The 57,671-nt window shown below is 31.7% G+C and carries 54 protein-coding genes (2 of these 54 cut by a window edge); 18 read left to right on the top strand and 36 right to left on the bottom strand.

The features are described from left to right. The 15 genes from LQ677_RS05915 to LQ677_RS05845 form a co-directional block, all read right to left on the bottom strand. Window positions 1-565, bottom strand: partial view of an acyl-CoA dehydrogenase family protein gene (locus LQ677_RS05915; protein ID WP_239748169.1) — the 5' end (the start) only. Its footprint begins 605 nt before the window's first position; 565 of the gene's 1,170 nt are visible here — the first part of the coding sequence; it begins with the start codon at window positions 563-565; its stop codon lies off the left edge, out of view. 144 nt (window positions 566-709) lie between these two features. Beyond that, window positions 710-2,101: an L-cystine transporter gene (locus LQ677_RS05910; RefSeq protein WP_037589064.1), complete on the bottom strand. Its 1,392-nt coding sequence runs from the start codon at window positions 2,099-2,101 to the stop codon at window positions 710-712. A gap of 476 nt (window positions 2,102-2,577) precedes the next feature. After that, on the bottom strand, window positions 2,578-3,246 hold the full coding sequence (locus tag LQ677_RS05905) for an ABC transporter ATP-binding protein (RefSeq protein ID WP_037589065.1): 669 nt from the start codon (window positions 3,244-3,246) through the stop codon (window positions 2,578-2,580). 11 nt (window positions 3,247-3,257) lie between these two features. Beyond that, window positions 3,258-4,178 carry an ABC transporter permease gene (locus LQ677_RS05900; protein WP_191836511.1) on the bottom strand — a complete coding sequence of 307 codons (921 nt, stop codon included), beginning with the start codon at window positions 4,176-4,178 and terminating at the stop codon, window positions 3,258-3,260. Continuing rightward, window positions 4,175-5,341 (bottom strand): ABC transporter permease, encoded by a 1,167-nt coding sequence (locus LQ677_RS05895; RefSeq protein ID WP_037589069.1) that lies wholly within the window; start codon window positions 5,339-5,341, stop codon window positions 4,175-4,177. Before LQ677_RS05895 ends, LQ677_RS05900 begins: the two co-directional genes overlap by 4 nt. An 18-nt stretch (window positions 5,342-5,359) precedes the next feature. Further along, on the bottom strand, window positions 5,360-6,859 hold the full coding sequence (locus tag LQ677_RS05890; RefSeq protein ID WP_107578001.1) for a DUF6583 family protein: 1,500 nt from the start codon (window positions 6,857-6,859) through the stop codon (window positions 5,360-5,362). 77 nt (window positions 6,860-6,936) lie between these two features. Then, complete coding sequence (locus LQ677_RS05885) at window positions 6,937-7,545, bottom strand: C39 family peptidase (RefSeq protein ID WP_191836512.1); 609 nt, start codon at window positions 7,543-7,545, stop codon at window positions 6,937-6,939. Between the two features lie 147 nt (window positions 7,546-7,692). Further along, on the bottom strand, window positions 7,693-8,049 hold the full coding sequence (locus tag LQ677_RS05880) for a transcriptional regulator, SarA/Rot family (protein WP_037589073.1): 357 nt from the start codon (window positions 8,047-8,049) through the stop codon (window positions 7,693-7,695). A 418-nt stretch (window positions 8,050-8,467) separates the two neighbouring features. Beyond that, a complete protein-coding gene (locus tag LQ677_RS05875; protein ID WP_025906850.1) occupies window positions 8,468-8,821 on the bottom strand; it encodes a DoxX family protein in 354 nt (117 codons plus the stop codon). Next, window positions 8,821-9,873: an LLM class flavin-dependent oxidoreductase gene (locus LQ677_RS05870; RefSeq protein WP_037589074.1), complete on the bottom strand. Its 1,053-nt coding sequence runs from the start codon at window positions 9,871-9,873 to the stop codon at window positions 8,821-8,823. The genes LQ677_RS05875 and LQ677_RS05870 overlap by 1 nt, the downstream gene beginning before the upstream one ends. A gap of 130 nt (window positions 9,874-10,003) precedes the next feature. After that, a complete protein-coding gene (locus LQ677_RS05865) occupies window positions 10,004-10,366 on the bottom strand; it encodes a hypothetical protein (protein ID WP_239705365.1) in 363 nt (120 codons plus the stop codon). Between the two features lie 26 nt (window positions 10,367-10,392). Next, on the bottom strand, window positions 10,393-10,941 hold the full coding sequence (locus tag LQ677_RS05860) for a tubby C-terminal domain-like protein (RefSeq protein ID WP_126477740.1): 549 nt from the start codon (window positions 10,939-10,941) through the stop codon (window positions 10,393-10,395). A 30-nt stretch (window positions 10,942-10,971) separates the two neighbouring features. After that, window positions 10,972-11,718: a transcriptional regulator, SarA/Rot family gene (locus LQ677_RS05855; protein WP_037589077.1), complete on the bottom strand. Its 747-nt coding sequence runs from the start codon at window positions 11,716-11,718 to the stop codon at window positions 10,972-10,974. Window positions 11,719-11,732: 14 nt separating this feature from the next. Next, window positions 11,733-12,134 carry a hypothetical protein gene (locus LQ677_RS05850; protein ID WP_239748168.1) on the bottom strand — a complete coding sequence of 134 codons (402 nt, stop codon included), beginning with the start codon at window positions 12,132-12,134 and terminating at the stop codon, window positions 11,733-11,735. Between the two features lie 138 nt (window positions 12,135-12,272). Then, window positions 12,273-13,745: a helix-turn-helix domain-containing protein gene (locus LQ677_RS05845; protein ID WP_239748167.1), complete on the bottom strand. Its 1,473-nt coding sequence runs from the start codon at window positions 13,743-13,745 to the stop codon at window positions 12,273-12,275. 488 nt (window positions 13,746-14,233) lie between these two features. Here LQ677_RS05845 and LQ677_RS05840 point away from each other — a divergent pair, with 488 nt between their 5' ends. Continuing rightward, window positions 14,234-15,013: a CHAP domain-containing protein gene (locus LQ677_RS05840; RefSeq protein ID WP_037589080.1), complete on the top strand. Its 780-nt coding sequence runs from the start codon at window positions 14,234-14,236 to the stop codon at window positions 15,011-15,013. A 46-nt stretch (window positions 15,014-15,059) separates the two neighbouring features. Here LQ677_RS05840 and nhaC read toward each other — a convergent pair whose 3' ends face one another. Then, a complete protein-coding gene (gene nhaC / locus LQ677_RS05835) occupies window positions 15,060-16,460 on the bottom strand; it encodes a Na+/H+ antiporter NhaC (RefSeq protein WP_126477738.1) in 1,401 nt (466 codons plus the stop codon). Window positions 16,461-16,839: 379 nt separating this feature from the next. On the opposite strand from nhaC, the gene LQ677_RS05830 reads away from it, so the two are divergent. The 3 genes from LQ677_RS05830 to LQ677_RS05820 all read left to right on the top strand — a co-directional run bounded on the left by LQ677_RS05830 (window position 16,840) and on the right by LQ677_RS05820 (window position 19,465). After that, window positions 16,840-17,400, top strand: coding sequence for a CHAP domain-containing protein (locus LQ677_RS05830; RefSeq protein WP_025906859.1), 561 nt, complete (start codon window positions 16,840-16,842; stop codon window positions 17,398-17,400). A 144-nt stretch (window positions 17,401-17,544) separates the two neighbouring features. Continuing rightward, window positions 17,545-17,943, top strand: coding sequence for a DUF4870 domain-containing protein (locus LQ677_RS05825; RefSeq protein WP_037589082.1), 399 nt, complete (start codon window positions 17,545-17,547; stop codon window positions 17,941-17,943). A 232-nt stretch (window positions 17,944-18,175) separates the two neighbouring features. Beyond that, entirely contained in the window at window positions 18,176-19,465 is a 1,290-nt protein-coding gene (locus LQ677_RS05820) for a cation:dicarboxylate symporter family transporter (protein WP_037589120.1), read from the top strand. A gap of 46 nt (window positions 19,466-19,511) precedes the next feature. Here the strand turns inward: LQ677_RS05820 and gmpC are convergent, their stop codons facing one another. From gmpC to LQ677_RS05805, 3 genes are read right to left on the bottom strand one after another with little or no spacing between them, the layout of a single operon-like run. After that, window positions 19,512-20,354 (bottom strand): dipeptide ABC transporter glycylmethionine-binding lipoprotein, encoded by an 843-nt coding sequence (gene gmpC, locus LQ677_RS05815; protein ID WP_191836513.1) that lies wholly within the window; start codon window positions 20,352-20,354, stop codon window positions 19,512-19,514. 27 nt (window positions 20,355-20,381) lie between these two features. Then, window positions 20,382-21,041 (bottom strand): methionine ABC transporter permease, encoded by a 660-nt coding sequence (locus LQ677_RS05810; RefSeq protein ID WP_025906863.1) that lies wholly within the window; start codon window positions 21,039-21,041, stop codon window positions 20,382-20,384. Then, a complete protein-coding gene (locus tag LQ677_RS05805) occupies window positions 21,041-22,060 on the bottom strand; it encodes a methionine ABC transporter ATP-binding protein (protein WP_191836514.1) in 1,020 nt (339 codons plus the stop codon). The genes LQ677_RS05810 and LQ677_RS05805 overlap by 1 nt, the downstream gene beginning before the upstream one ends. A 261-nt stretch (window positions 22,061-22,321) precedes the next feature. Between LQ677_RS05805 and LQ677_RS05800 the strand changes: the two genes are divergently transcribed. Further along, window positions 22,322-22,633 (top strand): DUF485 domain-containing protein, encoded by a 312-nt coding sequence (locus LQ677_RS05800; protein ID WP_037589086.1) that lies wholly within the window; start codon window positions 22,322-22,324, stop codon window positions 22,631-22,633. Next, window positions 22,630-24,177 (top strand): solute symporter family protein, encoded by a 1,548-nt coding sequence (locus tag LQ677_RS05795; RefSeq protein WP_191836515.1) that lies wholly within the window; start codon window positions 22,630-22,632, stop codon window positions 24,175-24,177. The genes LQ677_RS05800 and LQ677_RS05795 overlap by 4 nt, the downstream gene beginning before the upstream one ends. A gap of 526 nt (window positions 24,178-24,703) precedes the next feature. Here the strand turns inward: LQ677_RS05795 and LQ677_RS05790 are convergent. From LQ677_RS05790 to fdhF, 4 genes are all read right to left on the bottom strand, one after another. Then, window positions 24,704-25,831, bottom strand: coding sequence for an FAD-dependent monooxygenase (locus LQ677_RS05790; RefSeq protein ID WP_191836516.1), 1,128 nt, complete (start codon window positions 25,829-25,831; stop codon window positions 24,704-24,706). A gap of 105 nt (window positions 25,832-25,936) precedes the next feature. Next, window positions 25,937-26,704 (bottom strand): N-acetylglucosaminidase, encoded by a 768-nt coding sequence (locus LQ677_RS05785; protein WP_126477780.1) that lies wholly within the window; start codon window positions 26,702-26,704, stop codon window positions 25,937-25,939. 125 nt (window positions 26,705-26,829) lie between these two features. Continuing rightward, complete coding sequence (locus tag LQ677_RS05780) at window positions 26,830-27,300, bottom strand: helical membrane plugin domain-containing protein (protein WP_037589089.1); 471 nt, start codon at window positions 27,298-27,300, stop codon at window positions 26,830-26,832. Between the two features lie 53 nt (window positions 27,301-27,353). Beyond that, on the bottom strand, window positions 27,354-30,239 hold the full coding sequence (gene fdhF / locus LQ677_RS05775; protein ID WP_239748166.1) for a formate dehydrogenase subunit alpha: 2,886 nt from the start codon (window positions 30,237-30,239) through the stop codon (window positions 27,354-27,356). A 220-nt stretch (window positions 30,240-30,459) separates the two neighbouring features. Here fdhF and LQ677_RS05770 point away from each other — a divergent pair, with 220 nt between their 5' ends. From LQ677_RS05770 to LQ677_RS05750, 5 genes are all read left to right on the top strand, one after another. Further along, a complete protein-coding gene (locus LQ677_RS05770) occupies window positions 30,460-31,905 on the top strand; it encodes a carbon starvation CstA family protein (protein WP_191836518.1) in 1,446 nt (481 codons plus the stop codon). Window positions 31,906-32,254: 349 nt separating this feature from the next. After that, complete coding sequence (locus LQ677_RS05765) at window positions 32,255-33,553, top strand: D-serine ammonia-lyase (protein ID WP_191836519.1); 1,299 nt, start codon at window positions 32,255-32,257, stop codon at window positions 33,551-33,553. Continuing rightward, on the top strand, window positions 33,550-34,482 hold the full coding sequence (locus LQ677_RS05760) for a DMT family transporter (RefSeq protein WP_191836520.1): 933 nt from the start codon (window positions 33,550-33,552) through the stop codon (window positions 34,480-34,482). The genes LQ677_RS05765 and LQ677_RS05760 overlap by 4 nt, the downstream gene beginning before the upstream one ends. A gap of 24 nt (window positions 34,483-34,506) precedes the next feature. Continuing rightward, the gene (locus LQ677_RS05755) at window positions 34,507-34,968 is read left to right on the top strand and encodes an NUDIX domain-containing protein (protein WP_191836521.1); all 462 of its coding nucleotides are present in this window, start codon (window positions 34,507-34,509) and stop codon (window positions 34,966-34,968) included. Window positions 34,969-35,293: 325 nt separating this feature from the next. After that, entirely contained in the window at window positions 35,294-36,766 is a 1,473-nt protein-coding gene (locus LQ677_RS05750) for a catalase (RefSeq protein WP_239748165.1), read from the top strand. 558 nt (window positions 36,767-37,324) lie between these two features. Here the strand turns inward: LQ677_RS05750 and LQ677_RS05745 are convergent. After that, window positions 37,325-38,521 carry an MFS transporter gene (locus tag LQ677_RS05745; protein WP_191836522.1) on the bottom strand — a complete coding sequence of 399 codons (1,197 nt, stop codon included), beginning with the start codon at window positions 38,519-38,521 and terminating at the stop codon, window positions 37,325-37,327. Next, a complete protein-coding gene (locus tag LQ677_RS05740; RefSeq protein ID WP_191836523.1) occupies window positions 38,521-38,952 on the bottom strand; it encodes a MarR family winged helix-turn-helix transcriptional regulator in 432 nt (143 codons plus the stop codon). Before LQ677_RS05740 ends, LQ677_RS05745 begins: the two co-directional genes overlap by 1 nt. Before the next feature lie 164 nt (window positions 38,953-39,116). Here LQ677_RS05740 and LQ677_RS05735 point away from each other — a divergent pair, with 164 nt between their 5' ends. Together LQ677_RS05735 and LQ677_RS05730 are read left to right on the top strand one after the other, a co-directional pair. Continuing rightward, the gene (locus LQ677_RS05735; RefSeq protein WP_025906878.1) at window positions 39,117-40,307 is read left to right on the top strand and encodes a M20 family metallopeptidase; all 1,191 of its coding nucleotides are present in this window, start codon (window positions 39,117-39,119) and stop codon (window positions 40,305-40,307) included. 117 nt (window positions 40,308-40,424) lie between these two features. Then, on the top strand, window positions 40,425-41,660 hold the full coding sequence (locus LQ677_RS05730) for an ammonium transporter (RefSeq protein WP_239748164.1): 1,236 nt from the start codon (window positions 40,425-40,427) through the stop codon (window positions 41,658-41,660). A 104-nt stretch (window positions 41,661-41,764) separates the two neighbouring features. On the opposite strand, the gene LQ677_RS05725 is transcribed toward LQ677_RS05730, so the two are convergent. From LQ677_RS05725 to LQ677_RS05710, 4 genes are all read right to left on the bottom strand, one after another. Then, window positions 41,765-42,169, bottom strand: coding sequence for a hypothetical protein (locus LQ677_RS05725; RefSeq protein ID WP_239748163.1), 405 nt, complete (start codon window positions 42,167-42,169; stop codon window positions 41,765-41,767). A gap of 210 nt (window positions 42,170-42,379) precedes the next feature. Next, a complete protein-coding gene (locus LQ677_RS05720; protein ID WP_204255530.1) occupies window positions 42,380-42,973 on the bottom strand; it encodes a hypothetical protein in 594 nt (197 codons plus the stop codon). Between the two features lie 7 nt (window positions 42,974-42,980). Continuing rightward, the gene (locus tag LQ677_RS05715) at window positions 42,981-46,274 is read right to left on the bottom strand and encodes a hypothetical protein (RefSeq protein ID WP_239748162.1); all 3,294 of its coding nucleotides are present in this window, start codon (window positions 46,272-46,274) and stop codon (window positions 42,981-42,983) included. A gap of 225 nt (window positions 46,275-46,499) precedes the next feature. Beyond that, window positions 46,500-47,801, bottom strand: coding sequence for a Na+/H+ antiporter NhaC family protein (locus LQ677_RS05710; protein ID WP_191835714.1), 1,302 nt, complete (start codon window positions 47,799-47,801; stop codon window positions 46,500-46,502). A 159-nt stretch (window positions 47,802-47,960) separates the two neighbouring features. Between LQ677_RS05710 and LQ677_RS05705 the strand changes: the two genes are divergently transcribed. Next, window positions 47,961-48,596 carry a hypothetical protein gene (locus LQ677_RS05705; RefSeq protein WP_191835713.1) on the top strand — a complete coding sequence of 212 codons (636 nt, stop codon included), beginning with the start codon at window positions 47,961-47,963 and terminating at the stop codon, window positions 48,594-48,596. 55 nt (window positions 48,597-48,651) lie between these two features. Here the strand turns inward: LQ677_RS05705 and LQ677_RS05700 are convergent, their stop codons facing one another. Genes LQ677_RS05700 through LQ677_RS05690 form a run of 3 tightly spaced genes read right to left on the bottom strand, consistent with a single transcriptional unit; the run spans window position 48,652 to window position 51,254 of the window. Further along, window positions 48,652-49,491, bottom strand: a complete 840-nt coding sequence (locus LQ677_RS05700) for a helix-turn-helix domain-containing protein (RefSeq protein WP_037589104.1) — start codon at window positions 49,489-49,491, stop codon at window positions 48,652-48,654. Window positions 49,492-49,513: 22 nt separating this feature from the next. Further along, the gene (locus LQ677_RS05695) at window positions 49,514-49,654 is read right to left on the bottom strand and encodes a hypothetical protein (protein ID WP_159315477.1); all 141 of its coding nucleotides are present in this window, start codon (window positions 49,652-49,654) and stop codon (window positions 49,514-49,516) included. 52 nt (window positions 49,655-49,706) lie between these two features. Continuing rightward, entirely contained in the window at window positions 49,707-51,254 is a 1,548-nt protein-coding gene (locus LQ677_RS05690) for a M4 family metallopeptidase (protein ID WP_126477728.1), read from the bottom strand. A 206-nt stretch (window positions 51,255-51,460) separates the two neighbouring features. Here LQ677_RS05690 and iadA point away from each other — a divergent pair, with 206 nt between their 5' ends. Beyond that, window positions 51,461-52,606 carry a beta-aspartyl-peptidase gene (gene iadA / locus LQ677_RS05685; protein WP_191835712.1) on the top strand — a complete coding sequence of 382 codons (1,146 nt, stop codon included), beginning with the start codon at window positions 51,461-51,463 and terminating at the stop codon, window positions 52,604-52,606. 53 nt (window positions 52,607-52,659) lie between these two features. On the opposite strand, the gene LQ677_RS05680 is transcribed toward iadA, so the two are convergent. Beyond that, window positions 52,660-53,031 (bottom strand): winged helix-turn-helix transcriptional regulator, encoded by a 372-nt coding sequence (locus LQ677_RS05680; RefSeq protein WP_025906885.1) that lies wholly within the window; start codon window positions 53,029-53,031, stop codon window positions 52,660-52,662. Window positions 53,032-53,150: 119 nt separating this feature from the next. Between LQ677_RS05680 and LQ677_RS05675 the strand changes: the two genes are divergently transcribed. Continuing rightward, on the top strand, window positions 53,151-54,341 hold the full coding sequence (locus tag LQ677_RS05675; protein WP_239748161.1) for an MFS transporter: 1,191 nt from the start codon (window positions 53,151-53,153) through the stop codon (window positions 54,339-54,341). 74 nt (window positions 54,342-54,415) lie between these two features. Here LQ677_RS05675 and LQ677_RS05670 read toward each other — a convergent pair whose 3' ends face one another. Continuing rightward, a complete protein-coding gene (locus LQ677_RS05670) occupies window positions 54,416-55,132 on the bottom strand; it encodes a tyrosine-protein phosphatase (RefSeq protein WP_191835710.1) in 717 nt (238 codons plus the stop codon). Window positions 55,133-55,318: 186 nt separating this feature from the next. Here LQ677_RS05670 and LQ677_RS05665 point away from each other — a divergent pair, with 186 nt between their 5' ends. After that, a complete protein-coding gene (locus LQ677_RS05665; RefSeq protein ID WP_037589109.1) occupies window positions 55,319-55,921 on the top strand; it encodes a nitroreductase family protein in 603 nt (200 codons plus the stop codon). An 84-nt stretch (window positions 55,922-56,005) separates the two neighbouring features. After that, window positions 56,006-56,188 (top strand): hypothetical protein, encoded by a 183-nt coding sequence (locus tag LQ677_RS05660; protein ID WP_025906889.1) that lies wholly within the window; start codon window positions 56,006-56,008, stop codon window positions 56,186-56,188. Window positions 56,189-56,598: 410 nt separating this feature from the next. Here LQ677_RS05660 and LQ677_RS05655 read toward each other — a convergent pair whose 3' ends face one another. Then, window positions 56,599-57,165, bottom strand: coding sequence for a GNAT family N-acetyltransferase (locus LQ677_RS05655; RefSeq protein ID WP_037589965.1), 567 nt, complete (start codon window positions 57,163-57,165; stop codon window positions 56,599-56,601). Between the two features lie 13 nt (window positions 57,166-57,178). Beyond that, window positions 57,179-57,671, bottom strand: partial view of an ROK family protein gene (locus LQ677_RS05650; RefSeq protein WP_191835709.1) — the 3' portion only. Its footprint extends 377 nt past the window's final position; 493 of the gene's 870 nt are visible here — the last part of the coding sequence; the start codon falls outside the window, past its right edge; its stop codon occupies window positions 57,179-57,181.

The raw sequence follows: 57,671 nt of genomic DNA, 5'->3' as shown, positions 1-57,671 counted from the left end.
TTGGTATTAAAAAGAAACCGAGTGCTTCTTTTTCAGGTACATATGCACCAACAAGAAAATGCGTTAACCTTTGACTCATTGTTGTAAATGTCTTAACACCATTTATAATGTAATGATCTCCGTCACGATCAGCATGTGTACTTGGACGTGCGCCTCGAGTTGGACTGCCTGTTTCCGCTTCACTTACAGCTCTATTAACAATCGCACCATTTAATACTTCTTCAGCAAATTCATCTAATAAATCTTGCGTCCATAATTTTTCTTGATAAATTTGACCAACTACACCCATATGCCAACCAATGGCTAATGCCGTCGCACCATCAATTCTACCTAGTGTTTCTTGGAATAAAATGATATCTTCTGGTGTCGCACCTTCGCCACCATATGATTTAGGAAGTACAATTTTCGTATAGCCTTCATCAATTAACCAATTTATATTTTCATATGGAAATTCTGAATTTAAATCATTTTTTTCAGCGTATTTTTGTAATGACGCTTTATGATTTTCTATTTTATTAACCCATTTTTGTTGGAATTCATTCTTAATAAATAAATCTCTACTCATCGTGTCCACACTCCTTATTATCACTTTATCATTGTATTTATTTGCTTTCAATATATATCCGAGCATACCAATAAGTTTTTATAAAAAACAGGCAATACTGAAATTCACGATCGGTATCAGTATGTGCCTGTATAAAATTAATGATTAATATGACTCTCCAAGTTCATTGAAGTCTTGGTCATTGTATTTTTCTTCATCTAATTGTCCTGTAATTTTAGCAGTAGCTGTACCAGCTAACATTGAATCATTAACATTCAATGCTGTTCTACCCATATCGATTAATGGCTCAACTGAAATTAATACCCCTGCTAAAGCAATAGGTAAATTCAATGTTGAAAGTACGAGTATAGCGGCAAATGTTGCACCGCCACCTACACCTGCTACACCAAATGAACTGATGACTACAACACCGATTACAGATAAGATAAACGGTAAATCAATGTCAATACCTGCACTTGGCGCAATCATCATAGCTAACATCGCTGGATATATACCCGCACAACCATTTTGTCCGATTGATAAACCGAATGAACCTGCAAAGTTAGCAATACCTTCTGGAACACCTAATCTAGTTGTTTGTGTTTGAACATTTAATGGTAACGTTCCTGCACTTGATCTAGACGTAAACGCAAATAGTAACGTTTCACTAGCTTTTTTAACATAAGTAGCTGGGTTTAAACCAACAACAGATACTAAGATTAAATGGATGATGAACATCGTAATTAATGCTGCATAAGAGGCCACAACAAACTTACCTAATGTCCATACTGCTTCAAAGTTACTTGTCATCACCGTTTTAGTCATAATCGCTAAAATTCCGTAAGGTGTTAATCTTAATACAAAAGTAACGATTCCCATAACTAAGGCATAAATCGCATCTATACCTCTTTTGATTAAGCTACCTTTTTCAGGTTCTTTTCTCATCACACGTAAGAAACTAAATCCAACAAATCCTGCAAATATAACAATCGCTATTGTTGAAGTTCCTCTAGCACCTGTGAAATCTAAGAATGGATTTGCAGGTAACAATTCAAGAATTTGTGATGGTAAATTATTAGCCGTCATATCTTTAGAAGTTTGTTCAATTTCTTGACCACGACTATTTTCCACACTACCTAAATCTATTTGTGATGCATCTAAATTGAATAGCATCGCATAAATAATACCAACTAAAGCTGCAACAGCAACCGTTCCTAATAAGAATGTAAATATCCAAGCACCAGCTTTAGCAAAGTTTTGACCAATTGTTATTTTAGTAAATGCTGAAACAATTGATATAAAGATAAGTGGCATCACGATCATTTGTAATAGTTTTACATAACCAGTACCTACAATATCAAACCATGAAGCTGTCGACTCTGTTACTTTAGAATCTACACCGTAAATAAGATGTAAAGCTAAACCAAACACAATCCCTATTCCTAAACCAATAAGAACACGTTTAGAGAACTTTACATGTTTCTTATTTAAATAACCTAATAAACCAATAAATAATAAGAAAACAATAATATTAATAACTACCCAAAGTGTTTCCATTAAAGGACCTCCCAAAAACATTTAATTCCGATACATTAAATAAGAATACACTTTAAAAATATGTTTTGCAATACGTTTTTCTTTTTCTAAAATTTCAGATAAATACAATCAAAAAAACATACTAAGATCATTGTTTGAATAAACTTAGTATGTTTTAAATTATAATGATTTTTTTAATTACTTACGGTCGCTTTAGTTACAGTTCGTCCCACTTTTGTTACTAACGGCCTCCTTAGTTACAGTTCAACCAACTTTTGTTACTATAGGCCTCCTTAGTTACAATTCCACCGACTTTTGTTACTAACGGCCTCCTTAGTTACAATTCCACCGACTTTTGTTACTATAGGTGCTCTTAGTTACAATTCTGCCGACTTTTGTTACTATGGCGGCTCTTAGTTACAATTCTGCCGACTTTTGTTACTATAGGCGTCCTTAGTTACAATTCCACTGACTTTTGTTACTAACGACCGCCTTATTCACAATACAAGACTGTCTTCAAATGTCCAAGATTTATCGGTTAATATATTTCTATAGAATGGATCTTTACCGATTAACTTAATTTCATCTGCTAAGCTTTCGACTTCATCTAAATGGTGAGTTGTTAATATAATGAGTCTTGTTGTTTTTAAATGATTTAATAATTTATGAATATCAAATCTAGATTTCAAATCAATACCTACTGTTGGTTCATCTAAAATTAATATACTTGGATTTCCGAGCAGTCCGATTAATAAATTAACTTTACGTTTTGTTCCTCCAGAAAGCGAAGAAATTTTTGCTTTTCTTTCATATAAATTTAACTGGTTACAGTAATCTTCTATAAGCTCTGAAGATATAGGTTGTTTATTTAATGCTTTAAAAAATTCTATATTTTCGTTAACTGTCATATGTTCAAATAGTGCAATATCTTGAGGTATATAACCTATGATTTCTTTGATTTTTTTATTGCTTAACTTTTTCCCAAAATAACGGATATCTCCACTATCTGGATTTTCTAATGCTGTAATCATTCTAAGTAATGTCGACTTACCCGCACCATTTTCCCCTAATAATACAGTCAGTGTTTTATCTTTAAATGTTGTATTAAAGTCATGGAAAATTTCTTTATCTTTATACTTCTTTGATAAATGCTCTATTGTAATCATGTATACACCTCCTAAACTTGAAAATACAAATATAGACAACTTATTGCGATAGACCATATGATAGACATAAATAATTTATGACTAAGCGTATTTATTTTAAATAAGAATATACTTAAGACACTTTCATATATAAACAATGTCATCAATAAGACTAAATAAAATACAATGCTTAATGACCATGATAGTAGTAAACTCGTGATGACTACAATCGCGAATAATAATATGACATGACTCAATATATAATACGTAAATAATTTTAATTTTGTGCCATTAAACATCATTAATCGCTCTAGTGCAGCATTTTGTTTCAGTCGTTGATGCAATACAATTTGACTACAACTTACAATTAATAGTAATGCAACATATACTGCTGCACCAATCGAAACATCTGAATGCTTTTGAACTGCATGGTGTTCCATTTTAGAGTGAGGCGTATTTTTAATATATGCTTTTTTAATTTTTTGCATCGATACATCTTGTTTGGATTTCTTTAAATGATCCTCAATGATGACGGGTATTTGCTGTTTGTATAAAGCTTTACTCGTCACTTCTAATGCAATTTCTCCAATGAAATCATCTTTGTAATATAACGGAATGCTATCACGTAGACGATTTTCTTTTAACCGTTTACTAAAATCATCAGGTATTTGTAAGCTTACAATTGCTTGCTTTTTTTGAATGACATCTTCAATATATGCCTCATTCTTAGGTAAACGTATAACTTCTAAATATTTTGTTTGCTCTAAAGTATGCACTAGCTCTTTTGAAGATTGAGATTCATCCAAATCTTGAACTGCTATTGGCATTTTAAATAATTGATTGCTAGATGCTTGAACACCTACAATGATCAATATTGTAATTAACAGTAACGCCACTAAAGTTACATATTGTTTCCATTGCTTTTTAACAACTAAATGAAAGATTGATTTCATCGGCGATACCTCCAATACAAAGCAGAGATTACTAATACAAGCATAATACCTAAATGCCAATAATACATTGGATGTGTGTCAATGATGTAATTATTTAAAAGCATTTCTACTAGCTGATTAAACACAATTGAAAATGGTAATGCCTCAATCAATCCTGCACTCAAACTTTTCAAATAAATGATTGGAATCACAGCGCCAGATAACAATAAGATTACTAGCGTTAATAAAACTTTAAACAAATAATTCAATATATTTCTAAACGCAATATCTATAAACAGAAATACTAAAAATATCATAACTAAATAATAAGCGATATCTAAAATAAGTTGCCCAATATTATACATTTCAAAATCTGGTTTAAGAAAATGTATGATAACCCATAAACCAAGTATGCTCCATAGTGTAGTATAGAAAAGACTAAACACACCCCTTACAATTGTTAACTTTTCATAAGAGAAATGATACATGCTTAATCGTTCTTTTAATGCATCTTTTTGATTCATTTTTAAAATGCTAAAAATTGAAAAGAAGAAGAAAAAGATAGATACAAAATAAGTAGAAATTGTATAATAACTGAACGTATCAAATACTTTGATAGGCTCATCATCAAAGGAGCCGCTTCTATTTAACCCAGTAAATAACATATCTGTCATCATCGTTAACAATTCATTTTCGGATGCACTAGGATAAAGAGATGTATATGACATCGCCCCACCCATCGACAACATTAACCGGCTATATACCGAATCTGTTAACTGCAAAATAATAATACTTTCAACTGATTGTTTATCATATGTATTCACAACTATTGGTAACTCACCATTTTTATAAAATGCTTTCGTCATGCCATCTTTAAAGACAAAATAGCCATCAATTTTCTTTTTTGATAATAGTTGTCGAGCTTTCTCTTCATTATAATGCTTTATAGACAAATCATTTCCGAGTGATTGCCCATCACCTATCGCATTTAAAATTAACTTTGTTTCTTTAGATTGATCTTTATCTACGATTCCAATTGTAAACGCCTGATCTTTTTCATTTACTTGGTTAACCCCAATCATAACGGCCAACACAGCTAAAAATAATAATAAAATATATGCAATCAAATACCACTTTTTAATTAAAAAAGAGTGGTATATGTTGAACAATTTTATTGTCGACATATAACCACTCCTCTCTAATTATTGAATATCTTTCGCAAGATCTTCTCCTAAATCTTGTAGCTTATCTTCTATTTCTTTTGTTAAATCATCAACTTCTGAGTCTGATAATGTATTAAAGTCAATCGCGCCATCTTTCTTGAATTTAATGTCTTTTTTCAGTTCAGTTTTACCATCCATAATTAATTTAATATTTTCACCATTCACATCGAAATCAACATTTAATTTTTGTTTTTGTTGATTGTTTTTAGTGTCTGTTGTTAAATTATGGTCGTAATTTAAGTCTAAGCTTTGACCGCTAGATGGTGCAATCGTCACTTTACCTTTATCTGTACGTTTATCTCCATCAACTTTAGATTTATTATCTAATTTTAATGTTGTTGTTGAGTATGAATTTTCTTTGATTTCTAAATCATATTTATCGCTAATTTCATCTTTACCAGTTGATTTACCTTTAAGTGTAAGTCCACCGTCTTCACCTGGTGCTGATACTTTATAATCTACTTGTACGCCATCATCGATAACATTTGTACCTTGAATTCTAACTTTTTCATTATCTTTATTTGTAATTGTTAAGTCACGTTTCAAGATTTCTTTACCGTCTACGTAGATGATAGATTTCACTTTAGGATAATTTTTTACATCTTCGTCTTTAGCTTTCTTCAATAAATCTTTAATTTCTTTATCGTACTCTTTTACATTACCTTGTTTTTCTACGATGTTTTTAATATCTTCATCTTTTTTAGCTTCTTCAAGAATTGCTACAACGATTTTCTTAGTATCTTTTTCACTTAAGTTCATTGTTACTTTTTTCAATTCTTTTTCATCATCAAAAATCTTAACTTTTTCTTTATCTTTTTCAAAGTTATCGTCATCTAATTGATCAACAAATAAGTCACTATATCTTTTTGAGATTTTGTCGATTTGATCTTGAGAGATTTGAGAGCTAGATAAGATCGTATTTAAATTTAAAGAATCATTTGTAATTTCTTGTCCGTCTGTTGAATCTAATGATTCACCAGTAGCTTTTTCGATTCCTTTTTTAATTTCATTATTTTTTACTTTATATATGTCTTTAAATAATGGTGTTTCTAAATATTGATTATTTTTGTCTGCGCTCCATTGGAAGTTACCAATCTTGTTGTCTGCAATTGTAGGTTCAATACCTAATTTAGAGTTTTTCGCTTTAGGATCATGCCCCACATTAAAGACAATATTCGTTGAGTCGATAACTGACTTTGGTATGCCTAATTGAGAAACTAATGAATCTGATACTTCTGCTCCAAATTTGAATGATGTTTCATAAGATTCATCTTTCATTTTATCTTGGAATTCAGTTTCGTTTTCAAATCTGTCGTTAAAGTATTCTTTCCAAGATTTTGCTGATTCTTGTTCACTTAATAAATATGTATTCTTTGGCGTATTTGTTAGAAAATAATATGTTGCTGCGCCACCAATTCCTACTATTGCAAGAAAGGCTACTACAATTCCTATAATTAGTAACTTTAATTTAGTAGACATTTAAACACCTCTTTTTAAAATTTATAACCATATCATAACAAATGTTACAACATTATGACATAATATTTTAAAAATAATTATATTTTTTTGTAAATACACATTTTTCCTGGCGTATTATAACTCATCTTCATTTTATTTTTTTTCATTTTGATAATTTGATATTTGGATGGCCATAATGCTGGTATATATGCATATCCCAGTATTTGCTTCCATAAAGGATCTATATAATAGTAATACTCATCATCATATCCAATTAATAAAGTTACATGGATATTTGTAACATAGGATTTACCTTTATCACCGATTTTAAAAATTTTGCGAATCGGTTTAGCTCCTAATGTCGTATGATATATTACAACCGGATGACCTTTATCAATTATCTTCTCTAGATCTTCAAGTTCAGTACCCGTACCATCAATAATTTCTGAATCATATCTATTTAGAAATTCTGCAAGTACATTCGGAAAAATAGTTTGATGATGTCCAAATTTGATTAGAAAATGATTGCCTACATATCCCTTTTCTGGGTTATCTGAATGTGTTGGCCACTTTCTCATAATAGTCGTTGCATTAATATCTTTATTATAGAAATTAAGCAGCATCGAACTTGCCGTACCTTCACACCCCATAACCATTGGTATAGGAAATAATTGACTTTTCGGTTTAACATTTAATAATTCGCCCATAGAGGTTCTCCTTTTACGATATCTTCTTAAATAAATTCGTTTGTTTATACATATAATATATCATTTAACATTTAACTACATAGTATGAAAAAGCGGGACAGAGCATCTTTTACTAAAAAGATTTCTTTATCCCGCTTCTCGATATTATTATAGTATTTCAGCTTCAATTTCCATTAATAATTTTTTTATCTTTTTATGTTGAACTTTTGATACTTGTAACGCAACTGTTCTCTCATCTTGATCATTTCTCTTTTTAGAAATAAGTCCTTTTTCTTTTAAGTTTTGCACGGCTTTTGAAATATAATATGGCTTAAATTTAGATTGTTTAATGATATCTTTAACGTTGTAACAATCTTTTTCTCCTTTATATATATAAACTAAAATATATATTTCTTCAAACGAGAGTGCAAATTGACTTTTGATATTTGCGATATAATCTTTTGATTTCCTAGTTGTAACAACTAATTCAACGATGTTTCTGATTGGTACTGATACTGATTCCATTGCAAATCAACTCCTTAAAATAATCTAATAAATAGTTGAATTGGTATATTGTGCAATCTTTAGTATCTATAGCATTTTTCCCTTTCAACACAATGATTTAATAATATTTATTATTTTATAATGACTTTTAAAAACATTCAATAAATTTTCAAACAATCACTTTTCAACATTTCCAACTTTACGAAAAACCCTTATATATCAAGCCTTACAGCGTACATTTTACAAAAAAATTACCTGTGTATATAGTTTTTATTTATGACATTTTAAAAAAATATTACTTTTTAAATATAAAGAATTCCTACCATAAATTGAATAATATATAATAATGATGATGGCAGATTTTCTTTTGCATTTTCCTAATTTTGTTTAAAACAAAAAATCTGGTACATCTTAATGTACCAGATTTAAAGATTGTATATTATTTTTTCTTACCTAATGTATCAACGAAACTTAATGCAGATAAACCTAAAAGTGTCAAAGCATGTTTAGCACCTTTAAAGCCATGTCCAGCTTCATAGTGTTTATATGCTGCAACTGTCATAACCGAACCTACAAGTACTGAACCTAATCTTGATAAAGATTTGTTGCAAGCACTTAAGAATAAGAAGATAGAACCTACTAATTCAAGTCCACCAGCTAATTTCATAGCATTTCTTGAAAGGCCGAATCCTTCTTCGAATTGTTGAGCCATACCGTCGTCATCTTTCACTTTTGGTTGACTTGAATCAAAAATTTGTTTACCTACATATACATTTAATAAATATCTTAACATTACTTAATTTCCTCCTTATTTTTCATATATTCATCTACAATCGGTTTAACTTGCTCACCTAATAGTTGAATAGATTTTAATACTTTTTCATGTGGCATAGAGCCTACTGGTAAATGTAACATAAATCGATTAATACCTAAATCTTCATGCAGTTTAATAATTTTAGCTGCAACTGTTTCAGGACTTCCAACAAACAATGCACCATGAACAATTTCTTGTTCGAATTTTTCCATTGAATACGGTGGCCATCCACGTTCTCGGCCTAATTGATTTATAACATATGCACTTGATGGATAATATTCTTCCATAGCTTGTTCATCAGTTTCAGCAATGTAACCCCATGAGTGTGTCGCTACAGGTAATTTAGATGTATCAAAACCATTTGATTCAGCAACAGCTTTGTACATTGCCACATTACGTTTAAAACGACTTGGCGCCCCTCCTATAATAGCATAAGTGATAGGTAATCCCAATTTTCCTGCTCTCATAGAAGATTCTGGATTACCTCCAGTTGCTAACCAAATAGGTAATTTATCTTGAACTGCTCTTGGAAATACTTTTAAATGATCAATTGCAGCTCTTGTTTGTCCTTGCCAAGTCACGGTTTCATTTTCATTAATTTGCATTAATAAATCTAATTTTTCTTTATAAAGTAAATCGTAATCTTTTAAGTCATATCCGAAAAGTGGAAACGACTCAATAAATGATCCTCTACCTGCCATAATTTCTGCTCTACCGTTACTAATCGCATCTAATGTAGCGAATCTTTGATAGACCCTAACAGGATCGTCAGATGATAATACTGTTACTGCTGATGACAATCTAATGTTTTTAGTTTGACTAGCCGCTGCTGCTAATACTGTAACTGGATCTGATACTGCATAATCTTCTCTATGGTGCTCCCCTAATCCATAAATATCTAATCCTACTTGATCAGCTAGCTTAATTTCTTCAACAATTTGATTAATTCTTTCATGTGCAGGGAAAGGTTTGTCCACACCATTAATTGGAGAGATTTCAGCAAATGATGATAATCCTAATTCAAATTTCATGTTCTCACCTCGATATAATTATTATACTAGATATAATTATAGTACTAAATTGTCATTTGTCAATAATATTAATCAAAATAAAAAAGTAGCGCATGAACTTCTGTAGAAGTTTGTGTGCTACTTTTTTTGTTTAATGATTATTTTCTAAATTGCATAACTTGATAATAGACTGTTTTAAAGGCATCTCTTGTTCATAAATCCTTAACTGATCGATTGTTTCTGGATTTAAATAAATACATTTTTTAGGTTCTCCGTTTTGAAATGCAACAATTGCTTCTCCATCTTCACTACCTTCAAACATTCTATCAACGTCTGAAAAATATTGACTCAAAATATAAATTAATGCATCACTATATCTTTCACGGTCTTGTTTATATAATTCAACTTGATCATCTTGTATATAATACGCATCAACAATAGTCATGCCATCTATTTCAGATATTTCATGCGTAATATCTTGATTCAGTTGTTCTCTCTTAAAAAATTTAAACAACGTAAACGATCCCCTTCATTTATCAATTAATTAGATTTACTTCTTTGATATTCCTGATACTCAAAAAATACTTGGAATAGCATGATTAACATTGCAGGATGATATTTTGAATTAACAATTTCAATATTATGATTGGATGCAATTTTAAATCTTTCAGACTTAGTCTCCATGACTAAATTATTTGCTTCATCTGTTACTTTTACAGATCTAGATATAAACCCTGATTCAAACAATAAAGTATCGTTTTTTTCACCATTAAATATTATTCTAGGTTTAAATCCAATTTTTGTTTCGAATGTACCTATTTTAGTATCGTTCTTAAATACTTCCCAAACAGTTTTAAAAGGTGTCTTTAACTTTCCTTCAATCGATCTTTCTTGTAACACTTTAAAAGTGCCGCCTTCAAATTCAATCATAAAATTATGTTTCTTTCTTCCTAACAACGCAAATGTTTCTTGTCTAGTGGACGTATAATATAAGCTTAGTATAAATGCAGGATTATTGTGTTCATCATAGACTTCGATTGGTTTTGTTGATGCACCGAAAAAGTTTTCTTTGAAATGAAAATGTGACATATTAACCTCCTGAATGAGTTGTTATTATGCTCATTCTACCATAGCTAAATTTTGTTCACCATCTTTAATATTTTGTGATTTTAGTACATTTTCTATCATTAATTTAATCAACTTTTCTTTATCCTTCTTAATTGAAACTAATACAATTCGTTCATCTGTATTTGATCTTTCTTTATCAAGATAGTTTAACTTTACAAGTGCCTTTATAGATTTATTGATTTTTACTAAATCCCATCCAAACTGATCTTTAATATCTTTTAATGTTCTACATCCATTTTTAGACATCTCTATAAATAATAAAATCATAAATTGATCGATGTTCATTCTATATTCATGATTGATACTGAGATGTATATCATTCATCACACGATTAACCTCTATCACATAATCAACGAAACAATCCATATTTAAGTCTGGATAAATCTCATTTAAATTATGCTGAAGATCCATTTCTATTTGATTAATTAATTGAGATATTTTCGATTTGTGACGAGTTTCTACTATTATAATGATTTTTCTCTCATCTTGCTTTAATCGTTCTTTTTTATAATAGTTCAAATCATGTAAATAGGATATGACATGAGTTAACATCGTTTGATTAATACGAAGTACTTCTTTAAAATCTAGAGCTGTATATTTTCTTCTATTTTGATTATCGTTAATAAACTGCAAAATTTTTAAATGATAAATATTTAATGCGTAATTTTTCTTTAGTATTTTCTTCACTTGAAAATTTAAATAATTTAATTTCAATAATTCGTTCTTATATTCAGTCATAGCTCAATACCACCTTATTTTATTTTTTGTTTTATATAGATATGCTTAATGACATCAGCTGAAGAATCATAATCTATTACTAATTTTCTTAACTCTTTCTCAAAATTTATTGTATTTATCTTATTACCAGTTTCTTCATTAAAATGCTGATTAATTGGCTTATTACGTTTAATACAAATATCGTGAATTCTATACTCAATATCCTCAATGTTCAATCCAGTAATATTTAGTTTTTGATGCAGCTTATTAAACAGTTTATTATTTGGAAAAATTAATAGCTGATATTCATTTAAATAATGCGTAATTACAATATTGTCATTAAAAAACACGATATTTCCTCTTAATCTTTTTAAAGTTAAGATTAATTCAAATAACTGATACTGACTTTCTTTATTTAATTGTAATTCTTTGATCATAAGGTGACTGCTCTGTGAAGGTATCATACTATCAATCCAAGTATCATCTATAATAATTGAAATTCTTTGCTTATACTCTAAACACCATTTAAATGTTTCAATAAGTGATTCGATTCGATTAGGGGTTGTCGGTTGATATTAGATATTTAACGAAGAATTATTCTTTAATATAGTAGTTATTTCTCTGTCGGAGACTAATTCATTGTAAACTTTGCATGCAATTTGGTTATTTCCATCTATTATATGTGTCATTTGATTAGCTAAGTATTTATCGTAATCATTCAAAATTAACGTTACTTTTGAATCTTTCAATGTTTCATTTATCATTTTATAAACATGATTATATTGGTAATATGTCATATTTAAATAGAAATGAAACTGCCTCTGTCCATAATAGTACGTACAATCAATTAAATAATTTAATAGTCGCTTAAATTTATCTGTAAACACTTCTAAATTTTCAGTTCTAGATAAATTTATTTCAAATGAAATCTCAAATTGGTGTTCTAATGAGAATGAAAACATTTGATGCATCAATCTATTACTTTCAAAATTCGATTCGTTTAAAAGTCCATTAAGTAAGTGATGCGAAAACAATAATCCAAATTGCCCAATTTCTCTTCTCATCGTTAATAACTTTGATTGCTGAAAATTATTAGTTAATGTTTCAATGTTACTGATATATATTAATAAATTTGAAGTTGGAATCTTTGATGTTGATTGTGTATCTATATGAATATCTGAACTAACATAATCTACAACATTGGTAGATAACTCCTTTATACGATGAGATATCTTTTCATAATTTTTAAGAAGAATTGTTCGTTCATTACTAAATGGATAGTACTGATCATTGGTCAGTTGCTTTCGATATTTCGCTGGCGTTATGTGATACTTTTCTCTAAAACTTTCTATAAAGTTCGATTCGTAAGTAAATCCATTATCCCCCGCAATTTGTGTAATAGATTTCTTTGAATAGATCAAGTCAAATACGGCATAAGATAAACGTATACTTTTTCTAAGTCCTATAAATCTCATATCCGTTATTTCTTCTAGATTTTCTGAAAACCATCTCACTGATAAAATACAATTCGTCGCAACTTCACCTATATATAATTTTTCTTTATAATTTTCATACATATAATTGATTGCTTTATGTATATCATTATTTAAAAAGTAATCATGATCTTCATCTACAATCCTATATAACCTCAATGTCATCATCAATTGCTTAATTGCATTAATCACATTTCTATCTTTATTATTTTTATATTTAAAGTAATTGACGAGCACCTTGTTCATATAAAACCTAAGCGCTTTGTAATCAAGTTTATCTACATCAATATAATACTTTTTATCAAATTGAAAAAAGTAATCTAGTTCACATCTTGATAAATATAAACTTGCTATAACAGTATCCTCTTTAGAATAGATACGATAATGTTCTAAATCATTAATGATGATAATTTCATTTTTTCGATAAACTCTTATTTTTCCATTGATATAGATTTTACTACTTCCTTCTATTACAAATAGAAGTAATAACCCCATATTAAAATCAGATTTAATATTTAAAGGTTGGTAAATTTTAAAATTACTATCATATAACATGTCAAACACCTCAATTCCTTATGAAACATCTTTATTTACTATTCACGATAATTATAATTCAACAAATATTACTAAAAATACTTTATTCTTGACTTTTTATTATGAAATTTTGTACTTATTTTAATCCTTCAGAAGCAATATTCTTTTATTTATTGGATATAATTTTTCGTATTATTATCCAAAGTCAATTATTTTATTATGTCTTAAATATTACAAACGTGTAACAAAGAATCCTGTTTAGTAACTAAAAGTGCTTAAAAACGTTGGTATTATAACGTTCTTTATTCAGTGTAAAATGTTCGGAATTATTACATGAAATCTTTAGATATTTAAATTAAATTACAAAGCTTTAACATTCAACACAAACTAAACTATTTCTGATAAAGTAGGTTTTGTTGATTAACAGCGAAGAAAAAACTTATTAGAAAAAAAACATAAAACATATACGAAAAAATTATTTTTAAATTATCTAGGAGGATTTATTTATTATGAAGAAAATCGCAACAGCAGCAATCGCAACAGCAGGAATCGCAACATTTATGGCACATGACGCAGATGCAGCAGAAAATACACAAGGATATAATCCAAACGATCCATATTCTTATTCTTACAATTACACAATTGACCAACAAGGTAACTACCACTACACTTGGGAAGGTAACTGGAATCCATCATCTCATTACGGTTACCAAGCTCAACAACAAGTAGCAACTAACACTGCTTCTTCAAATAACGAAGCAGCTTCAAATACAAATTATTCACAACCAGCATTCAATGCTGCACCAAATGGTGGTGGTTTAGGAGATTCTCATAACACATCTTCAAACCAAAACAATGTTCGTGTAACAACTACACAAGCACCATCAACTAGCAACCATACAGCAACTACATCAAACTCAAGTTCAAATGTAAGCACTACAACTACATCAACTTCTCGCCCATCAACTGGTGGAGGAGCTAACTTATACACTGCAGGACAATGTACTTACTATGCATTCAGCAAACGTCCTGACTTAGGTAGCACTTGGGGAAATGCTAATAACTGGGCTAACGCAGCAGCACAATCTGGTTACACAGTAAATAACAAACCATCTGCAGGTTCAGTATTACAAACTACAGCTGGTGGATACGGTCACGTTGCTTACGTAGATAAAGTAAACTCTGACGGTTCTATTCAAGTTTCTGAAATGAACTACCAAGGTGTAGGTGTTGTTTCAACTCGTACAATCTCAGCTTCAGCAGCTGGTTCTTACAACTACATTCACTAAGATGAATATAAATAAAAAAAGAGCAATCATTGCGATTGCTCTTTTTTTATGCATTTGTTTTTACTTTTTTGATACCGATACCTGTTATACCATAAAATGCTGCAAAGAACACACATAAATAACATGGTACAGCCCACCAGAAGAAATCTCCTAACGAAACACCCAATAAATCACGATAATATATACCTGATGTTCCCCATGGGATAAATGGCAATACCATTGTCCCACAATCTTCTAGCGTTCTTGATAAGTTTACACGATCTAAATTACGTTCATTATACATGTCCATTAACAATACACCTATCATAATAATTACGACAGATGCAACACCAGCTGCAAATACCAGTATTAAGCTTCCCGCTATCGTAACTAATATCAAATGTGAATCTTTAGAGACTTTACTAGATATTGTCGTTAAAATAACTTTTAAACTGCCAGATGCTTCTACAATACCCGCAAATGCATAACCGCAGAAAATCGTTACAACAATTTCAGTCATACTCATAATGCCACCTCGTTGTAACAGTTCTACCATTGAACTTGATGCATCACTTTCAGCTAAGCCTGTCATATTGATATTGAAACCTTGCATCGTTACATTAAATGCATCTACTATTTCAAATCCATTATTAAACACACCTACAAACATTGCGACTAAACTAGATAATAACATCATCGGTACAGTAGGTTTTCCTATACTAATACCTAAGACTATAACAATAACTGGTACCCATACCCAAAAGTTTAAATTAAAAGCTGTATCAATATTACTCAGCAATTCATTTATTCTTTTGCTTTCTACATTTTTAGCATCAAATTGTAAGCCTGCTATAAACCATATAATAAGCCCAATAATTGATGCAGGTATTGTCGTCCACATCATATGTTGGATATGCCTAAAGATATTTACTTTCGTTACTAATGCAGCTAAATTGGTCGTATCAGAAAGTGGTGACATTTTATCTCCAAACACACCACCTGCTATTACAACACCTGCAACCATACCTATCGGAATATTCATTTCATTGGCAATCGCCATTAATGCTATACCAGCTGTACCTACTGATCCCCATGCAGTACCTGTAGCGACAGATGTAACGGCTGTTATGACAAATGCAGTTACTAAAAAGTATGTCGGATTGATCGTTTCTAAACCATAATAAATTAAAGCAGGTACAGTGCCTGAATACATCCACGTACCTATTAAAATACCGACTGCAAATATTATGTATATAGCTGGCATTGCAGTTGCTAGCCTCTTTGTAATACCATCTTGTAAGTCTTCCCAAGTTAAGCCTACTCTAATGGCTATAAAGCTCGCATAAACCGCTGCAATAATTAATAAAGGCTGAATTGGATAATGTAAAATCCCAAAACCAATCAATACGACTAGCCCCATAAATAAAATCGTAGAAATTGCTTCAAATAAAGTTGGTAATCTCTTCATATAATGCCCCCTTCAATATACTTAGAAAACTAACCATATTATTTAATATATGAAAAAAGTAGTCGCAAATAATTTGCTAACTACTCTTTTTCAATGTTTTAATCCTTAACATAAATATTACAAGCAAATGACATTAATTTTCTAAAAATTCACCGTAAAACCTTATATTATCGGTATATTTTCTATATTACTGTTTGTCATAATTGGTCATAAATATTACTAAAATATTGTATCTGATTATGATTAAGTAACAAGTGTATGAAAACACACACAAACATAAAAACATCTGTTAAAGTATTATTTGTCGTCGGAAAACGACACAAACAAAACTAAAATTTAAATTTAAAACATATACGAAATTTACGGAGGATTATTTATAATGAAAAAATTAACAGCATTCGCAGTATTATCTACGGGATTAGCAACAACAATAATTGGAAATGGTGAAGCTTCAGCAGATACTTTCGATAACGCTCAAGCTCCAGTCCAAAACCAAACTCAAACTCAAAACTTTAACTATACTAATAACTATAGCCAAAATTACAACACTTCAAACATGAGTCAATCATTTACTTCATCAGTAACACAAACTGCAACTCAAACTACAAGTTCATCAGCTAACTTATACACTGCTGGACAATGTACTTATTATGTATTTGATAAAAGACAAGCAGCTGGAGAACCAATTAGCTCAACTTGGGGAAATGCTAACCAATGGGCAGCAAACGCAGCAGCAGATGGTTACACAGTAAATAACACACCTAAAAAAGGTTCAATCTTACAATCAACAGCTGGTGCTTACGGACACGTAGCATACGTTGAAAATGTAAACTCTGACGGTAGCGTTGAAGTTTCTGAAATGAACTACCAAGGTGAAGGTGTCGTATCAACTCGTACTATCTCAGCTTCAGAAGCTGGTTCTTACAACTACATTCACTAAGATTAATTGAATATCATGTATATGGAGACTGGACATATTATTGTCTAGATCTCCTTTTTTGTTTATAAAATAATTAATTTATATTATTGTTTGGCGGCAACGGTAAAAAAATGTATACTTGAATTAAGTTAGGAGGGATTATACATGCGTGAAAACGAACAAAATCCATTTCAACAAACTTCAACACATTCAACATATGAAGAAGTATCACAACACGTTGATACAACTGATGATGATAGATTATTCGGTATGCTTATATACTTAACAAGTTTCTTTGCTTCATTCTTTGCGCCACTTATCATTTGGTTAATTAAAAGAGAGAACTCTCCATTCGTTGATAGAATTGGTAAAGATTATTTAAACTTCTTTATTTCATATACGATTTGGGGGCTTGTTGCTTCCCTATTATGTTTAATATTAGTAGGTTTTATTTTAATACCAATATTAGCTATTTTAGCTTTTGTCTTTACGGTTATTGGTGCTATCAAAGCATACAATGGAGAAACTTATTTACCACCATTATCAATTCGTATGATCAAATAACACTTTCAATTTTTGAAAGTGTTATTTTCCTTTTTTATAGTAAAACTGATTAAATACTAAAATTAAAATTCGTGATAGAATGACGTATACTCTTATAATCTTAAGAGTGACGTATTTTATGAATCCCCTTTTTAAACGTTATTTGTGCAGTTCCATTTTTATGGAAAGGCATAATTTTTTTTGTACTTTATCACTACAGTGCTTTAAAGGAGGAGTTTTTTTGGATCAAAAAATTAAAAAACCGAGAAGAAGATATATAAGCTTACCGACACAAATATTAATCGCTTTAGTATTAGGTGTTGTGGTAGGATACTTTTTACACGGACAAGACCATTTAATTAAATTCATTCGACCTATTGGAGATATCTTTTTAAATCTTATTAAAATGATTGTTATTCCAATTGTATTCTGTTCATTAGCATTATCAATTTCAAACGTTGGTGATATGCATACAGTTGGTAGATATGGTTGGAAAACGATTTTATACTTTGAAATTATCACGACAATTGCAATTGGGTTGGGCATTATATTCGGAAACTTATTCAAACCTGGATTAGGTATAGACGCAAACAAATTACCTAAAGGTGATATTTCTAAATATGAACAAACTGCTGATGCTGCAGAAAAGTCTACTTATGGTAACCATATGATAGATACTATAGTTAGCATCATACCTACAAATATATTTGAAGCTTTAACAGCTGGAGAATTACTACCTATTATATTCTTTGCAGTATTCTTCGGATTAGCAATCGCTGCTGTTGGTGAAAAAGGTCAACCAGTTAAAGATGTATTAAGCGGAACATTAGAAGCTGTATTCTGGATGATACATAGAATATTACGATTAGCGCCATATGGTGTATTTGCTTTTATCTGTGTAACGATTATGACATTTGGATTATCTGCTTTAATTCCATTAGTTAAGTTATTAGCTGTTGTTGTAGGTGCAATGGTATTCTTTATTATTGTTGTATTAGGGATTGTCGCAAAAATTTGTGGTATCAGCGTATTCTCTATTATTCGCATATTAAAAGACGACTTATTGTTAGCGTTCTCAACTTCAAGTTCAGAAACGGTTCTACCATCAGTCATGGAAAAAATGGAAAAGTTCGGTGCACCAAAAGATATTGTTTCATTTGTAGTACCAACAGGATATACATTTAACCTTGATGGATCAGCTTTATACCAATCAATCGCAGCATTATTTGTTGCTCAGATGTATGGTGTTCATTTAACGCTTGTTGAACAGTTAATATTAATGTTTACATTAATGATTACATCTAAAGGTATGGCAGCTGTACCTGGTACTTCTATAGTTGTTCTTATTACAACATTAGGGTCTATGGGATTAAATCCAGAAGGACTTGCATTAATTATCGGTATAGACAGACTATTAGATATGACTAGAACATGTGTCAATGTTGTAGGTAACGCGTTATCAACAATTGTAATCTCTAAATGGGAAAACAAATATGATCATGAAAAAGGTCAAGAATATTTAAAAACATTAAAAAAAGCATAAAATAAAAAAGATTCGGCTAAGGGGAGCCGAATCTTTTTATTTTAATTTATTTAAGTGAATCCACAATTTCTTTAATTTCATCTTGTTTTAAATCAACAACAATTTCTCCGTCTTTAGTATCTTCTTTTAAAGCATCTTTAGCTTCTTCTGAATGATATAATTCCGCAATTTTCTTATATGTTTTATTATCTTTGTCTTTTGTATTTGCTGCGATAAAGTTGATATAAGGTTTAGCTGCATTAGCATCTGGATCTTCTAAGAAGATAGGGTCGTTTTTAGGATCTAATCCAGCTTTTGAAGCTACACCATTATTGATAACAGCAATATCCACTTCATCTAATGCTCTCGCTGTTTGTTGTGCATCTACAGCTTTAATGTTTAAATTCTTTTTATTCTCAACAATGTCTTTAGGTCCACCACTTAAACCGAAGTTCTTATCTAATTTAATGTAACCTGCTTTTTCTAATAATTTTAACGCTCTTGCTTGGTTTGAAACATCATTTGGAATTACGACTTTAGCACCATTTTTTAAATCTTTAACATCTTTTAATTCTTTAGAATATATACCTAATGGCGCAAACACTGTCGTTCTTATTGGAGTAATATCTGTACCTTTATTTGCTTTCTTAAATTGATCTAAAAATGCGAAATGTTGGAAGGCATTTAAATCAATATCTCCGTCTGATAAAGCTTTATTTGGAACATTGTAGTCTGAAAACTGTTTGATTTCAACTTCAATACCATCTTTTTTAGCTAATTCTTTTACTTTGTCCCAAACTGCTGTGTCATTTGATGCGATACCAATTGTTACTTTCTTGTCGTCTTTCTTATCTCCACATGCTGCGAGTAATAATACTAATGCTACTAATAATGTTAAGACTTTCTTCATTTGAATTGCTCCTTTATATTAAAATATTTAACTTCTGCGTACTAATCTAGATAAGACATTACCTAGAGATTGAATAACTTGTACCATAATAACAAGTATAATAACGGTGATAACGATGACGATTGTATCAAATCTTTGATAGCCATATGCAAGTGCTAAGTCACCTATTCCGCCACCACCAACTGCACCGGCCATTGCAGTAGCACCAATTAAACCAATAATTGAAGTCGTTAATGCTAAGATTAATGACCCTAGTGCTTCTGGTAATAAGAAATATCTAATAATTTGAATGGGTGAAGCACCCATTGAATGTGCAGCTTCAATAACACCAGAATTAACTTCTAATAATGAGTTTTCAACTAATCTTGCTATGTAAGGTGCAACATAAACAGTCAGTGGTACAATTGCTGCAGATGTACCTATTGAAGTACCTACAATTAATTTCGTAAAAGGTACAATCGCAATTAATAATATAATGAAAGGTAAAGATCTAAATATATTAATAATTGGATTAAGTAAATAATAAATGATGACATTTTCCCATATACCGTTTTTTCTAGTAATCACTAACAAAATGCCTAATGGAATACCGATTAATGCACCTAATACAAGTGACACAGTTACCATATATAAAGTTTGATATATAGAATCTAACAATAGTGAAGAATCTAATGATGATCCGAACATTATGCACCAACCTCCTCAAATTCTATATTTAATGAATCTAAATGGGCAAAACTTCTTCTAATTGCACTATCGTCACCCTTCAGACGTAACGTTAAGTACCCTACTGGTGTGCCTTGAATATCTGACATTGAAGCAAACAAGACATTAATTTGAACTTGATATTTTGTAATTAAATCATTAATGATGGATTGTGTCACTTTCTCTCCATCTATGTATAATTTAATGTCTGTTGCATGTTGATCAGTCGGTATTAACTTTCTTAAATTATCTGATATATCTGTTGTAATAACGGTAGATACAAAATTCTTAGCTGTAGCTGTTTTAGGGTGACTAAAGACATCTAATACAGGTCCAATTTCGATAACTCTTCCATTTTCCATGACTGCGACTTTGTTACAAATCTTTTGTATCACACTCATTTCATGTGTAATCAGTAGAATTGTGACTCCAAATTCTTCATTGACATTTTTTAATAATTTCAATATAGAATCTGTCGTTGCCGGGTCAAGTGCACTAGTTGCTTCGTCACATAATAATATTTTTGGATCTGTCACGAGTGCTCTTGCAATAGCCACTCTTTGTTTTTGTCCTCCAGATAGTTCATTAGGATATTGCTTCCCTTTATCCTGTAGTCCAACAAACTTTAATAGTTCATCTACTTTGGCTTTAATTTTTTCTTTACTTGTACCTTGCAAAATAAGTGGCATCGCAACATTATTAAATACTGTCTTAGAATTTAATAAATTGAAATGTTGAAATATCATGCCGATATTCTTCTTAACGCTTTGTAATTCTTTCTTTGAATATTGATTGATGTCATGGCCATTAACAATGACCTCTCCCGTTGTTTTCTCTTCCAAAGCATTAACAAGTCTTATTAACGTACTTTTTCCTGCACCACTATATCCAATTACGCCAAAAATATCTTGTTCTTCGACTTTAAAACTGACATCTTTTAAAGCTTGGATTTCAGAATTCTTTTGCTGGAAAATTTTATTTACATTTTTAAATTCAATCATCTTATTTATCCCTTCCGAATTCTTATTAATATGATAAGAATTATATGGGTGTTTCCATTTATCGTCAATACTTATAATCAAATTTTTCTAAATATTCATTTATTTGGATTGTATTTTTTCTCTTTAATGATTGATTAACATTTTCTTAATGAATTTTTATAAATGTAAGCGCTATCAATAAATTATTGACAACTTTGTGAACAACAAATAAAATGAAAATTAAGATGTATTTTTACATCTATAATTAAGGGGGTTATGAGTATGGCAGAGCATGATTTCAAGCGTTTAGCAGCAGATCCAAAGTTTAAAGAACTTCTGAAAAAAAGAAATAGTTTTATATTTCCTATCTCTATATTCTTTATTTTGGCAACACTCCTATTTCCAGTGTTGACTGGTTATACAAACATCTTGAATAATATTGCATTTTGGAATATTTCATGGGCATGGATTTACGCTTTATTATTATTCATTATGGTTTGGACACTTGTCACTTTGTACATGCGAAAAGCAAAATCTTTTGATAAAGATGCTGAGGAACTATTAAAAGCATATAGAGAGGAGCAAAACTTATGAATGTCATCGTTGTCGTTATGTTTTTAATATTTGTCGGGATCACATTATTTATTACATATTTTGCATCTAAAAGAACGCAATCAGCAAATGACTTCTACACTGCTGGTGGCGGCTTAACAGGTTGGCAAAATGGTTTGGCAATCGCAGGTGATTATTTATCAGCCGCATCATTTTTAGGTATAGCAGGTGCCATCGCATTATGGGGGTTTGATGGTTTCTTCTATAGTATTGGTTATTTAACAGCTTATCTTATTGTGTTATACATCGTAGCTGAGCCATTAAGAAACCTTGGTAAATATACTTTAGCAGATATGATTGCAGCACGATTTGAATTAAAAAAAGTAAGAGCTATGGCTGCAGTTTCTTCTATTACAATAGTTATTTTCTACATGCTTGCACAACTCGTTGGAGCAGGTGCACTTATTCAATTACTATTTGGTATACCTTATACACTCGCTGTTATTCTAGTTGGTATTATGATGACTATTTACGTATTATTTGGTGGTATGACAGCAACAAGTTGGGTACAAATGGTTAAAGCGGTATTACTTATGATAGGTACAGTAATTATTTCATTTTTAGTGTTATTACATTTTGACTTCAATCTTTCTACGATGTTTGGTGAAATGCATAACATTAAGTCATCAGATTTCAAAGGTGAATTTATTAATCCAGGTTCACAAGGTAAACCACCATTAGATAACATCTCATTAATTATTGCGTTACTCTTTGGTACAGCTGGTTTACCACACATATTGATGAGATTCTTTACAGTTAAAGATGCTAAAACGGCAAGATCTTCTGTAATGTGGGCAACATGGATTATCGGTATCTTCTACATTTTAACAATCTTCCTTGGATTTGGTGCAGCAGCATTATTAACACGTGAAGAAATTATTGCAGCTAACCCTGCAGGTAATATGGCAGCTCCATTATTAGCAGCAAAATTAGGTGGAGATTTCTTAATGTCATTTGTTTCTGCCGTTGCATTTGCGACGATTTTAGCAGTAGTAGCAGGTTTAGTATTAACAGGCGCGTCTGCATTCGCACATGATATTTACGGGCAAGTTATTAAAAAAGGTAAAATAAGCGAACGTGAACAGATGAAAGCAGCAAAATTAGCTTCATTAACCGTTTCAGTTGTATCCATTATATTAGCCTTATTTGCTCAAAATTTAAACGTGGCATTCTTAGTATCATTAGCATTTTGTGTCGCAGCAAGTGCTAACTTACCTGTCATTGTATTTACGATATTTTGGAAGAGATTTAACACACACGGTGCAATCACAGGAATCGCTGTCGGCTTAATCATGTCACTTATACTCGTTATTCTAAGTCCAAATGTCATGAATCCAGCAGGAACAGCATTTATAACAATGTCGCCAATATTCCCATTATCAAACCCTGCAATCATATCAGTACCAGCAGGCTTTATTGGAGCATTTTTAGGAACATTCCTAGGTAAATCAGAATCACATGATAAATTCCAAGAAGTTCAAGTTAAATCAGCAACCGGAATATCAACTTCAGATATTACACATTAAAAATTAGATAGTGTTGTGGAAGTATTTAGGGACAGAATTCTGAGAAATGTCCGTAACGGGCGGTGTTAGAGACACAATTCTGAGTAATGTCCCTAATGGGCTGTGTTAGGGACACAATTACAAATAATGTCCCTAAGGAGTGCTGTTAGAGACATAATTCCAAATAATGTCCCTAAGAAGTGCTGTTAGAGACACAATTCCGAGAAATGTCCCTAAGAAGTGCTGTTAGAGACACAATTCCGAGAAATGTCCCTAAGAGGTCGTGTTGGGGACACAATTCTGAGTAATGTCCCTAAGGAGTGCTGTTAGGGACACAATTCTGAGTAATGTCCCTAAGGAGTGCTGTTAGAGACACAATTCCGAATAATGTCCCTAAGGAGTGATGTTAGAGACACAATTCCGAGAAATGTCCCTAATTAGACAATTCTAACTACCATTTCTCAGAATTCTGGTAATTAAATCAACCAACTAACCTATTTAATGTCAAAAACCGCTTAGACATCCATCGTGTCTAAGCGGTTTTTTCTTATTTTAATTTTGCTTTTTGTAAGAACTTCACTTTTTTGCTAAGTGATTTTGAAGATTTTTGTTTAAGCATTTTATTTCTCATTTTAATTTTTAAAGTACTTGATGATTGTGCTGCTTTACCGATTTTTCTTGATTTTAAGATGACTTTTTTAGTATGTTTCGTTCTTAACTTATCATATCGTTTTAAGGCTGATTCTATATCTCGATCGTTAATTAAATTAACTAATGTTACGGCATCTTCTATTGCTTGGCCTGCACCTTGTCCCATGTTCGGTGTTGTTGCATGTGCTGCGTCACCTAATAGAACTACTCTATTTGAAACGAAAGATTTCAATGGAACTAAGTCATACATATCATGATGTAGTATGCCTGTTTCTTCTTGTGCATCTAATACAGTTCTTACTTCATCTGGGAATTGATTGAAGTATGCTTGAAGATGTGGTTTCTCAAATGACTTAAATTGTAAATCATTTTCTTTAGCATTCATTGTACAGAACCAGTATAATTCGTTGTCTTTTAAAGGTACAATGCCAAATCTTCCTTTATGTCCCCAATATTCTAAAGTAACATCTTGTTCGATATTTAACTTCTCGTTTACAACACCTCTGAAACAAGTGTACCCAGCGTACTTAGGTGATGATTTTGGATACAGTTGTGTTCTTACTTTTGAATGTATACCATCTGCTGCAATTACTAAGTCAAATTGTTCTTCTAAACCATTTGTAAAATAAAGACGTACATCGTCAGCTGTTTGCTTAAATGTTTTAACTTCGTGATTTAAATAAATATTATCTGTTGGTACATGTGTTTTTAAGATTTCATGTAACACTTTTCTATGAATCGTAATATTTTTATGTTCATCTTGATTCATCATTAATGAATTTAAAAATTCATCTAAATCAGATCTAATTTCTATTTTTCTTAATGGCTGGCCTTCTTGCTCAATTGCATATGCCATTTTATATTGTTTCAATGCTTTAAGGACATTACTTCCAATGCCTAGACCAGCACCATCTTGGTCTAAATTTCTACGTTGTTCATAAACATAAACTTCATGTCCCGTTTGAGTTAGTAATCCAGCAGTCGTTAACCCACCGATGCCTGCCCCAATTACAGCAATTTTCATTTTGTTCACTACTTTCTTTGAAATAAAAATTTGATTATAAGCTTTATTTTAACATGAATCCTTACATATCTTTACCCCCAGTTCATATTGAACTAGGGGTAAACTTTATTTGTAATAGTCTTTATGGACTTTTGATTTTTTCAAATTATGGTCATCATAATAACCTTCCATAATTTTACCGATACTAGTTGCCCAATTCACATCTGTTGCATATAAGTGTTGTCCAGGATTATAAGGGTTCCATCTCATTTTATATAATGTGTCTTGCCCATTGTTAAGATAATCCTTTTTAATAAATTCAGCGCCTCCATTTATAGCTTTTTCTGGAGAAGTCCAACCTTTTTTACGCGCATAACTACTACCCGTTTCTACAGCATCTTGATCAAATGCCCCGATTCCATAAAAATTATAGAATGTTTTACCGTTGGACATTTTGACACCACTAGCCAATTCAGAATTACCATTGCCAGTTTCGATAAAAGCATGGCTCATCAAGTATATGACATTGACATCATATTTTTCTTGAGCATCTATAAAAGCTTTTTCTTTACCTTTTAATATGCCTTTATCTTTTAAAATTTCTTTAACTTGTTTTTCTGATACATCTACTTTTTTAGATATATCTATGAATTGAAAGTCTGTCTGACTTTTGTCGATATCCATAAATTTATCGATTTCTTTTTTATCAGCATACACAAATTTATTGTCCTTTTGTGTAACGGCTGGTGCATCACTTTGCGTTTGAATTTCAAGCGCTTCTTCATAAGTATGTGTTTGATGATTTTTAAAAAAAGGAGACTCAAAAATAAATAATAAAACAATAAATATAATAATAATTGTGAGCCCTAAAATTAAAGAAAACCTTTCTCTCAAAAAGTTAATAATATTCACACCTCTTCTATTTGTATAAGCATTGTTACTGTTTTAACTTATCTTATATTTTCTTAAATTTCAACGAAATGTTTTCAAAAAAAATAAGAGCGAGACAGAAATCTGTCTCACTCTTCTCTACTCATACCTTTTAAGAAGTTCAATAATAACGTTACACTTTGATTAATTTCTGGATCTTTAAGTGCACCTAATAAATCTGTTACAGAAGTCTTCTTATAAGGATTAGCCCTATTCGCTACTTTCATACCGTTATTAATTCTTCTCACGAAAGTCGATGTTTCTTCTATATCTAGCTCTCCTAATAGAAATAGAACTTGTCCCAGATTTCCTAAAATACCTTCATATTGTTCTTTATTCAGTTCATTGACGATATTTTTTGTAATGATTTTACGTTGCACAATGGCTGCATGAAAAGCATCCAGTGCTTCCGCTTCTTCCAGTGCATCGAGTATATCAATCCCTTTTTCAATGGCAATTTTTCGATCTGATAATCGTGATTTAATGTCATTCATATTTTCTTCAATTATATATTCTCTACTTTTATGAATTTTCTTAATCACTTTAACTCTTTCACCCATTATAAATCGCCACCTTTACTAGGGAATGTATAACTAGATTTCGCCCACTTATCTTATACTCTCACACTAATCTGTGGCTGTCTATTACCAAAACGTGAATTATGTTTAGGTATAGGTGATTTGCCTTTTTTAGTGACAACTTCTAACTTCGCATAATTATCTTTATATGCTGGTGTATTTGTATCTTTATCAACATCACTATCTGTTACAAAGTTAGGTGCACCTTCATTCTGATCATTTAATGGAATATAAATATTATTACCTGCTACTCTGTCTGTTACTTGCACATTCACTTCTACTGTACCTACTTTAGAAGTTACTTTAACTCTCGCACCATTTTCGATACCGTGTTCTTCAGCAAGTTCTTTAGAAATTTCACAGAAGTTTCTAGGCAATTTATATTTTAAACCTGGTACTTGATAAGTCATATTACCTTCATGGAAATGTTCTAAGACACGTCCATTGTTAACGTGTAATGACATTTCTTTAGTCTTTTTAGATTCAACATTAAATGACAATGGATAAAGTCTAGCTTTGCCATCAGGGAAATTAAATCTTTCTGTATATAATAATGGTGTATCAGTGCCATCATCATTCATTGGCCATTGTAAACTATCAAATCCTTCTAAACGATCATACGTAATACCTTTGACTAAAGGCATGAGTGATTGTGCTTCATACCATATTTCACTAGGATGTTGATAATCCCAATCTGCGCCAAGTGACTGAGCAATTAATTGAATGATTTCCCAGTCTGGTTTAGAATCTCCAAGCGTGTCTAATGCTTTATTGATTCTTTGAACGCGTCTTTCAGTGTTTGTAAATGTACCATCTTTTTCTAATGAAGGAGATGCTGGTAAGACAACATCCGCAAATTCGGCTGTTTTTGATAAAAATAAATCTTGAACGACTAAGAAATCAATTTTCTCAAATGCTGATCTGACATAATTGATATTAGCGTCTACAACACCTGTATCTTCACCTTTAATATAAAGTGAGTGTAATGTACCTTCATGTATACTATCTATCATTTGATGGTTGTCCAACCCTCTTTCTGAATCGAGCGAAACTTGCCAAGCTTGTTCAAATTTATGTCTCACTTCATCATCAGAGACATCTTGATATCCTGGGAATGTGTTAGGCATACTGCCCATATCACTACATCCTTGAACATTGTTGTGACCTCTTAGTGGATAAGCACCTGTGCCAGGTCTCATATAATTCCCTGTCACTAATAATAAGTTAGAAATAGCTGTACTTGTATCACTACCGATACGATGTTGCGTTACACCCATTGCCCAACAGATGGATAGAGATTCAGTTTCTGCAACTTGTTTAGCAATATGTTTAAGTTCTGTTTGACTAATGCCCGTTAGACTTTCTGCATACTCTAACGTAAATGTATTAAGACTCTCATAATAACTATCAAAATCATTAACCCATTTATTGATAAAAGCTTCATCGTGCCAATTTTGGTCGATAATATATTTTGTTACAGCTGATAGCCAAACTAAATCTGTACCAGGATTTGGTTGATAAAATTTATCTGCACGTTCAGCCATCTCATGTTTTCTAATATCAAATACATATAATTTTTGTCCCAATAATTTATGTGCACGTTTAATTCTACTCGCAATAACTGGATGTGCTTCAGCTGTGTTTGTACCAATAGTAATGACCATTTTAGCTTTTTCTAAATCTTCAATTGAACCTGAATCGCCACCGTAACCTACTGTTCTAAACAATCCTTGAGTAGCTGGTGATTGACAATACCTTGAACAATTATCGACATTATGCGTCCCAATAACTTGTCTCGCTAATTTCTGCATTAAATAAGATTCTTCATTTGTACATTTAGAAGATGAAATAAACGCTAATGCATCTTTACCGTATTGATTTTTAATTTGAGAAAATCGGGTACTGATCACTCTTAAAGCTTCGTCCCATTCAACTTCTTGGAAATAGCCTTCTTTTCTAACTAAAGGTTTCGTTAATCTATCTTCAGAATTCACATAGTCCCATGCAAATTTCCCTTTAACACACGTAGAAATATGATTTGCTGGAGAATCTTCATGTGGTAACACTCTTAATATTTCTCTATCTTTTGTCCAAACATCAAATGAGCAACCTACACCACAGTAAGTACATACTGTTTTCGTCTTTTTAATGACATCTTCTCGCATCGCCGCTTCTGAATCAGAAATCGCAAACAGTGGTCCATATCCAGTTTCAGCTTTTTTAGTGAGTTCAATCATCGAACGTAATAAGCCAGGTTCTTGATCAGTCATATAGCCTGCATTACCTAGCATGTTATTTTCCATCAAAGCATTACAAGGACATACTGTTACACATTGTCCACAGTTCACACAACTTGATTCATCAATCGCACGATCATTGTCCCAAATAACTCTAGGTTGTTTTCTTTCCCAATCAATTGTCAATGTTTCGTTCACTTGTACATCTTGGCATACTTCTACACATCTACCGCATAGAATACATTGATCTGGATCATATCTATAAAATGCCCCAAAATCTTTTTCATAACCTTTAGATTGAAATGGATTAGATTGATGTTCTAAACCAAATTCACCCATTGTATTATGAATTTCGCAATTGCCATTATTATAATCACAAACTGTACAATATAATTCATGGTGTTCAAGCACTCTGTCCAATGCTTGTTTCTGAGCTGATTTCACGGATTCAAGTTGTGTATTTACAACCATGCCATTCTCAATCATCGTACTACATGCACGTTGAAGTTGCCCATTAACTTCGACGACACATGAGTCACACGTTTCAATTGGTCCTAAAGATTCGTTGTAGCATATAGACGGAACAAAAGATAACTTTTCAGCTTTAATAAAATCCAATAGCCTCATGCCCTCTTCTACAAGAAAATCTTTACCATCAATTGTTATAACCTGATGTTCTTGCATATTGATTACCCCCTCTATGAAATTATGCCCAAAAAAGCCAAACAAATTCATTATTAAATGAAACGGCTTACTTTTGATTATAATTTTGTAATTTTACAATTGCAAATAATTGTTATACTTACTATATTGATAAATTTTCAGAAATTTCAAAAATATTATTGATACACTGTTAAATATTTGCTAATCTATGAATATTCTTAGTTTGAAAGAAGGTTTTACAATGGTTACATTTATTTCTAGTATTATTATTTTAATTTTGGGGTATATCTTTTACGGTAAATATGTTGAACGCGTATTCGAGATACATCCGGATAAACAAACACCTGCGTATAGTAAACAAGATAATATGGATTTTGTACCTATGCCTGCTTGGAAAGGATGGATGATTCAGCTGCTCAACATAGCTGGATTGGGGCCGATTTTTGGTGCAGTAGCTGGTGCTTTATATGGACCAGTAGCATTTATCTGGATTGTAGTAGGTTGTATCGTCGCTGGCGGTGTACATGACTATTTCTCAGGCATGTTAAGTTTGAGACATGGCGGTGCACAGTTCCCTATGCTTGTACAACATTATTTAGGTAAGGTTATTAGAGTGTTTACAGATGTAGTTTCTGTCGTCTTGATGGTACTTGTTGCAGCTGCATTTGTTGCTGGGCCAGCTCAATTATTATCAAGCAAGACACCTATATCGTTCTTCGTAGCATTAGTTATCATTTTTACATACTTTATACTAGCAGCTATACTTCCTATCAATAAAATTATTGGACGTATTTATCCAATATTCGGTGTTATCTTAATCGTTATGGCAGTTAGTGTAGCCGTTGCTTTAATATTCAGTGGTAAGCATATTCCTGAAATTACAATTCATAATATGCATCCTAAAGAACTACCTGTTTGGCCATTACTTATGGTGACAATATCTTGTGGTGCCATTTCAGGTTTCCATTGTACGCAAAGTCCAATCATTTCAAGAACAGTTAAAAATGAATCAGAAGGTAGAAAAGTCTTTTATGGCGCAATGATTTCAGAAGGTATTATTGCATTAATTTGGGCAGCAGCTGGTATGACATTCTTCGGTGGTACTGAAGGATTAGCAGCAAAATTACAATCAATCGGTCCAGCTGGTGTCGTTGACCAAATCTCAATGGAACTATTAGGACCATTCGGTAGTATCCTTGCACTACTTGGTGTTATCATCCTACCTATTACAACAGGTGATACTGCACTTAGAAGTTCAAGAATGATTATAGAAGATTTCATGAGAGATAAAGTAAAAATTAAGCCAAAAGTATTAATGATCGCAGCAAGCTTTGCGGTAGGGTTACCAGCTTTCTTACTATCAACAATTGATTATTCATTCTTATGGAGATATGTTGGATTCTCAAATCAAATCGTCGCAACCGTTATGTTGTGGGTAAGTGTAAGTTACTTATTAAGATATGGCAAAAAACATCTAGTAGCCGGAATACCAGCATTATTCATGACTGCTGCAATTAGTGTATATGTATTATATGCACCCGAAGGATTATCATTACCATATCAAACATCTGTAATCGGCGGTTCAATCGTATTTCTAATTGTCGCTTCATTATATGTACGTGCAATTATTAAACATGCAGACCCAAGCAGAATCCCAACACCTACAAGAGATTTATATATATCATAAAAATGGAGACTTCCGATAATACGTCGGAAGTCTTTTTTTGAGTATGTTGGTGTGATGATAGCGAGGTTCTTAGTTACAATTCTGTAGAATTTTGTAATTATAGACGTCTGTAGTTACAATTCCGACGACTTTTGTTACTATGGACACCCTTATTTACAATTCCGTCGACTTTTGTAATTAACAGACCCACTACATTCATGTCACACTTGGAATTCCCAAAACTTCTAAACCTTCTATTATTGTTAAAGATTACAAATAATCATATATTTTTTATTCTCACAATCTATCTATAATATCCAAACAGTTGTACTATTGTATTACATCATATTTTAAAAAGGAGAGATTATTCATGTCTATAGACATAAAATCATTAGAAGATAAGTATACTATTATTTCTAATATTAAAAATGGAGAAGAAGTTTTTTGGAAAAATCCTGACTATTTAACGACTACTGATTTACCATTTTCGATGGATGATGTATTAGATGCTGAACAACGATTAGCTCGTTTTGCACCGTATATTGAAGAAGTCTTTCCTGAAACGAAACAAAACAATGGAAAAATTGAATCTCAAATTTTTTCATTAGATCATTTTAAAAATGCACGATTCAGTCATTTAAAGGGACGTTTATTACTTAAAGGTGACCATGCTTTACCTATTTCTGGTTCTATTAAAGCTCGTGGTGGCATTTATGAAGTGCTAAAGTTTGCTGAAGAAACAGCTATGAAAGAAACTGATTTTACGATTAATAGTGATTACCGCCTTCTTGCTACTGAACAATATCAATCTATTTTCTCTAAATATAGAATTGCTGTTGGTTCTACTGGTAATTTAGGATTAAGCATCGGTATTATGAGTGCCAAATTAGGTTTCAAAGTAACGGTTCATATGTCTCAAGATGCTAAGACATGGAAAAAGGACCTTCTCCGTTCTAAAGGAGTCGAAGTCGTAGAACATGTACAAGATTACGGTTATGCTGTAAAAGAAGGTCGTAAAGCTGCAGCAGATGATCCTTATTGTCACTTTGTTGATGATGAAGCATCTAAAGATTTATTTTTAGGATATGCAGTTAGCGCACTAAGACTTAAGCATCAATTGAAAGATTTAAATATTCATGTAGATAAAGCGCATCCGTTATACGTCTATTTACCATGTGGCGTTGGCGGTGGTCCTGGTGGTGTCGCATTTGGATTAAAACTCATTTATGGCGATCATGTACATCCTATCTTTATCGAACCTACTGAAGCACCTTGTATGACTTTAGGCATGATTTCACAGCTACATGATCAAATTTCCGTTCAAGATATAGGTTTATCCGGGAAAACAATTGCAGATGGTTTAGCAGTTAGTCGTCCATCGAAATTAGTCGGCAACATTATGACTTCATTATTATTTGGTTCATGTACAGTAAATGACCATCAACTTTATCTTTATTTAAAAACATTAAAAGATCATGAGAATATCTTTATAGAACCTTCTGCTACTTCAGGTTTCCAAGGTTTAAAATATATTCATGATTTAAATTATGATTCCGAAAATGCCACGCACCTCGTTTGGTCAACAGGCGGTAACATGGTGCCAGAAAATGAACAAAAGATTTATTATCAAGAAGCTGTAGATATAGAAAAAAGGGGTTATGAAGATTGATTTTATTAATTATTCTAGGCATTTTAGCAGGGTTATGTGTACCATTACAAACATCTATTAACACGAAACTTGGTAGTTACACGAAATCACCTATACTTGCATCATTTTATTCATTCTTAATCGGAACGATCGTGTTAATCATTGTGAATACCATTATGAACCCACAAAAATTAACACCTTCATTTATAATGAATCAAGACTTTTCATACGTTTGGTTTACAGGTGGTCTATTAGGCGTCGTCTTTTTAACAGGTAATTTATTATTACTTCCAAGAATTGGCGCAGCATTAACAGTCGTGATGACAGTTTCCGGTCAAATTATAATGGGACTGATCATCGACCAATTCGGATTATTTGATGCTGACATTCATACAATCAATATCGGCAGAATTTCTGGCGTAATTCTGATGTTACTGGGTATATTATTAATGAATTATAAAAAGAAATCATCACGTGTTATTACAACGCAATCTAATTATACTAATTATTGGATGATTCTCGGTATTATGACGGGTTGTCTTCCCCCTATTCAAACAGCTATTAATAGTGCACTTAGATATGAAGTAGATTCATTTTATTTTTCAGCACTTATATCATTCGCAGTTGGGACAATCGCTTTATTCATTCTTTCACTTATTCTTGTTCGTAGAATTCGTTTTAGCTTCCATCAACCTGAACAAGGTACGATTAAACCGATCTACTTTATTGGTGGTGCATTAGGTGTTGTATTTGTTACGACGAACATATTACTTATGCCTGAACTCGGTGCAGCACTTACATTAATGGTCGTTATATTTGGACAAATGTTAATGGGACTTTTAATTGATCACTTCGGTTTATTTAATACACCAAAATTTAAAATTACAACGAGACGATTAATTGGTGCGATATTAGTCTTTGTCGGCATTGTCATTCTTAAATTATTCTAATTTAATACTAAGGAGGTCGTTGTGATGGATCTTTCTCTTAAATCAGGCGATGGTATGTTGAACATTAGAGTTGGCGCAATCATCAAAGATAAGCATGGTTATTGTTTTCACTATGATAAAAAACACGATTTTTATGCATTAATTGGTGGCAGAGTTAAATATTTCGAAAGCTCAGACTCAGCTATTAAACGTGAAATCAAAGAAGAACTCAATATTGAATGTGATGATATTTACTTTTTAACAACAGTTCAAAATTTCTTTGAATATGAAAGTACGTCTTATCACGAAATATTATTTATTTACCATGCTACAATTAATGAATCTATAGAAGACTTGACCATTCCCTTCGATCAAAAAGTTAAATATGTATCATTAAGAGTCTCAGAAATTCCTGAAATTAAACTGCTACCTCAAAAAGCAAAAGAAATCATATTGAAAAAAGTAGATGTCGAGCCACTATTTATTGACAGAGATTTACCTAAATAATATTTATTTCTATTAAGAACGCGAAAAAACGCGTTCTTTTTTTATTATTTATAGTTCTTATAATCAATTAATCTGTCCAATTCTCATTTTAAATAAAATATATTCTATTAACAATTTGTGTACAAACCGTAAAATTTAGTCAAAAAGCCCTATATAATGTTTAGTTTTTACACTTTTAGGTTATTATATCTAAATATATAACAAAGTAGCACCGTAATTCTTTCTGTATTATTTATTCTTTTACTTGTCACTTTGCTTACTTTAAATTATAATTAATATGAAATTAGAATTATTATAATTAAGAATTCTTGAGGAGGATTATGATATGAGTAATAAATCAAAACTTACAGGACTTTTTGGTGCGCCAGTATCAGATCGTGAAAATTCATTAACTGCTGGTAAACGCGGACCACTTGCTATGCAAGATATTTATTTCTTAGAACAAATGGCACATTTCGACAGAGAAGTGATTCCAGAGCGTCGTATGCATGCTAAAGGTTCTGGTGCGTTCGGTACTTTTACTGTTACACATGATATAACACAATATACAAATGCTAAAATATTCTCTGAAATTGGTAAACAAACTGAAATGTTTGCACGTTTCTCTACAGTTGCTGGTGAACGTGGTGCTGCAGATGCTGAACGTGACATCCGTGGTTTCGCACTTAAATTCTATACTGAAGAAGGTAACTGGGACTTAGTTGGTAACAACACACCTGTATTCTTCTTCCGTGATCCTAAATTATTTGCAAGTTTAAACCATGTTGTTAAACGTGACCCTAAAACAAACATGCATAACCCACAATCAAACTGGGACTTCTGGACATTATTACCTGAAGCTTTACACCAAGTTACAATTTTAATGACAGACAGAGGTATTCCAAAAGGATTCCGTAACATGCACGGTTTCGGTTCACACACTTACTCAATGTACAACGATGCAGGTGAACGTGTATGGGTTAAATTCCACTTCAGAACACAACAAGGTATTGAAAATTACACAGCAGAAGAAGCTGAACAAGTAATTGCTAAAGACCGCGAATCAAGTCAAAGAGACTTATTCAACGCGATTGAAGAAGGCAATTTCCCTAAATGGAAAATGTACATTCAAGTTATGACTGAAGAACAAGCTAGAAATCATAAAGATAACCCATTCGACTTAACTAAAGTTTGGTTCAAAGACGAATACCCATTAATTCCAGTTGGTGAATTCGAATTAAACCGTAACCCAGAGAACTATTTCCAAGATGTTGAACAAGCTGCATTTGCACCAACAAACATCATCCCTGGTATAGACTTCTCTCCAGATAAAATGTTACAAGGTCGTTTATTCTCATACGGAGATGCACAACGTTACCGCTTAGGTGTTAACCACTGGCAAATCCCAGTAAACTCACCAAAAGCTGCAACAAATGTTTGCCCATTCTCAAGAGATGGACAAATGAGAGTAGATGGTAACCAAGGTGGCGGCATTAACTACTATCCAAATAGTTATGAAGCACATCAATCACAACCAGAATACAAAAAACCAGGTTTAGAACTTGAAGGTGAATTATACGAACACGACTTCCGTGAAGATGACGATAATTACTATGAACAACCAGGTAAATTATTCCGTCTACAATCACCAGAGCAACAACAACGTATTTTCCAAAATACAGCTAACGAAATGCAAGGCACTACTGACGAAGTAAAACACCGTCACATCCGTAACTGTTATAAAGCAGATCCAGACTACGGTAAAGGTGTAGCAGACGCATTAAGCATTGATATCAACTCAGTTGATTTAGAAGGATAATATATAAATAGCGTATAGGACAATGACTGTCCTATACGCTATTTTTTTATATAGTGTCTGAGACATCTCAGTGTCTCAGACTACATTATTATAAAGTTTTGTAATTGAGTATCGCTTACTACCATTATTCTGAATTGTGGTAATTAGAACGCGCTAACTTCCATTATTATGAATTCTGGTAATTAGAATGCTGTAACTTCCATTATTTCGAATTGTGGTAATTAGAATACGCTAACTTCCATTTTTCTGAATTCTGGTAATTAGAATACGCTAACTTCCATTTTTCTGAATTCTGGTAATTAGAATACGCTAACTTCCATTTTTCTGAATTGTGGTAATTAGAATGCGCTAACTTCCATTATTTTGAATTGTGGTAATTAGAGGGTACTCAGTAAGGGACATTTCTCAGAATTCTGTCCTTAACAGCACCTCTTACGGACATTTCTCGGAATTCTGTCCCTAACGACGCCTCTTACGGACATTTCTCGGAATTCTGTCCTTAACAGTACCTCTTACGGACATTTCTCAGAATTATGTCTCTAACAAATCTTCCATTTATTATAATTGACTTACTTTTTTAGCTTTAATCATGTGTAAGAAATAGAATGCGACTAATCCTAATAAGGCTACGATAGACATTGCTAGATATAATCCTGAATATCCGATTGAATGTGTGAAGTTACCTAATACATATGGTCCGAATCCTAATCCGAAGTCTAAGCCGATGAAATATGTTGATGTTGCTAATCCCATCGCTTCTACTGGTGATACTTTAACGACTAATGCTTGGAATATAGATTGTAAGTTACCAAATCCTAATCCTATAAATGCACCTGCGATTAATAAGACCGCACCATTGCTTGCAATACTAATTAGGAATAAACCAAGAATTAAACATATAAATGCTGGTATTGTAACGATATTCTCACCGCGTTGGTCCATAATTCTTCCTGTAAATGGTCTTGTAATTAAGACTGCTACTGCATATACAACAAAGAAGAAACTTGCTGCATCTACTAAATGATTTTCTTGTGCGAAGAATTGAATAAATGACAATACTGATGAGTATGCAATACTAACAATCACAACTACGATTGCAATTGGTAAGGCATGTACTGAGAAGAAATCAGTAAGTTTAAATCCTTTTTTCTCTTCTGTTTTAACACTCGCCATAACAGGTGTTTCAACTTTCATGAATAGTGACATAACAAATGCTACAACAATAAGTATCGTACAAATTGTAAATAGTCCAGACATTGGAATGTGTTGATATAGTAATAAGCCTATAAATGGTCCGATTGCTGTACCGAGTACCATACTTAAACTATACATACTGATACCTTCACTACGACGTTGTGCTGGTGTGATAAATGCTGCAATTGTTCCTGTAGCTGTACTTGCTACCCCACTTGCAATACCATTTAGAATACGTACGATTAATAACAATACGAATGATGATGCAGTCACAAGATATAAACCGTTTGTGATAACTAGTAGAATACCACCGATGACTAACACTTTCTTACTACCTACTATATTGATATATTTACCTGTTAAAAATCTACCTACTAATGATCCAACTATGAATAAACCTGATGCTAGACCAGCCATACTGTCTGAAACACCGAACGTTTCTTTACTATAACCACCTACTGTTACTAATAGTAAGTACATTGATAAAAATATAAAAAAGCTAATAACAAAATTAAATATAAAATCTTTTGTCCAAATCGGTTTCTTAATTTGGTCGTCCATTACTCTGTTTCCTCCTCTATTAAATAACTTCTCAAATTCTCTAAAATCTCTTGTGCCTTATTAAGTTCTACTTCATCGACACCAACTGCTTGCAGACATTTTTCTTGAAATACACCAATTCTATGATGAATTTCATCGAATTGATTTTGACCTTGCTCAGTTAATGTAAGGAATTTTTCTCTTTTATCTTCTTTACTATTAACTGCTTGAATCAATTCCCGTTCGATTAATTTTTTTATAATTTTACGAGCTGTAGGTTTCTCAATAAAAGAACGCTTAGAAACTTGAACAAGTGTGGTTGGTTGATTATATGCGATATCATGTAACACTTTGTACTGCGCAGCATATAAATCAAAAGGTGCCAATATTTCATTAATATGATGAATATATGGTCGATACAAATTTGTATAGGAATATAAAAAGTTCTTCATTGTTTTCACCTTTTCTCATAAAAATATAGTTAGCTTTGCTAACTAATACTCAATCATTCTACGCCCATTGTCATGTTATGTCAACACCCATTTACGCTTCTAACAACAATTTTTCAAAAATTTCTATTATAATAAAATTAAACAAATATAAGGAGGAACATGATATGTTAAATGATTTCTATGAAAGATTATCTAAGAAAGAAAACAAAATGATTGAAATCAGAAGATACTTACATGAGCATCCTGAGTTATCTTTTGAAGAAAAAGAGACAGCCCAGTATATTGCTGACTTTTATAAAGATAAGGATGTCACATTACAAACGCATATCGGAGGAGAAGGCATTTACGGTATTAAAGTAACCATTGATTCTGGTAAACCAGGTAAGACGTTAGCGTTACGCGCTGATTTCGATGCTTTACCAATAAAAGAAGATACTGGCCTACCTTTCAGTTCTAAAAATGAAGGTGTCATGCATGCTTGTGGTCATGACGCGCATACTGCATATATGATGGTGCTTGCTGAAACTTTAATTGAAGTGAAAGATCAACTTAAAGGTAAAATTGTCATCATTCACCAACCTGCAGAAGAAAAGCCACCTGGTGGTTCACAATACTTAATTAAAGATGGCATTCTTGATGGTGTTGATAATGTTATCGGCGTCCATGTCATGAGCGCACTTGAAAGTGATCACGTTTATTATAGAGAAGGCAATGTTCAATCAGGTCGAAATATCTTTAAATTAAAAATAACAGGACGTGGTGGTCATGGTTCTTCACCACATTTAGCAAATGACCCAATTGTTGCAGCAAGTAGCTTTGTCATGTCTGTACAAACAATCGTCTCAAGAAGATTAAATCCATTTGATATGGGCGTTATTTCTATCGGTTCATTTGATGGTAAAGGACAGTTTAATATCATAAAAAATGAAGTTACGCTTGAAGGTGACGTTAGAGGTATGAACGAAGAAACTCTACAACTGATTGAATCAGAAGTTAAACGACTTTCTAAAGGTTTAGAATCTATGTATGGTGTTCAATGTGAACTTGAATATACGAGAGATTATCCGGTTCTATATAATGATCCTGAATTAACGAAACAAGTTGCGAAAGCAATTGAAGCGGCTAATATTCCTGAAGTTAAAAGTGTTGAACGTTGCGAACCACAACCACCATCAGAAGATTTCGCTTACTATGCAAAAGAATTGCCTTGTACCTTCTTCTATGTAGGCGCAAGTCCTAAAGATAAAGAAACATTCCCTCATCACCATCCTAAATTTGATATTGATGAAGGTTCTCTACTTATTGCAGCTAAATCAGTCGCTGCTGTTACGTTCGATTATTTAGGTGTTCAATAATCCAATTACTTAACAGATGTTAAGTAATATCACACCAAGTGTAAATTTACCTGACTCATATTTCTTTTTTCTTATTTTATATTTTATACTTTTAAAAAAATAAGGAGTTGAGGGAAGATGAGTCAGACAGATACACTTTTATTATTCGGTTGTACGTTGTTAGTTTGGTTAATGACACCTGGATTAGCATTATTTTACGGAGGATTAGTTCAATCTAAAAATGTTTTAAATACTTCCATGCACAGTATTTCAGCAATTGTTGTTGTAACATTCACATGGGTATTAATAGGATTTTCTATTAGTTTTGGCGGTAACAATTTATGGATAGGTGATTTCTCACACGCATTATTAAACGGTGTTGGATTCACATCTAATGGTAATTTTAGTGAAACCATTCCATTCGCATTATTTATGCTTTTCCAATTAACATTTTGTACCATTGCCGTTTCAATTCTTACTGGTTCAGTAGCTGAAAGAATGAAATTCGGACCATTTTTAATCTTTATGAGTTTATGGGTCATTCTAGTTTATAGCCCAGTAGCACATTGGGTATGGGGTGGCGGCTGGATTCACAAACTTGGTGCAATTGATTTTGCTGGTGGTACAGTAGTCCATATTTCATCTGGTGTTTCTGGACTCGTACTTGCCCTACTACTCGGTTCTAGAAAACCTAGCAATAAGAAACCACCACATAATTTAGTCATTACTTTAATCGGTGGTATTCTCGTATGGTTCGGTTGGTTTGGCTTTAATACAGGATCAGCACTCACTTTCGATTCAGTTGCCATGCTCGCATTTGTTAATACAATATTAGCATCATGTGCAGGTATTGCCGGTTGGTCTATCTTTGAATATATTCAAAAGAAAAAAGTTACGTTAATCGGAACATTATCAGGAATGTTAGCAGGACTTGTAACGATTACACCAGCAGCAGGTTTTGTCGGTTACGGAAGTGCAATGATTCTAGGAATATTAGGCGGATTCGTTTGTTACTATGTTATCACGCATCTAAAAGTATTACTTAACTATGACGATGCATTAGATGCATTTGGATTACATGGATTTGGAGGCGTCGTTGGTGCAATAGGAACAGGTTTATTCCAAAATTCTAGCGTCAACTCAACAATAGCAGACGGTGTATTCTTTGGTGGTGGCATTATGCCAGTAGTCGTACAAATCGTTGCCGTCGTCGTAACAATCGCATTTAGTGGCATCATGACATACATCATCGCTAAAATCATCAGTATCTTTACAACATTAAGAACAGACGAAAAAGCAGAACTAGAAGGCTTAGATGCCGTCTTCCATGGCGAAACCGCATATGGATACGAACTCAAACAAGAAAAAGCATAAAAATATATAGCACAAAAAAACAAGCATATCACTTAACTGAACCATTCAGTCATAACGTGATATGCTTGTTTTTGTTTATAATATTTATATCATCTCCAACCACATTATTTAAAATAATCACCATACATCCAATTAAATACCCATTGTAAATTAACCTTTGGCTTAGGTTGAACATCTATAATAGGCTGAAGAATATCCCTCATCTCCTGTTTAACCCGCTTCTCATTCACTTTTCTTAAACTAACATCACTAAAATCCTTCTCCAACACATATTCTATTTTATAAGAATTATTAAAACTATATTGAGTTCTAGCATGATCTACAAAGTCTATATATTCAAATTTATCATTTTTAGTATTAAATTCAATATAAGACTCTAATTCTCCATAATGATTCTTTTTATTTAATTTTTTTACAGTATAATATCTGTAATCATTTAAATAGGAATCTTTATATTGGTATACAAATGAATCATCTTTGGGTTTTTCAATAGAATTTAAATTTTTCATAACCATAATAACTTCTGGATCTATATTAGGGCTATGATCAATATGTTTAGAATAATATACAGAATAGTGTTCCATATGGCTAATTAAAAGGTGTCTAGAAATTAGTAATATTACAATTAGAGGTATAAGATACAAAACCGTTACCTCAAACGTTTTATAAATCACACGTCTAATAAATTTAAATATTATCATAAATATTCACTTCCAACATTAATATTCATTCCTAAAATAGTCTTTATACCACCAATTAAATACCCATTGTAAATTAACCTTTGGCTTAGGTTGAACATTTATTACAGGTTGAACAATTGAACGTATTTGTTTTTTTACTTCAATTTCATTAATATTTGAAACAGGCTTTTCTAGTCCTCTTTTTTCAATAAATGAAATTAATTTATATTTATCATTAAATAAATATATATCATAATTTTCTATATATTCAATTTCATTTTTGGAATCTCCCATAATTACAGAACGATGATGATCAGGATTTTTTGTATCTTCACTATTAATTCCATCTACTGAATATTTTAAACAATTACCGATTCCATATATACACGTCGGAGAATAAGTTACACCCTCTATCTTTGGTGTTTCTGCTCTAGCTATATTTTTGATTAACATTTCAACTTCTGGGTCTCTTCCTTTGTCATGAGGTATATGTTTAGCATAATAAACGGAATACTTTGAGAAGTTTAAATATAGATATAATGAGAGTATTAATACAACTAACGTCAACCTAAACAAGTTTAGATAAAACGCAAATAATATCCAGACTTTATAATTTTTTATGCTATTCCACATGACTTACTCACCTTCTAAATAATCTTTTTAACTTTCTAAATCCTTTTCTTATAAATTTTTTACTTTTACTGATGCTATTTGATATTTTTCTTGAATACCTTCTAGTTCTGTTCGCTATAGTTTTCACTGGTCTATAAATTCTTTTAAAGACAGATTTCCTAACAGGCATATAAATTCTTTTAGAGATAAATTTCCTAGCAGGCATATAAATTCTTTTAGAAACAAATTTCCTAGCAGGCATATAAATTCTTTTAGAAACAAATTTCCTAGCAGGAATATAAATTCTTTTATTAAAGGCTCTTCGAATAGATTTCATTTTACGAGCAACATATTTAATAGTGCGGCTATTATTAATTTTTCTCTTAATAATTCTTTTTATAGGCGAAATTATTCGTTTAGATAGCTTCATAACATTTTGCTTTATTTTTCTTCTAATTGAAACTAAATTTCTTTTTATAGGTTTAACAATCTTTTTTACAATATACTTTTTAACATTACTTTTAACCTTCTTTAATTTCCTAGTCACTTTATTTTCAATGATTTTTTTGACTATTTTTATATTTTTTTTGGTTCTTTCAATAATATTTTTTCCTTTTTCCACAAAAAATTTAGGTGTAAATTTTATAAATTCATATATATATTTTCTACCTAATATAAGCCCACCTAAAGTAGCAATAGATGCAACAAATAAATAACCCGATTTATTATTCACATCTTTCTTAACTATAATTGGTAAAACCTCACTCTTGAACTTTTTTCTTTCAACATCTAAATTTTCTGTACTGTAATATTTAATAATTCTCTCATTTAAGGGTAAGTCTTTAAATTTTGGATGATAGTACATAATCATTGCATCAATATCAGAATTCCCATCTTTTTTATTAATATTGGTTAATAAGTCACCAGTGAGCGCATTTAATTGGAAAAATTTATCTTCCGATGATATGCCATCATATTTTTCAAGTGGTAAACTAGCTATTTTCTTTATAAGTTCTTTATACCACACGCTTTTTTCTACACTTCCCAAAGTAGCACCCATATGAGGAAAATCTATATCATAGTTCTTCGACACATGTATGTGATGAAGAAGATTATCACTTTTAATTACTTTATTTTTTCCTTCTATAAATTCTATCTCAAAATTTGCTTTAGGATATTTCACTTTACTTTTATCTATTTTCCATAAATCATTAACTGAAATTTGCAAAATATTATTTTTATAGTTATGATAGGCTAATCCATTGGCTATATAATGGTTTATTTCATTAAAATTACCTTTATACTTTTTATTCGCCTCTGCTGCTAGTGCATTTAAGAACCTTATGAATTCAATTTGTTCTTGGCCTTTAAGGCCAGTATTAATTGCAAACCAATCTTTTTTGTTTTTCTTTTTATATTTGTGTAAATCAATATGTGACCCTGACTTATTCTGTTGTCTTTCTTTATTTATTTTTTTAGAGTGTGTTATATAGTTTTTTTGTTCAGAAAATTTTGTAAAACTGTTTATTCTTTTTAATGAATTATTTTTATTATGATAGTTTTGATATGCCTTAGGTATTTTTAGTTTTTGCGGCGATTTAATGTATGAAATGTAACGAGGTCTATATATATCTTTCGTAGATTTATTTGGTTTCTTACTTATAGTATTCTTGCTTTTTAAATTTTTAGTTTTCGCATTTGCTGTAGGTTTGTTTTTTGATTTTGTAGGTATGTTTTTTATAGGCAATGCTTTAGTATTCTTTGTTTTTTTATTCTTTTCTCTATTTTGATTAGTTTTATTTAATTTGTTTGAAGGTTTAGTATGCTTCTTAATATTTTTCTCTTTTACATAAATAAAATTATAAGTACTACCCTTATTGATAATTGTCTTAAATATTTTAGGTTTAATATATCCTTTTATATTTGGAGGATTAAATTTAATTTCAGCTCCTTTATCATAAGTATATTTTAAAGAAGCTCTAATCTTATTACCGTTTTCATCATAAAAATTATAAATAATTTGGGGTTTTAATTGATAAAACAGGTTAATAACTTGATCATTTTTATTTTGATTATCAATTTTATAATATAACTTCGTATATTTATCTATTTTCGGCACTGGTATCTTATAATTTTTGTTATTATAACCTGTATATGTTTTTGATGATAAAATTTTTTCTCCTTTTATATTTAAATAATTAACTCTGTATTTTTGTTTAATTTTTGTATTCATTTTTACCTGTAAACTGCTACCAAAAATATCATATCTAACAGCAATTGCATAGTTATAGGAATCATTTCTCCGCATAGGCGCAGGTGAATAAAATGTATAATCAAAGTTAGATAAAAACCCTACTCCCAAATAACCACCTTTAGGTAAATCAATAGATCCATTCAACCCTTCAACACCTGGAGTTGCATCGTAAATTATATTATTAGAAACCTTGAGATTTGAATCTTCGGGAATTACTTCCCCAAGATTAGATAAATTACTTTCAACTCCCTGAGCAGCATCAATATCAGTTGATATAAAATTTACAAGAACAGGATTTTCCTCATAAGTACCATGTTTCACTATTTGATAAAATAAACTTAGATTATTTGCTTCATTATATAATGTTACTATTGAGTTCCCATTTGTATTAGGAATAAACTGTTCACCTGTAAATGCTAAACCTTTTACTCTATTATCATTATTATATCCAGAGTTTTTCTTCCAATCTTCCTTATCAGAATTCTTTACAGTCCAAAGTAAATCTAAGTTAATACCTGATTTTGTTGTTCCAACAAAATTAATTCTCCCTTTATCCCCATTATTCAAGCTATAAGCTTTAACTGGAACATTAGGAGTATTTTGACCACCAAATGTATCACTATGATTAATAATACCTTTCTCTTTACCAGTTATAATATCTACATATGTTTTATCTGACCAATGTAATCCTTCTTTTGTTAACAAATTATCATCTGTTAAATTCTCACCAGTTATATTTAATTTAATATTATCGAAATATGAAATTCCAGATTTATTTTTGTCTCCCTTTCCTTCAATTTCAACATCTACAATTCTTGGATTTTTAGTGTATGTAGGATTATTATTTTCCTCTGAAGCTATGACTGATTTATCATCATTTGATTCTATATTTTTTACTGTAATAGTATCTACTTTTTCATTAATTTCTATTGGTTGACCTTTACTATTACTAAGAACTGTTGAATCCTCAGAATTATTAATAACTTCGGTTGCGAATGTAATCGATTGGTTAAGTATAAACATAGTAACAATAAATAATAATATACTAATTAATTTCCATGTCTTCATTACACTATTCCTTTATTCAATTTTTCTTATAATAATCATCTGTTTTTCTACTATTTTCAATAATACTAATAACTTAAATTTTCTCCTACATTTAATTTCCTCCTTGTCTATTTTTGAATTAAGCTTATTTATATATCGATATTATATTATATAATCCATCTTCTATTTTCAAGCAAATATATAAAAACCCTATCCATCACGTTGATGGATAGGGTTTAATGGCTATTACTCCGCTTCTTTCTTCTTACGTGGATAGCTTATTATAATAGACACGATACCGCATATGCCTAATAAATATGGATAAAATGAATAAGGTAATAGTGATACTGTTGATATTCCTGCGACGCTTGTTGCTGCTAATACTTGTGCGCCATATGGAATAATTCCTTGTACTGTACTTGCAAATATATCTAATATACTTGCTGATTTTCTGCGATCAATTTGATAATCATCTGCTATTTCTTTTGCGAGTGGTCCTGCTGTAATGATTGAAATTGTGTTGTTAGCTGTTGCTAAATTTGTCACGCTTACTAAACTGGCAATTCCAAATTCTGCACCTCGTTTAGATTTCAAGCGTTTCGTTACGGTATTGAGCAACCATTTGATTCCGCCATGGTATTCTATGAGACCAATCATACCACCGATTAATAATGCGATCATAGAAATATCTTGCATGCCGATAAGTCCATCTGAGATTGCTTTTAAATTTTCTGCTAGTGTAAATGAACCGTCTAACAATCCTATTAAGCTTGCTACGATGACACCAAACACTAATACCATCAATACGTTCATTCCACATAATGCACTAATTAATACAAATAAGTATGGAATGACTTTAATGATACTATAGCCACCTTGGCTAGCATCTGTCATACCTGCATCTTTTGTAACAAACCATAGAATAAGCACTGTTAAGATAGCACCTGGTAATACAATTAAGAAATTCATCTTAAATTTATCGCTCATTTTCGTTTGTTGTGTTCTAACTGCTGCGATGGTTGTATCTGAAATCATTGATAAATTATCACCGAACATTGCACCACCTACGACAGTTGCTGTTGTTAAAGCAAGTGAGATATCTGTTGCTTCTGAGATACCTACGCCTACTGGTGCTAATGCTGCTACTGTTCCCATTGATGTACCCATCGCTACTGAAATAAATGCACCAACAATGAATAAACCTGCTAATAAAAACTGTCCGGGAATTAAAGATAATCCTAAATTAACAGTTGAACTTACAGCCCCCATACTTTTAGCTGTTTGACTAAATGCACCTGCCATTAAAAAGACAAATACCATTAATAAAATGTTAGGATGAGCTGCACCTTTTGTAAATATATCTAATTTTTTAGCTAAAGGCGTCTTTGGATACATGGCACATGCAAAGACTGCTGCAATCAGAATCGCTACATTTAAAGGTAAGTAATTAAAATCTTTCATGATTAATCCAGTACCTATAAACAGCGTTACAAATACGATTAACGGTAATAAAGCTATAAATGATCCTTTATGATTAATTTGATTCATTATTTTCTCCTCTTATATATCTTGAATACTTTAAAAGGGTACAGTACATATTGTTTCTCGTCAAATATTAATTTTTAATTTTACCATTTGATGATTAAATCATCAAAATCAGGTAATATAACTATCATAAGATTAAAGCAAATGTTAAGGGGTTCAATTATGATTATTAGTAATACAATTAATGATTTTTTTAATAACTTTCATTTAAATGAACAGTCGAGGCTTTCATATTTTACAAAGTATCATACAGAGTTTCAGCATGCAGGTTATGATGAACATGTACTATGTCAAAATATCCATCCAACGCTTCTAAAATTAGAACAAGACCTTCCCTTAATTTTAAAAATAAATACAACATTGGTTCATATTATCTTTGAAGTAAGGCTGAAATTTCTAAAGCAATATCAAACATATTTAAAGCCAGATATTTATTTTCTTGTTGGGACATATAAAGAAGATGCTTCAATTCAATTAGAAGATAACGCACATTTATATTTATTTATAGAATCTCTATGTCATAAATATGATTTATTATACGATGTGATAGCGTATTATTTTGCGAAGTTATACATATATGAAATCATTAAAGAATACTACCCTGAAATGGTTACGACGACTATTTTGAACAATAAACATGTCATATTAGAAGAAGCGATTGTCCTACATATATTAAAGACGCTCAATTATACATATCCTTATAAAGAAAGACATGACTTTAAAGACATTCAACAATCAGCTTCTAAACTTGAATCTGAATTAACGACAGAGACCATACTTCAAGTCATTCAAAAATAAAAAATACTTTCATATCCCATTCGTTTAAAAGAATTGGTTATGAAAGTATTTTTGTTTATAAAGTTTTCATTAAATCTCTAATTAATATTGTGATGTTATGTTTTTTAGATTGTTCACTTAAGAAAAGTGCAATATCTAATTGTTTCTTATCTGTATCATTTAGAATGCCCATCTCTAATCGTGATTGCACAATATTATAAACTAATTCACTATATAACATATATCTATTCGATTTAATCGTAATATCTAATGCAGATTGAGCATAAGCTAAACATCTGTCATAAGCTTTTTCATTCGAGTAAATATTAGATAATGTATATAACAATTTGATTTGATAATTATCGTCTACATTATAGCGTTTAGCAATTTCTAAACCTTGTTCTAGTGATGACTTTGCTTTTTCATTTTCATTCTGTCTATAGTAGTAAATTGCGCGCGTATTACAGATAGAAACTTGTAATTTCTCATACATATTATGATCCATTAAACGATAAGCTTCTTCTATTAGTTGTAGAGATTGTTCAACATCATCATGCTTATAAAAAGTAATAATCGATCTTACCCACTTCGAAGCAGCAATTTCATCTGTTGAACTATTAGATAAATAATTGCCATCTATAATAGGTATGAGCGCATCATAATCACGCTCTTCTAACAATCTTTCTATTACTTTTAATTTCTGTTCTAATTGTGTATCTAACTCATCGCCAATGTATAAATAGTCCATACTACAATTTAATCTTCTTGAAATGTTAAATAGTAGTTGAGATCCCGGTTGTAATTCATTCTTTTCTATTTTTGAAATTTGACTTTGAGTCGCAATACCTTGCGCTAAATTCTGTTGAGATAGCTTTAAATCTATTCTCCTTTGTTTGACACGTTCTCCTAATTTCATATATAACGCTCCCCGTATTCAGTTATCGAATTAACATGTTTGAATAACCCACGCTATGCATATCATCTGGTATCGGTGTTGCTGTGCATATTTGTCCCGTCAAATATACACGACCTTGATTCATAAGCATTTTACGATGTATCATATGTTTCGGATTCTGCATGTTAATGTCCTCCTCTTTATTTTAAGTCTCAATGTGTGAAAATACAATTATTTTATCCAGTTACGCCTACTGAATTCCAAGCATTGACCACTTGTTGTACTTCTGTTGAGTTTGCACCATATAAATCAGATGCTGCTTGTTTTAACGCAAATTTAGCATCTAAGAATGAAGAGTTTGAACTTAAGTATTGTGTTAAAGCTCTATAATAGATGTCTTCTGATTTTTCTTTTCCAATTTTAGTAATTGTTAAATAAGCTGCTTTATTCGGTATACCACTATTAATATGCACGCCACCATAGTCACCTTGTTCAGTATTTGGCAAGTTCTGATAATTATTCATATGTGCAGGTTGATTATATTGTTCTGGATTAGAAAGACTTCTTAATCCATCACCTGGTTTACCTGGTGTGTATGCATCTTCTCCCATTAACCAGTCTTCAGGGTCAACGAAGTAACCAAACACATCTGACATTGATTCATTTAAAGCACCTGGTTGATTCTCATATACAAGATTTGCACTATGTTCTGTAACAGCATGTGTTAATTCATGTGCAACAACATCATCTGCAGCTGATAATGATGTAAATGTTCTACCATCTCCATCTCCATACACCATGTATTGGCCATTCCAAAAGGCATTATTATAATTTCTATCAAAATGAACAATAGAATTAATTTCTGCACCGTTTCCATCATAACTATCTCTATTGTGTGTGTTTAAATAGTAGTCATATGTTTTAGCAGCATTAAAATGGGCATCCACTCCTGCAGCTTGATTTTTACTATTAAAGTTTGTATCCGTATCTGTCATAAGTGAAAAGCTAGACGTACCATTCTTTGCATCATAAGTATGGATTGTTCCAGAATGTGTTTCATCTTGTAAACCATAACCATTGCTTATTTTTGTTAAATTGAGTGGCTTTTTAGTATCCCCATTAACACCTACACCACTTCCGGCAATATGTTCAATTTTATTTTTCTTACTTACAACTTCACCAGTCTCAGCATCAATTTTAATTTCCCAACGTGCTGGTTTAGGATCTAAATAAATAATTTCAACATTATAGACTAATTTTTTCTTTTCAGCATTGATCACTAGTTCATCTTTGTTAACGACTTTTTGTCCTTTAATATTTTTCACTTCATTTTGACTTACGCCGATACTTTCAAAAGCTTTATTAACCGCTTCATCTTTAGATAAACTTTGTTTATTTGTATATGTAACTTTTTCTGTATTGACATCCCCATTGACGAGCTCTAATTCTTGATTATCATTGGTATGTATCTTGACTTCTTTATCTTCGACAACGTAGTTATCTACTTTAGGTTTTAAAGTATAATGCGTATATCCTAAGTTATCTTTAAATTCATTTGCTACTTCAAATTGTTTGTAACTTTTCTTAATATTTGGATTGCCTGGTAACTGACTCAAAATCTCTTGCGCTTCAGCTTTTGTGTTTATTTCTTGTTTAGGAATTGATTTTAATTCCTTTTGATCTAAAGGACTACTTTCTTTCGCACTAGCCACATTTGATAATCCTAAAGTCAAAGCCATAACTGAAGTAAAACCTACTGATAAAATTTTTTTCGATCGATACATTTAATCCACCCCTATATATTTTTAGAATAAGTACAATTTAATTATATATAACATGAAGTATAAAGTCATTATAAAAAGTGTAATTTTATATTACATTTATATTACATATAGAATATCCACATATATTAATTTGATTTGCTACATTTTGATTTAACGACATACTTACACTAAAATATATATAATGAAAGCTTTAAAGGAGGATGCTGATGTTTACAATTATTAAAAATGGTGATGTATATTCACCGAACTATAAGGGTCAGCAATCGATACTTATTCAAGGGCGATCTATTATTAAAATCGGAGATATAGATATTGAATTAATAAAGCAACTGGATCCAAACTTAAAGATCATCGATGCTACAGGATATACGGTTATGCCTGGGATTTTAGACCCACATATTCATTTGCTTGGAGGTGGCGGAGAAGCGAGTTATGTGACGCGAACGCCAGAAGTTCAATTAACAAATTTAATATCAAATGGTATTACAAGCGTAGTTGGCTTAATAGGTACAGATGGTATTTCTAGAACACTAACGAGTTTATATGCAAAGGCTCAAGCATTAGAAGCTGAAGGTGTCTCTACATATATGTACACAGGTAATTATCACTTGCCCGTTACTACAATTACAAACTCCATCAAAGAAGATTTGTTTTTAATTGATAAAGTGATTGGCACTGGTGAGATTGCTATAAATGATTTCAGATCATCTATTCCAACAATTGAAGAACTTGCAAGAATTGTGGCTGACACAACAGTAGGCGGAATGCTAAGTGGAAAAGCTGGTGTAACACATTTTCATATAGGTACAGGCAAACATAAACTGAAACAAATTCATGACCTAATCGATCATTTTGATGTTAAACCGAACAAACTATATGTGACACATTTTGATAAAGGGATAGATTTGTTAGAAGAAGGTATTTCATTAAGTCATAAAGGTGTGTATGTTGACTTAACAGCAAGTTCAAATACTGTAGAATACGTCAATTATTACCGAGCACATGGAGGAGACATCTCGAAGTTGACGGTTTCTTCAGATGGACATGGCAGTTTACCTAAATTCGATAAACACAATCAACTTGTAGGTTATGATGTTGCAAAATGCAGCACGCTAACAGACCAATTATTTAATTTATTGGTACAAGACTCGAACTGGGAAGAAGTGATTGCTTTATTTACTTCTAATGTCGCAAACGTATTAACACTACATCATAAAGGTCATATCGAAGAACACTATGATGCAGATATATTAATAATTAATCCGAAAAAGAAACAAATAAAAGATGTATTTGCAAAAGGACAACATATGCTTTCAGATTATCAAATGATTAGAAAAGGTATGTTTGAATAAAATACAAAACAAGCAGGGACAAAAATTTGTCCCTGCTTATTTACACTTCCTATTTAAATTCCATCTATAAATTCTACGGAATCAAGCTCTATTTGCTCCCCATCTTCTTTACGTTTTTTAATATGGAATTCTCCCCATTTACATAAGTGCTCTAGTAATTCATTTAGTGTACTACCATATTCTGATATCTCGTATTCAACTTTTGGTGGTACTTGTTGATATACAATTCGATTAATAATGCCATCTTTTTCTAATTCTCTTAATTGTTGCGTTAACATTTTTTGTGTAATATGCGGAATAGCTTTTTTAAGTTCAGATGTTCGCATTGTTCCATGCTTTAAATGACACAGTATCACTGGCTTCCATTTACCGCCAATGACATCTATTGTTGCTTCTACACCAATATTATATTCCGTAACTTCCATCATGATTCCTCCCTAAGGCACTTTTTAGTACCTATATGACTTTAAAGTGCGTACTTCCTATTTGTCTTATTACGTTTTAAAATATCACATATCTTATAACAAAGGAAGGAATATAAAAATTGAAAAACAAATTTTCGAATCAACTCGCACTTATATCACTTGCTATCTCAGCTTTTGCTATTGGTTCTACTGAATTTATTAGCGTAGGATTACTCCCATTAATTAAAGATGCCTTTGATGTGACAATCCCATTAGCAGGACTTACTGTATCTTTATATGCTATTGGTGTTACAGTTGGCGCACCTATCTTAACGCCTTTAACAAACAATATGAAAAGAAAGAATGTTTTAATACTCATTATGGTTGTGTTTATTATTGCTAATGTATTTGCAGGACTTGCAACATCATTTAGTTTATTACTCGCTATGAGAGTGCTTAGTGCTTTCTCACATGGTGTATTCATGTCTATTGCAACAACCATTGCAGCTGACTTAGTCCCTGCGCATAAACGCTCAAGTGCCATCGCCATGATGTTTACAGGTTTAACAGTTGCAACGATTACAGGTGTCCCATTTGGTACTTGGGTCGGTCAAAACTTCGGTTACGAAATGTCATTCTATACGATTGCTTTGATAGGACTCATTAGTTTAATCGCAAATATATCATTCGTTCCAAAAAATTTAACAGAATATGAGCAAGCACCTATTATTAAACAACTTGCTATCTTTAAAAACAAACCGCTTATGTCTATTTATTTAATTACAGCGCTTGGCTATGGTGGTACATTTGTTGTTTACACTTATATGACTGAAATTTTAACGAATATATTAGGTTATGACTCAAATAGTATTGTCATTATTTTAATATTGTATGGTGTGATGGTTGCGATTGGTAATACATTAGGTGGAAAATTAACGAACCATGCGCCAACGAAATCATTAACGATTATTTTTCTTTTACAAGCATTAACGTTATTACTTGTTGGATTTACGATACATTTTCATGTAGTTGGCCTTATCAGTATATTATTAATGGGACTATTCGCATTTATGAATGTTCCCGGGTTACAACTTATTGTCGTACTTTTTGCTGAACGTAATAGTAAAGAAACTGTCAATTTCGCTTCAAGTTTAAACATCTCTGCATTTAACATAGGTATTACACTTGGTTCTGTTATCGGTGGATTTATATTAAACTACTTAACACTATCTAGCACGCCTTATTTCGCATTTATCATGGTGCTTGTAGCAAGTATTTTAATGTTTGTCGTTAACAAGCATGAAACAGCTGAACCTTTACAAACAACTTAATAATAATAATAAAAAAGCGAGAAATGTATGAGATATCAACGGGTACCTCATGCGTTTCTCGCTTTTTAAATACTTCAAATTTCTTCATTTTTTAATATTTTTCGTGCGTTCTCTTTCAATCGTGTGACAGTCTCAATACCTTTCGTACGTTCTAAAAATTCATATGCTTCTTTAATATGAAAGTTTCTATTGGATGTATTATGAGCATCACTTCCAAGAATATGAATAGCATCTTGTTCTAATAAATAATCAGCTACTCTTTTAGCATCTTCGCCATATTTATTCACTAAAGAGCCTGCTGTAACTTGACATAATGCGCCTCTATCAATTAAATTAAATAAAATTTGTGGATCATCTTGAATCGGAATGATACGTTCTGGATGAGCTAATATTGGACGGTATCCAGCATTAAATAACTTTTCAAATGTTAGTTCAGCAAATTCTGGTATCGAGAAAAATGGAAACTCAATTAACACATATCTTGAACCTTCAGTAATAGGTAACAATTCACCAGATTCTAATCCTTCAAGTTCTTCGCCAAACATATGAATTTCTTGGCTAGGATAAACTTTAATATCAATATGATGATCATTTAATAGAGATTGTACTTCTTCAGTTCTACTTTTTACGATATCGGCATTATTTCTAAACCGATGTTTTATATAATGAGGTGTTGCAACTATATCTGTTATACCAATTTTCTCAGCTTCTCTTGCAAGTTCAAGCATACTTTCCTCATCTAATGGACCATCATCTAATCCATATAATAAATGATTATGAATATCTATCATGTGCACCTCTCCTTTTATCACGTAACTAAAATCATACAACTTTATTCCCTTATTACTTATATTGTAACAAATAACTGTTTTTAACCAGTATTAAAATGACTGATTTTTGCAAATAAGCAGAAAAGTTGTTTTTAAAACTATTTTATATGAACATAAAAATATCGACATATAAGGAGTGGGAAAAACATGGAATTAGCAAAAGCATTAGAAAAAAGACGCTCTGTTAAATCTTATGAGCCATACGATTTAGATAGAGAAACAATTTATAATTTATTAGATCAAGCTGCATTATCACCTTCAGCTTGGAACTTACAACAATGGAAAGTAATTGTTGTTGATACAGATGAAGCAAAAGAAAAATTATATAACGCAGCTAATAAACAAATTAAAATAAAAGAATCTAGCGCGACATTTATCATTTTAGGTGACTTAAATGCACATGAAACAATTGGTGATATCGCAGATGATTGGATAGACCATAAACATATACCAGCTGATAAAAAATCAGGATTAATACAAAGTGTCCACCAATTCTTTGAAAGTGATACAAACAGAAGAGACGAAGCAATACGTGGCGCTTCATTATTTGCGATGAGTTTAATGTTAGTCAGTGAAGACGCAGGTCTCGCAACTTGCCCAATGATAGGCTTTGACAAACAAGCAGTAATTGATGCATTTAATATTGAAGATAACTTAGTACCAGCAATGCTTATCTCAATTGGTAAAGGTGAAATGAATAATGATAGAGCCTCACGCATACCAGCATCAGCATTTGCGAAATTCGAATAAAGAATGTTCTAAATTTGTAAAAAACTCACCTCATTCATGCATAAAAAAGTATTATAATGAAAGTAACAAAGTGAGGTGTTTAAGATGAACAAACGTTATCAAAAGGTTCTAGTACTTTACTTAATTTCAACGTTCGTGCCATATGCATTATTCAGTAGAAAAAATGATAGCACATTAACTAAAACTTGGTTACCAAGTTCATTAGTAGGATACGGTATCTTTGCATATGGACTCAAAGTTTTAACAAAAATGAAAAAAGCAGCTTAACCATAAGCTGCTTTCCGATTAGGAGCAATATGAGCAAACTGAACTTATGTAAGTTCAGTTTGTTTTTTGTTTGGGGGGTGGATGGTGGGAAAGTCTTGGCTTTATTCGGTACTTAAGCCATGACTTAGACGATCTCTTGGCTTTATTCGGGACTTAAGCCATGACTTGGGCGATCTCTTGGCTTTACTCGGTACTTAAGCCATGACTTGGGCGATCTCTTGGCTTTATTCTGTACTTAAGCCATGACTTGGACGATCTCTTGGATTTATTCAGTACTTAAGCCATGACTTGGACGATCTCTTGGCTTTACTCTGTACTTAAGCCATGACTTGGGCGATCTCTTGGCTTTATTCAGTACTTAAGCTAAGACCCAATACTCAAACTTACACCACCCACACCATTACACACTACTACTTCTCACTTTTTACCATTTCTGCATATTCTGTATCGGTTATGGCATAAATGACATCGTCTACTACTTTTTCTTTATGAATTCTGTTTTTAGGCATGACCCCTATTTTCTTCATGCCGAGTCTTTTCATCACTTCGCCTGATTTCGGATTAATTGTACTGTGCATTGCTTTTACTTGATTAAGTCCTAATGTTTCAAATGATAGTGATAGCAATGCTAATCCTGCTTCTGTCATATAGCCATTACCTGTATATTTTAAGTTAAGGGCATAACCGAGTTCTCCGCGTTTATGTTCTTGCTCAACTCTTAAATCAATTGTACCTATTAATTTATCTTCGGATTTTAATTCGATACCATACTTTCCTAATGGTGCGTTCATATAATATCCCGCAATTACACTTTTAGTTTCTTCTTTAGATAAGTGTGTTGGAAATACATGTGTTGTATTTTCAACATCAGATGCATATTCGAATAATGATTCAACATCATTTAAATTAATAGGTCTTAATATAAGTCTTTCTGTTTCCAATATTTGATTTTCTGCTAATTCGACTAATACATCCATACTTAACACCTACTTATGATTGATATTCGTTCAACGCTAATGCTAGACAACCGATTATACCTTGGTCATCATTTAAACTTGGCGTAACAATATATTCTTCTACTGGTGGCACTGCAATATAGTTGTTATTTAATCGTTCAAATTGCTCATGCACTTTTTTTAATAAATGTGATTGATGCATCACACCACCGCCAAAAATGATTTTTTCAGGCGACAACATAAGTGCTGTATTAAGTGCTGCTTGTGCAATATAATAAGCAACGATATCCCAGTCTTGAGCATTTTCATGAATTTCTTTTGCAGAAATACCTGCTCTTTTTTCGATTGCTGGACCTGAAGCTAAACCTTCTAAACAATTACCGTGGTACGGACAATTACCTTCAAAGTCTTGATCATCTTTATGAATTTTAATAGACATATGTCCCATTTCAGGATGACTTAACCCTTGAACAATTTTCCCTTTTACGATCGCACCACCACCGATACCAGTACCTACTGTATAGTAA

The sequence above is a fragment of the Mammaliicoccus sp. Q-M61 genome (assembly GCF_022386055.1).
Classification (GTDB): Bacteria; Bacillota; Bacilli; order Staphylococcales; family Staphylococcaceae; genus Mammaliicoccus; species Mammaliicoccus sciuri_A.
Note: the sequence above shows the minus strand (reverse complement) of the source record. Positions and strands in the feature narration are given on the sequence as shown.

Excerpts from the sequence above, each read along its gene's own strand:
- gmpC (WP_191836513.1), bottom strand. The coding sequence starts at position 20,354 with ATGAAGAAAGTCTTAACATTATTAGTAGCATTAGTATTATTACTCGCA.
- LQ677_RS05665 (WP_037589109.1), top strand. The coding sequence starts at position 55,319 with ATGGAATTAGCAAAAGCATTAGAAAAAAGACGCTCTGTTAAATCTTAT.
- fdhF (WP_239748166.1), bottom strand. The coding sequence starts at position 30,239 with ATGCAAGAACATCAGGTTATAACAATTGATGGTAAAGATTTTCTTGTA.
- LQ677_RS05910 (WP_037589064.1), bottom strand. The coding sequence starts at position 2,101 with ATGGAAACACTTTGGGTAGTTATTAATATTATTGTTTTCTTATTATTT.
- LQ677_RS05810 (WP_025906863.1), bottom strand. The coding sequence starts at position 21,041 with ATGTTCGGATCATCATTAGATTCTTCACTATTGTTAGATTCTATATAT.
- LQ677_RS05705 (WP_191835713.1), top strand. The coding sequence starts at position 47,961 with ATGATTATTAGTAATACAATTAATGATTTTTTTAATAACTTTCATTTA.
- LQ677_RS05900 (WP_191836511.1), bottom strand. The coding sequence starts at position 4,178 with ATGAAATCAATCTTTCATTTAGTTGTTAAAAAGCAATGGAAACAATAT.
- LQ677_RS05860 (WP_126477740.1), bottom strand. The coding sequence starts at position 10,941 with ATGTCACATTTTCATTTCAAAGAAAACTTTTTCGGTGCATCAACAAAA.
- LQ677_RS05770 (WP_191836518.1), top strand. The coding sequence starts at position 30,460 with ATGGTTACATTTATTTCTAGTATTATTATTTTAATTTTGGGGTATATC.
- LQ677_RS05805 (WP_191836514.1), bottom strand. The coding sequence starts at position 22,060 with ATGATTGAATTTAAAAATGTAAATAAAATTTTCCAGCAAAAGAATTCT.
- LQ677_RS05655 (WP_037589965.1), bottom strand. The coding sequence starts at position 57,165 with ATGGATGTATTAGTCGAATTAGCAGAAAATCAAATATTGGAAACAGAA.
- nhaC (WP_126477738.1), bottom strand. The coding sequence starts at position 16,460 with ATGAAGAGATTACCAACTTTATTTGAAGCAATTTCTACGATTTTATTT.
- LQ677_RS05880 (WP_037589073.1), bottom strand. The coding sequence starts at position 8,049 with ATGGAATCAGTATCAGTACCAATCAGAAACATCGTTGAATTAGTTGTT.
- LQ677_RS05800 (WP_037589086.1), top strand. The coding sequence starts at position 22,322 with ATGGCAGAGCATGATTTCAAGCGTTTAGCAGCAGATCCAAAGTTTAAA.
- LQ677_RS05720 (WP_204255530.1), bottom strand. The coding sequence starts at position 42,973 with ATGTGGAATAGCATAAAAAATTATAAAGTCTGGATATTATTTGCGTTT.
- LQ677_RS05830 (WP_025906859.1), top strand. The coding sequence starts at position 16,840 with ATGAAAAAATTAACAGCATTCGCAGTATTATCTACGGGATTAGCAACA.
- LQ677_RS05790 (WP_191836516.1), bottom strand. The coding sequence starts at position 25,831 with ATGAAAATTGCTGTAATTGGGGCAGGCATCGGTGGGTTAACGACTGCT.
- LQ677_RS05840 (WP_037589080.1), top strand. The coding sequence starts at position 14,234 with ATGAAGAAAATCGCAACAGCAGCAATCGCAACAGCAGGAATCGCAACA.
- LQ677_RS05855 (WP_037589077.1), bottom strand. The coding sequence starts at position 11,718 with ATGACTGAATATAAGAACGAATTATTGAAATTAAATTATTTAAATTTT.
- iadA (WP_191835712.1), top strand. The coding sequence starts at position 51,461 with ATGTTTACAATTATTAAAAATGGTGATGTATATTCACCGAACTATAAG.
- LQ677_RS05780 (WP_037589089.1), bottom strand. The coding sequence starts at position 27,300 with ATGGGTGAAAGAGTTAAAGTGATTAAGAAAATTCATAAAAGTAGAGAA.
- LQ677_RS05690 (WP_126477728.1), bottom strand. The coding sequence starts at position 51,254 with ATGTATCGATCGAAAAAAATTTTATCAGTAGGTTTTACTTCAGTTATG.
- LQ677_RS05725 (WP_239748163.1), bottom strand. The coding sequence starts at position 42,169 with ATGAAAAATTTAAATTCTATTGAAAAACCCAAAGATGATTCATTTGTA.
- LQ677_RS05895 (WP_037589069.1), bottom strand. The coding sequence starts at position 5,341 with ATGTCGACAATAAAATTGTTCAACATATACCACTCTTTTTTAATTAAA.
- LQ677_RS05730 (WP_239748164.1), top strand. The coding sequence starts at position 40,425 with ATGAGTCAGACAGATACACTTTTATTATTCGGTTGTACGTTGTTAGTT.
- LQ677_RS05875 (WP_025906850.1), bottom strand. The coding sequence starts at position 8,821 with ATGTTAAGATATTTATTAAATGTATATGTAGGTAAACAAATTTTTGAT.
- LQ677_RS05765 (WP_191836519.1), top strand. The coding sequence starts at position 32,255 with ATGTCTATAGACATAAAATCATTAGAAGATAAGTATACTATTATTTCT.
- LQ677_RS05715 (WP_239748162.1), bottom strand. The coding sequence starts at position 46,274 with ATGAAGACATGGAAATTAATTAGTATATTATTATTTATTGTTACTATG.
- LQ677_RS05845 (WP_239748167.1), bottom strand. The coding sequence starts at position 13,745 with ATGTTATATGATAGTAATTTTAAAATTTACCAACCTTTAAATATTAAA.
- LQ677_RS05750 (WP_239748165.1), top strand. The coding sequence starts at position 35,294 with ATGAGTAATAAATCAAAACTTACAGGACTTTTTGGTGCGCCAGTATCA.
- LQ677_RS05700 (WP_037589104.1), bottom strand. The coding sequence starts at position 49,491 with ATGAAATTAGGAGAACGTGTCAAACAAAGGAGAATAGATTTAAAGCTA.
- LQ677_RS05905 (WP_037589065.1), bottom strand. The coding sequence starts at position 3,246 with ATGATTACAATAGAGCATTTATCAAAGAAGTATAAAGATAAAGAAATT.
- LQ677_RS05680 (WP_025906885.1), bottom strand. The coding sequence starts at position 53,031 with ATGGAAGTTACGGAATATAATATTGGTGTAGAAGCAACAATAGATGTC.
- LQ677_RS05795 (WP_191836515.1), top strand. The coding sequence starts at position 22,630 with ATGAATGTCATCGTTGTCGTTATGTTTTTAATATTTGTCGGGATCACA.
- LQ677_RS05735 (WP_025906878.1), top strand. The coding sequence starts at position 39,117 with ATGTTAAATGATTTCTATGAAAGATTATCTAAGAAAGAAAACAAAATG.
- LQ677_RS05885 (WP_191836512.1), bottom strand. The coding sequence starts at position 7,545 with ATGGGCGAATTATTAAATGTTAAACCGAAAAGTCAATTATTTCCTATA.
- LQ677_RS05825 (WP_037589082.1), top strand. The coding sequence starts at position 17,545 with ATGCGTGAAAACGAACAAAATCCATTTCAACAAACTTCAACACATTCA.
- LQ677_RS05890 (WP_107578001.1), bottom strand. The coding sequence starts at position 6,859 with ATGTCTACTAAATTAAAGTTACTAATTATAGGAATTGTAGTAGCCTTT.
- LQ677_RS05740 (WP_191836523.1), bottom strand. The coding sequence starts at position 38,952 with ATGAAGAACTTTTTATATTCCTATACAAATTTGTATCGACCATATATT.
- LQ677_RS05710 (WP_191835714.1), bottom strand. The coding sequence starts at position 47,801 with ATGAATCAAATTAATCATAAAGGATCATTTATAGCTTTATTACCGTTA.
- LQ677_RS05695 (WP_159315477.1), bottom strand. The coding sequence starts at position 49,654 with ATGCAGAATCCGAAACATATGATACATCGTAAAATGCTTATGAATCAA.
- LQ677_RS05870 (WP_037589074.1), bottom strand. The coding sequence starts at position 9,873 with ATGAAATTTGAATTAGGATTATCATCATTTGCTGAAATCTCTCCAATT.
- LQ677_RS05850 (WP_239748168.1), bottom strand. The coding sequence starts at position 12,134 with ATGATCAAAGAATTACAATTAAATAAAGAAAGTCAGTATCAGTTATTT.
- LQ677_RS05755 (WP_191836521.1), top strand. The coding sequence starts at position 34,507 with ATGGATCTTTCTCTTAAATCAGGCGATGGTATGTTGAACATTAGAGTT.
- LQ677_RS05670 (WP_191835710.1), bottom strand. The coding sequence starts at position 55,132 with ATGATAGATATTCATAATCATTTATTATATGGATTAGATGATGGTCCA.
- LQ677_RS05660 (WP_025906889.1), top strand. The coding sequence starts at position 56,006 with ATGAACAAACGTTATCAAAAGGTTCTAGTACTTTACTTAATTTCAACG.
- LQ677_RS05745 (WP_191836522.1), bottom strand. The coding sequence starts at position 38,521 with ATGGACGACCAAATTAAGAAACCGATTTGGACAAAAGATTTTATATTT.